Source organism: Bradyrhizobium sp. S3.12.5 (assembly GCF_040548225.1).
Classification (GTDB): domain Bacteria; phylum Pseudomonadota; class Alphaproteobacteria; order Rhizobiales; family Xanthobacteraceae; genus Bradyrhizobium; species Bradyrhizobium cytisi.
Map to the genome: position 1 here is coordinate 1 of NZ_JBEPRF010000033.1, position 54,949 is coordinate 54,949.

A 54,949-nucleotide genomic window follows, 5' to 3' on the forward strand; every position below is an offset into this window, starting at 1 on the left:
CAAAAGACATCGCAGGCCCTCCGTCCCAGACAGGTCGAAAGGCCTTGAATCACATCCATAAACTCCGGGGAATCACTTTCGGGCATCCCATAGCCTTGTGGGAGAGGGTGGCACGCCGCGCAGCGGCGAGACGGGTGAGGGGTCTCTCTCCGCGAGAGCATCGCTCACGATTTGAATTCGCGGAGAGAAACCCCTCACCCGTCTCGCCGCTGCGCTTCGCACCACCAGCACTGTGCTCGTGGCTTTACGCCGCCTTCGCAGCACTCCCACCGGGCAGGCCCGCCCGCGCCACGCCGCCGTAGAGCTGCTCGTTCGGCATCTCCTCACGCAGAATCTTGCGGACCGCGATCAGCTGCTCCAAATCAATCCCCGTCGCAAAGCCTTTGCTCTCGCAGAGGAACACGAGGTCCTCGAACACGACATTGCCGGTCGCACCGGGCGCGAACGGGCAACCGCCGAGGCCGCCGAGCGAGCCGTCGAGGATGCGCACGCCCTCGTCCAGCGCAGCCGCGGCGTTGGCGATGCCCATGCCGCGGGTGTCATGGAGATGGATGCAGATCGGCTTTGCGCCGGCGAGCTTGACTGCGGCGCGCGACAATTCACCCACCTGCTTCGGTCCGGCATAGCCGACAGTGTCGGCGATCGCGACGAAATCGACGCCGGCCTCAAGGCATTTGTCGACCAGGCGCAGCACCTCTTTCGGATCGACCGCGCCGGTGATCGAGCAGCCCAGCGCCATCGAGATCGCGGCGTTCACGAGCGGCCTGTGGGCGCTGGCGTCGCGCATCCCGCAGAGACGCCTCACATTGGCGATCGCGGAGTCGCGTGAGCGATGTGTGTTGGCCTGGCTGTGCTCTTCGGTCGCCGAGACCACGGAGGCGATCTCGCCGACGCCGGATTCCAGCGCCTCGTTGACCCCGCGCTCGTTGAGCGCAAGCGCGATGCCGTGGGCACCGGGCAGACCTGCCACCGTTCCGATCACATCGCGAACGTCGACAAATTGCGGAAACGTCTTTTCCGGCAGGAACGAGCCGACCTCGAAATGACGCACGCCGGCGGCATATTCCTCGCGCAGCCAGCGCTGCTTGGCCTCGGTGGACGGAAACTGTTTCACGAGCTGGAGCCCATCGCGCAAGCCGACTTCGCGCAAGCTGACGCGATCCGCGGGGTAAATTGTCTCGATCCGGCTCATGCGCGCCTCCCAGCGGCTTTTGACGTGACGTCGTTGTTGTCGATCTCGGCGCGAACGGCCGACGTGTCGACACCGAGCGGCGCGACCTTCAGGCCTTCGCCGATGTGGCTGCCGTTCCACTCGACCGGTAGCGCCGGCACGCGGAACGGCTTGCCGTCGGCATTGATGTTGTTGACGAGACCGCCCGGCCGCAGCACATGCGGATCGGTCAAGAGATCCTCGGGACGGTTGATAGGCGAAAAGCAGATGTTGAGCGCGTCGAGCCTTTGCGACAGCTCTCCGACATTCCGCTGCCGAATGATCTCCGCGACACGCGGAATGATCCGCGACCGCGCCAGGATGCGGTCGGTCGTGGTGCGCAAGGCCGGATCATCAAGGAATTCCGCAAGGCCGAACTCGCGGCAAAAGCTTTGCCAGTGACCTTCGGTGACGACGCCGATGAAGATGCGCCCGCCGTCTGCGGCATCGAAGATGTCGTAGATCGGCCAGGCATGCTCGCGCTCCGGCATCGAGCGCGGCTTGTTGCCGGTCATCTCGTAGTCGACCATATGCTGGGCGACCAGGAAGAGGCAGTTCTCGAACAGGCCGATACGGATGTCAGCGCCGTCGCGCTTGCCCCCGCGCTTCTGATAGAGCGCGGCCAAAATCGCGATAACGCCGAACATGCCGCCCATGATGTCGTTGGCGGAGGAGCCGACGCGCTGCGGCTTCTCTTTCGTGCCGGTCATGGCGGCGAGCCCCGACATCATCTGCACCACCTCGTCGAGCGCGGGCCGATGCTCGTAGGGCCCGGACAGAAAACCCTTGTGGCCGGCGACGATCAGATGCGGATGAAGGCGGCGCAACTCCTCGGCATTCAGCCCCTGCTTCTCGAGCTGACCATCGCGGAAATTTTCCAGGAACACGTCGGCCGTCTCGAGCAGCCGGTGCATGGTGTCGCGGTCAGCAGGGATCGCTAGATCCAGCACGACGCTGCGCTTGCCACGGTTGAACAGCGGAAAGAACGCTGTCCCCATGCCGCCAAGCGTGCGGGTCTTGTCGCCGGCGGGCGGCTCGACCTTGATCACCTCGGCACCGAATTGCGCGAGGATCATGCCGCAGGTCGGGCCCATGACCATGTGGGTCATCTCGACGACCCGCACGCCCTCAAGCGGCAATCCGGCCTCAATCATGCGTCTCTCCCTGTTCTTCGCCGCGAAAACTAGGCCTTCACAAGCCTTCTGAAAAATATAATCTATCGAAGATTGCCTTCGTGCTTATAGAACGCTTCGCCATGGATTCACGCCAGCTCCGCTATTTCATCGCTGTCTACGAGCAGCGGAACCTGTCGCGCGCGGCCGACCAGGTCAGCGTCGCCCAGTCCGCGCTCAGCCATCATATCTCGAACCTGGAGGCCGAGTTCGCAACACGCTTGTTCGAGCGCAAGCCGCGCGGAATGGAACCGACGGCGGCGGGCGAGCGGCTCTACGAACATGCCCGCATCATCCTGCGCGCGATGACCGAGGCCGAGACCGAGGTGCGTGAGGGCGCGCGCGTCATCGCCGGCAATATCTCGATCGGCATGGCCAATTCCGCCGTCAAGGCGATCGGCGTGGCCCTGATGCGTACCGTGCTCTCCCAATATCCCAAGCTGAAGCTGTCGCTCACCGAAAGCATGTCCGGCGCGACGCTGATGCATCTGATGGCGTCCAACGTCGATTTGGCGCTGGTCTACAATCCACCGTCGGAGAAGGAGCTGATCGCCGAACCGGTGCTGGAAGAGGAGATGTTCTGTGTCGGCATTCCGAAGCTGGTGGGCAGGAGCAAGGCCCCGATCCGGTTCGAGGAGCTGAGCAGATTGCCGCTGATCCTGTTGCGCTACGGCCTCTCCTCGCGCGCGCTGCTGGATGATCCGGTGCTGCTCAAGCGCCTGGAGGCGAACGCTATCCTGCACGCCAACTCGATCACCGGCATGACCGGCGCGCTGGTGGAGGGGCTCGGCTGTGCCATCGCCACAAAGCTGTTCGCGCGGGAGGAGCTGGACGCCGGCCGCCTGGTCGCGCGCGAGGTGGTCGCGCCAAAACTGATCCGCACGCTGTATCTGTGCCGCCTGCGCAACCGCCCGATGACCTATGCGATGGAAGAGATGAGCCGCCTGATGCTCGCCCTGATCGCCGAGCAGGTCCGCAGCGGCGGCTGGCAGGCGACGTTGGTGGGGTAGAGCGGCGGCGCTGCTGTCCCCTCTCGCTGTTCTTACGGGGAGCACGCGGGGAGAGGCGAAGAACACGCGAGTTCGAAAATATAGAACGCTTCGATCGATATGTTCGTCTGGATTTCTGGCTTCGGCCGGCCAACATGGCGCGGTCCGGCAAGACTCGCGAGAAAAGACAGAGATGAGCCGCCGGGAACCGCGCGCGATCCGCGCGCCACGGGGAGGACATCATGAGCGTTGTCGGCATCGACACAGGCTTTGAGCTCGGCACTGCACCATCTGGACCGGACGAGATCTCGCGACGGCTCGAGGCGATGCCGGCGACGGGCTATGTCTGGCGCCTCGTCATCCTGCTCTCGCTCGGCGGCTGCTTCGAGGTCTACGATCTGTTCCTGACCGGCTACATCGCGCCGGGGCTGAGCCGCAGCGGATTGCTCTCGACGACGACCACGGCCTTCTTCGGCTTCTCCGGCATCGGCGCCTTCGTCGCCGCGACCTTCGCCGGCCTGTTCGTCGGCACCTTCTTCCTCGGCTTCCTCGCCGACCGTTTTGGCCGCCGCGCAATTTTCACCTACGCGCTGCTCGGCTACACCGCAGCGTCCGTGATCATGGCCTGCCAGGCTTCCTCGGAAGGCCTGCTGTTCTGGCGCTTCCTCGCCGGCATCGGCATCGGCGTCGAGGTTATCACCATCGACGCTTACATCACCGAACTGGTGCCGAGCCGGGTGCGCGGGCGCGCCTTTGCGGTCAACCAGTCGATCATGTTCGTTGCCGTGCCGGTCGTCGCCTTTGTCGCCTGGTGGCTGGTGCCGCTCGCGCCCTACGGTGTCGAGGGCTGGCGCTGGGTGGTGCTGATCGGCGCCGCCGCCAGCATGATTAGCTGGGTGGTAAGACTGTTCGTGCCCGAGAGTCCGCTCTGGCTCGCGCGTCATGGCCGCACCGAGGAGGCGTTCAGGATTCTCGCGACGCTGGAAGCCAGGGGCGGGGCCGCCGCGCCGGGCCCCTCAGCCTTGCTCGCGCGGCCGGCGGCGCAAACAGCCGCGCGCATCAACTTCGCCGATCTGTTCCGTCCGCCCTATCTGTCGCTCGTCATCCTCTTCATGGTGTTCAACCTGTGCCAGGCCTTCGGCTTCTATGGCTTCGCCAATTGGGTGCCGACGCTGCTGGTCGAGAAGGGCATCACCATCACCAAGAGCCTGCAATATTCCTTCATCATCGCCTTCGCCTATCCGATCGCACCGCTGCTGGCCGCAAGCTTCGCCGACCGATACGAACGCCGATGGATCATCGCCGGTGCCTGCATCGCCATCATCGCCTTCGGCTTGGCGTTCGCGCAATTGACCGAGCCTGGACTGCTGATCGTCTGCGGCGTGCTGCTGACGGCCTGCAACACGACGATGTCCTACGCCTATCATGCCTACCAGACCGAGGTGTTTCCGACCCAGATCCGTGCGCGGGCGTCCGGCCTCGTCTATTCCATGAGCCGGCTGAGCGCGACGTTCTCCGGATTCATCGTCGCCTACATGCTGAAGGAGGCCGGCGTCGTCGGCGTGTTCGGCCTGATCACCGTGGCAATGCTGATCGTGGTGATCGCGATGGCGCTGTTCGGCCCCAACGTGCGCGGCAAGGCGCTGGACACGATGTGACTCCGGTGGCTCGCGATCCGCAACGTCTCCGACCCGCAGATCAAGGCTGAGGCACGCTGAAGCAGCAGGAGCAGGTGGCCGCCCGGATCTACAAGGGGTTCGGCCGCTGGAGCACGGTCTGCAGCGCCATCACGTGTTGGGCGAGTATCGTGGCGGAGCCATAAGCCGCGGCCGCCCACCGGTCAGCCTCTCTTGCCGAAGCGACCCGGGGTGTCTACCTCTCGCGGGTGGTTTCGTGAGAGGTTCCCATGCTGGATGCCGCCGTCAAGGCGCTGTCGCAAATGATATCGCCGCCGATGCGCTCGATCCTGTGGCGGTCGATCGGGCTTGCACTGGTGCTGATCGTCGTGCTGGCGATCGGGTTGCAGCGGCTGCTGAGCTGGTTCGCGACCTATGGCGAGGTCTGGCTGGAAGGCCTGCTCGGGCCGAGCTGGCACTCGTCGCTGGAGGTGCTCGCCTGGATCATCTCGATTGCGGCCGGTCTTGGCGTCGTGTTCGGCAGTGTATTTCTAATGCCCGCCATCACCTCACTGGTTGCGAGCCTGTTCGTCGACGACGTCGCCGACGTCGTCGAGCGCGAATATTATCCCGCCGAGCGGCCGGGCACCGCGCTGCCGTTCAACCAGGCGATCCTCGAGGGCATCAAGACCGCGCTGCTGACGATCGTGGTCTATCTGATCGCGCTGCCGTTCGTGTTCCTGGCCGGCGCCGGCTTCCTGATCTTCTTCCTCGCCGCCGCCTGGCTCTTGGGCCGCGAATATTTCGAGCTCGCAGCAATGCGCTTCCGCTCACCGGAAGACGCCAAGGCAATGCGGCGCGACAATGCCGCGACGATATTCACCGCAGGCCTCTTCATCGCGGCCTTCGTCTCGATCCCGGTCGTCAACCTGGCGACGCCGATCTTCGGCATGGCCTTCATGGTCCACATGCACAAGCGCCTGTCCGGGTCGCGGCCCGAGCTGATCGAGCCCGCGCGGCAGACACGGTGACGAAGATTACGCGACCTTCACCCCGCACTTTCGCAGCAGCATCTTGGCGAAGCCGAACGGCGCCGGGGTGAACGGGCCCGGCGGCGCGCGGGTGATCAGGGCGATGAAGCCGAGCGCGGCCATGGCCAACCAGAAACAGAGCCAGAAGCCGTCGATATAGGCGAGCACATTGGCCTCGCGCGCGACGAAGCTCGCGAGCGTGCCGACCGCGCGCGCCGACGCCGAGCCGGCACCGTGGGCGGCGAAGTGATCGGCAAGCTGCTTCAGCGCGCGCACCACGTTGACGTCGCCGATTTCGAGGTTCTGGCCGAGATAGAAGGAATGGATCTGCTCGCGGACGCGCAGCCACGTTCCCATCAGCGCCACACCGATCTCGGCGCCGCCCAGCCGCATGATCTGGATATAGGCGGCAAACGAGGTCGCGCGGCTCGGATCGGAATTGGACAACGCGATGATGATGAGCGGCAGCAGCGTCGTCGACTGGCCGACGGCCTGCAGCAGGACGATGCCGACAAAATCCTCGCGCGCCCAGTCATGAGTAAGCTGGGTGCCCCAGAGATTGGCGGCCGCGAAGCAGGCAAATCCCACTACCGTCACCGCACGCGCATCGAAATGGCGGAGCAGCCAGATCGAAACAGGCACCAGCACGAACATCGGCAGCGCGCCATAGCTGAGCAGCAACAGCCCGCTCTGCTCCGGCCTGAGCAGAACGACGTTGCCGAGGAAGTTCGGCACCAGCGACGAGTTGGAGAGCGAGGTCAGCGTGTAGAGCAGGATCACCACCAGTGACAGCCCGATATTGCGCGAGAACAGCACGTTCACATGCGCCCAGGGCTGCCGCACCAGCGACTCGTTGAGGAGGAAAGCTACGAACAGCACGCCGCCGCCCACAAGCAACGCCATCACCGTGCCGGAGCCGAGCCAGTCCAGGCGATTGCCCTGATCGAGGCCGGCATAGATCATCCCGACGGAAGCGCCGAGCAGCAGCATGCCGCCCCAATCGGCCTCGCGCAGCAGCGCGCGATTGACCGGCTCGTTCGGCGTGCCCAGATAGACCATCAGGCCCATCAGCGGCGCGATCAGGACGCTCTGCCAATACAGCCACTGCCAGCCGAGATGATCGACATAGAAGCCGACCAGCGAGGTCGATGAGTCCAAGGCAAAGCCGACGCGGATCGAATAAAGCGCGATCGCCGGCAGCCACCAGCGGATCGGCAGATTGCGGAACACGATCATCAGCGTCGCCGGCACGAAGGTGCCGAGCAGCAGGCCATGCACGACGCTGAGCGCGATCAGGGTCGGATAATCGCGCACGAAGGGAACGATCAGCGAAACGACGGCATAGACAAGACTCGGGATGCCGAGCACGCGGCGCAGGCCAAACACGGTCGCAAGCCACGCCACCGCGGGTGCGATGAAGATCTGCGAGCCGATGCCGGCGGTGGAGAGCCAGGCGCCCTCGTCGAAGGTAAGCCCGAATGCGCCGCGCAGATCGGGCAGGCCGACCGTGGTCAGCCGGCTGTCGAAATTGGCCAGGAACGAGCCGAGCAGGACGGCCGCGACCGCGAACAGCGGCTGCGCCGCAATGCTGCCGCGCGAGACCGGTCCACGGCCGGCGTCGTCATTTCCCGCCATTCGCGTCCTTCGTGTCGATGCTGGTCACGACGGACATGCCCGGCACGAGCCGCGCCAGCAAGGGCTGATTGTCGTCGAACTGGATGCGCACGGGAATGCGCTGCACGACCTTGGTGAAATTGCCGGTCGCATTATCAGGCGGCAGCAGCGCGACCTGCGCACCGGTCGCGGGTGCGATACGCTCGACCTTTCCGCGCAGCTTCTCGCGTGGGAAACTGTCGACGGTGATCTCGACCGGCTGGCCCGGAGCGACGTGCGTGAGCTGGGTCTCCTTGTAATTCGCGATCACATAGACCTGTGGCAGCGGCACCACGTTGATGAGGTTGGTCCCGATGTTGACGTAGTCGCCGGGCTGCACCTGGCGCTCACCGACGACGCCGTCGAACGGCGCGGTGATCCTGGTGTAGCCGAGCTTGAGCTTGACGCTTGCTAGCGTCGCCTTGGTGGCGTCGAGATCGGCGGCGCGTTGCTTCTTGGTGCCTTGCAGGACCTCGAGCTGATGCTGCTGGGCCGCGATCACCGCGCGGCTCGCGCGCACATCGGCCTGCGCCTTGGCGAGGCCCGCGACCGCCTGCTCAAGCCGCTGCCGCGTGCCGGCTTCGGACTGCGACAGCGATTGCTGGCGCTCCTGCTCCTGCTTGGCTTCGACCTCGAGCGCCTCTGCCGACAGGCGCGAAGCCTCGGCCTGGGCGATCGTCGCATATTGCAGCTCGATCTGGTTGGCGAGATTGTCGAGCACGGCTTGCGCGGCGGCCACGGCCGCCTCGGACTGCGCGACCTGGGCCTGGTAATCGGCGGGATCGATCTGGATCAGGAGGTCGCCGGCCTTGACGCGCTGGAAGTCGGTCACGGCGACAGTCAGCACCTCGCCGGAGACGCGGCTTGCAAGCCGCGTCAGCTCGGCGCGCACATAGGCGTCATTGGTAGTCTGGACCACGGCATTGCCGACCCATTCGTCGAACCGCAACGTCGCCAGCGCGACGAAGGCGAGCGCAACGATCACGGCAAGCAGCGGGATCGCGAGCCGGCTCCAGAGCGAGCTCGCCGGCCGCTGCGTCGGTTTGGGCGGCGGAGCCGGTGTGGCGGTCGGCGACGGCGAAACTTGTTCCTGCTGACTCACGATGGTCCCCCAAAACCCCTTTGCCCGAGCGCCATGCTCACACCGTCTTCTCCGGCCACCGGCAGAGATCGTTGATCAGGCATACCTCGCAGCGCGGTTTTCGCGCGAGGCAAGTATAGCGGCCGTGCAGGATCAGCCAATGATGGGCATGCAGCATGAATTCGGCCGGGATCACCTTTTGGAGACCAAGCTCGACCTCGAGCGGCGTCTTGCCGGGCGCCAGCGCGGTGCGATTGCCGACGCGAAAAACATGCGTGTCGACCGCCATGGTGTGCTCGCCGAAGGCCATGTTGAGCACGACGTTCGCGGTCTTGCGTCCCGCGCCCGGCAGCGATTCGATCTCGGCACGCGTGCGCGGCACCTCGCCGCCGAAATCGCTGAGCACCTTTGCGGACAACGCGATCACGTTCCTGGCCTTGGTGCGGTAGAGGCCGATAGTCTTGATGTAGTCGCGCAGGCGTTCTTCGCCGAGATCGAGCATCTTCTGCGGCGTATCCGCGACCGCGAACAATGCGCGTGTCGCCTTGTTGACCCCGGCATCGGTCGCCTGCGCCGACAGCACCACGGCGACAAGCAGCGTGAACGGATTGAGGTGCTCGAGCTCGCCCTTCGGCTCCGGGTTGGCTTTGCGGAAACGGCTGAAGACCTCGTGGATCTCCGCGGGCGTCCAGGGTTTGATAGAATTGGGCTTTATCGCCTTGAGCGATTTTTTGGCCGGCGCCGATTTCTTCGCGGAAGGCGATTTTTTGGCGGAAGGCTTGGGCTTCGCGCTGGCTGCCTTTGCCTTTTTCTTCGGCACCGCCGTTTTGCGCGGGGCCGGCTTGCGGGTGATTTTCGCCATGATCGGGATATACTGAGGGACGATGAGCACAGGCAACGAAATTGAGCGCCAAGATCTTGAAGGTCATGCCGAGCAGCAGATCTTCTCCGCGCTGCTGACGCCGCATCGCTCGCTGAACCGCACCGGCTTTCTCGCCGTGATGCTGTTCCTGAGCGTCGTCAGCTTCGTCACCGGCATCGTGTTCCTGATGAAGGGCGCCTGGCCGGTGTTCGGCTTTTTCGGCCTCGACGTCCTGGTGATCTGGTGGGCCTTCAAGGTCAATTTCCGCACCGCGCGAGCGCGCGAGGAGATCACGGTCACGACCACCGAAATGCGCGTCCGGCGCGTCAGCCATCGCGGCCGGGTTGCAGAATGGACTTTCAATCCGCTCTGGGTCCGCCTCGACATGGAAATGGACGAGGATTTTGGCATCGAGCACCTCTACCTGATCTCGCGCGGCCACCAGATCCAGATCGCCCGTTTCCTGGGACCGGACGAAAAGGCAAGTTTCTACAAAGGCTTGGTTGAGGCGCTGAATGCTGCCAAGCGCGGCCCGACCTACAATCCGGTCATCTGATCGCAGTCGGAAATCGGGTGGTTTAGTACCCCTGGCGCGCTTACATTTCCGGTCATGATGACACTCGCCATACATGACCAGCGCCTGGCCAGGCCGGGCTCCCAGAACGCCGCGCTGCGCGACTACGATTCGGTGCGCCGGGCGATCGCCTTCATCTCGGAGAACTGGCGCGCGCAGCCGGCCATCGAGGCAATGGCGGATGCAGCCGGCGTCACGCCGGATGAGCTGCACCATCTGTTCCGCCGCTGGGCCTCGATCACGCCGAAGGCCTTTATGCAGGCGCTCACCCTCGACCACGCCAAGGGGTTGCTGCGGGACTCCGCGAGCATCCTCGACGCCGCGCTCGACTCAGGCCTCTCGGGGCCGGGCCGGCTGCACGATCTCTTCGTCACCCACGAAGCGATGTCGCCGGGCGAATGGAAGAACGGCGGCGCGGGCCTCACCTTGCGCTACGGCTTCCACCCCTCGCCGTTCGGCACCGCGATCGTGATCGCCACCGATCGCGGTCTGTCAGGTCTCGCCTTCGCCGACCCCGGCGAAGAGAAGATCGCACTCGCCGACATGACGCGACGATGGCGAAACGCAACCTATGTCGAGGATCACGAAGGCACCGCACCGCTCGCGCAGCGCATCTTCGACACGAAACTCTGGCGGCCGGATCAGCCGCTGCGCGTAGTCATGATCGGCACCGATTTCGAGGTGCGGGTGTGGGAGACGCTGTTGAAGATCCCGATGGGACGCGCGGTGTCCTATTCCGACATCGCCTGCAACATCAACAATCCGAAGGCGTCGCGCGCCGTCGGCGCAGCCGTCGGCAAGAACCCGGTCTCATTCGTCGTGCCCTGCCACCGCGCGCTCGGCAAGAGCGGCACGCTCACCGGCTACCACTGGGGCATCACCCGCAAGCAGGCGATGCTGGGCTGGGAAGCCGGGCAGCTGGGGATGCAGTGATTTTTCTCCCTCGCCCCGCTTGCGGGGAGAGGGTTGGGGTGAGGGGGAGTCTCCGCGGGGACGGTGACAGTCGGACTCGCGGAGAGTCCCCCTCACCCGGATTGCATCGAAGATGCAATCCGGCCTCTCCCCGCACGCGGGGAGAGGCGAAGAAGCTCAGCCCGCCAGATCCAGCTTCGACTCCACCGTCGAATCCGCGTTGAGGCGATAGATGATCGGCACGCCGGTGGCGAGCTCGCGCTTCAAGATGCCTTCGGGCGACAGCTTCTCCAGCACCATGATCAGAGCGCGCAGCGAGTTGCCGTGAGCGGCAACAAGCGTGCGCTTGCCGTTGAGCACGCCGGGCAGGATTTCCTGCACATAATACGGCAGCGCCCGCGCCAGCGTGTCCTTCAGGCTTTCGCCGCCGGGCGGCGGCACGTCGTAGGAGCGGCGCCAGATCAGCACCTGATCCTCGCCCCATTTCTTGCGCGCGTCGTCCTTGTTGAGGCCGGAGAGATCGCCGTAGTCGCGCTCGTTCAGGGCGAGGTCCTTCGAGGTCGGCAAGCCCGTCTGGCCGAGCTCGCCGAGAATGAGATCGAGCGTGTGCTGTGCGCGCGTGAGCACCGAGGTGTAGGCAACATCGAACACGAGGCCCTGCACCTTCAGCTTGCGGCCGGCTTCCGAGGCCTCCTTCACACCGAGCTCGGTGAGATCAGGATCCTTCCAGCCGGTGAACAGGTTCTTCAGATTCCATTCGCTCTGGCCGTGCCGCACCAGCACGAGAAGACGTTCGCTCATTGACTAGTTCCGTTGCTTGCTTTGCTCAGATGTCTGAAAGGCCGAGCACGTCGGCCATGGAGTAGTGCCCCGGCTTCTTGCCATGCGCCCACAGCGCCGCCTTCAGCGCGCCGTGCGCGAACAGCATGCGGTCCTCGGCGAGATGCGACAGCGTCAGGCGCTCGAACGGGCCGAGGAAGGTCACGCTGTGCTCGCCGGCGACGGTGCCGCCGCGCAAGGAGGCAAAGCCGATCGCGCCCGGCTTGCGCGCGCCGGTGATGCCGTCGCGGCCGCGTTCCGCATTGTCCTCGAGCGAGATGCCGCGGCCGGCCGCTGCAGCCTGGCCCAGCATCAGCGCGGTGCCGGAGGGCGCATCGATCTTCATGCGGTGATGGGCTTCGACGATCTCGATGTCAAAATTCTCGTCGAGCGCCTTGGCGACGCGCTTGACCACGGCGGCGAGTAGATTGACGCCCAGGCTCATATTGCCCGATTGCACCACGACCGCGCGGTTGGTGACGCTCCTGATCACGGCATTATCGGAATTGGAAAGCCCCGTGGTGCCGATGACATGGACGAGCCCGCGCTCGGCTGCGATTGCGACATTGGCGATGGTGGCCGCCGGCACGGTGAAATCCAGAATGCCGTCGGCCTCCTTCGACATCGCCCAGAGATCGGCGGACACCGTGATGCCGTTGGCGGGCAAGCCGGCGAGCACGCCGGCATCCTTGCCGAGCAACTCCGAGCCAGGCGCCTCCAGGGCGCCAGCCAGCACCGCGCCTTTGCTCTCGGAAATCGCCCGCGTCAGCGCACGGCCCATCCGGCCGCCGGCTCCAGCAACAATCAAGCGCATGTCTGACATGGTGTGATCCTCTCAGGGCCGTTGTAGCGGCGGGATGCAGTTCCGGCAACCGAAGCCCACCAGCACGCGGCGCGCTCCTACCCTCCCCTGGAGGGTAGGAAAGAGAAGATCGAACCTCAACCGTCCGACGGCTGTGGGCCGTCATAGCCCTCGATGATGATGAGGTCGGCGATCGCGTGCGGCTGGCGCACCTTGATGTTGGCCTGGTATTCCGGCGAGTTGTAGCAGGCGATCGCAGTCTCGTAGTCCGGGAATTCGATCACGACGTTGCGGGTCCGGCTGGCACCTTCGACCGTGGTGAACTTGCCGGCGCGGACGACGAAGCGGCCGCCCCATTTTTTGAAGATGGGACCGTTGGCGACGGCGTAGGGCTTGTAGCCCTCGTCATTGCTCACGTCGACGCGCCCGATCCAGTAGCCTTTTGCCATTGTTCTTCTCCTTGGTTGCTCGTCAGCCGAGCGCCTGCGCGACCTCGGCGTGGATGGCGTCTGCGACTGCCTTGGGGTCCGTGGCTTCCACCACCGGCCGCCCGACGACGAGATAATCGGCGCCGGCGACAATCGCGCGACCGGGCGTCATGATGCGCTTCTGGTCGCCGGTTGCCGAACCCGCCGGGCGGATACCGGGGGTGACGAGATGCATCTGGTGGCCGACGATCTTGCGCAAGGCTCCGACTTCCTCGGGCGAGGACACCAGCCCATCGACGCCGAGCACCTGCGCCTGCTGCGCGCGCGCTTCGACGAGCTCGGAGACGCCGAGCCGGTAGCCGGCCGCGTGCAGATCGTCCTCATTGTACGAGGTCAGCACCGTGACGGCGAGGATCTTCAGGCGCGACGTGCCGCGGCCTTCGACGGCGCCCTTCATGGTCTGCGGATAGGCGTGCACGGTGAGGAAGGTCGCACCCAGCCTGGCGACACTCTCGACACCGCGCGTCACCGTGTTGCCGATGTCGTGCAGCTTGAGATCGGCAAACACCTTCTTGCCCTTGTCGGCGAGCTTGCCGATCAGCGGCAGGCCGCCGGCATAAGCGAGCTGATAGCCGATCTTGTAGAACGTGACGCTGTCGCCAAGCCTTGCGATCATCGCTTCCGCGGCATCAACGCTCGGCAGATCGAGCGCAACGATCAGGCGGTCCTTCTGGGCGATTTCGGCTGGCGTCATGTCACCTCACATCATGTGTTGGGAAATGTCGATCAACTGCCGCACCAACTCCTTCAACGAAGCGATATCGCCCTCGTCCTTCAACCTGTCCATATCGTCATAGGCCTGGTCGGCAAAGGCGAGCGTGAGCTGGCTGGCGATCACATTGGCGTGGCAGGAGGTCAGGATCAGCCGCAACGCCTGTAGCGCGCGCGCCGCACCGAGCCGGCTCTGTGAAGCACCGGCAAGCGCAAAGGCGCGGTTGCGGAACACTTCGCCGCGCGCCTCGTGGAGCTCATGCACGCGGCTCACCCAGTCGATCGCATTCTTCAGCAGCGGCGGCACCGAGGCGTTGTATTCGGGCGAGACGAACAGCACGCCATGATGCGCGCCGATCATGCGCTTGAGATTGATCGCATGCTTGGGCACGCCGGATTTGGCCTGGAGATCGCCGTCGTAAATCGGCAGCGGAAAATCGGCGAGCGAGATGCGCGTGACGTCAACGCCGGCCCGGGCGAATTCATACGCGGCGACCGCCGCCAGCTTCGCATTGTGCGAGCCGGTGCGGAGCGAGCCGGGAATGACCAGGATTTTCGGGGCTGACATCCGATCCAATACGTTCGGCGAAACGAGCCCGCCGCGCATTAGAGGAAGCCGGCGGAATTAGTCCTTGCGATACACCCAGACGCGGGCCGGCGGAAGGTTCATCCAGATCCGTTCCGAGGCCTCCGTGGTCACGCCGGGCAGCGATTTCGGGATCGGTGGCACCACCGCATAGGTGAACTGGACGAAGGGCGCGCCGGGCGCGAGCGCCGTGAAGGCGTCGCGAATGAGCCGCAGCCGCGTCAGCATCGGTTTTGTGACCAGCGGCAGGCCGGAGACCACCGCGCTAGCCGGCGCGCTCAGTACGTTCCAGAGCGTGTCGCGGAGGCGATAGGCATCGCCCTGCACCACCTTGGCCTGCGGATAGCGGTCGCGCAAAAGCGCGCAGAAGCCGGGATTGTATTCGACGAGGACGAGGCGCTTCTGGTCGACGCCGCGCTCGACCAGTGCCGAGGTGATGGCGCCCGTGCCGGGCCCGAGCTCGACCACCGGAGCATCCGAATTGACATCGACGTAATGAGCCATGGTTCGGGCGAGAAGTTTGCCCGACGGCATCACCGCGCCCATGTGGAGGGGCTTTTCGATCCACGACCTCAGAAAGCGCACCTCGTCGTCAAGACGAGGCTTCTTCAACGCACGCGCGGACGACGGCAATGGCATGTCTGGACCGGACGGGACGAGACCGCGTGACCGCGGCGTGTCAGAAAATGGTCACAAAGAGGTATAGGCCGAAGGCGATACGGTCAAGACGGCTCAACTCGCCCGATTACCGAAGAAATCCTTGACCTTGGTAAAGAAGCCCTCGGATTCCGGCTGGGTGTTGCCGGAGGAGAGCTTGTCGAACTCGGCCAGCAATTCCTGCTGCTTCCTGGTGAGGTTCTGCGGGGTCTCGACCACGACCTGAACGTACATGTCGCCCATCTGGCGTGAGCGCAGCACCGGCATGCCCTTTGATGCAATGCGGAATCGGCGGGCGGACTGGGTTCCGGCGGGGACCTTCACCTTGGCCTTGCCCTTGTCGATGGTCGGCACCTCGAATTCACCGCCAAGCGCCGCGGTCACCATCGAGATCGGCACGCGACAATGCAGATCGGCGCCGTCGCGCTGGAAAAACTGGTGCTGGGCCAGCGACAGGAAGATGTAGAGATCGCCGGGCGGGCCGCCGCGGACGCCGGCCTCGCCTTCGCCGGCGAGCCTGATCCTGGTGCCGTCCTCGACGCCCTGGGGGATGTTGACCGACAGATTCCGCTCGCGGGTGACGCGACCCTGGCCCGAGCAGGACGGGCAGGCGTCCTCGATCATCTGGCCGCGGCCCTGGCAGCCGGGGCAGGTGCGCTCGAGAGTGAAGAAGCCCTGCGACTGCCGCACGCGGCCGGCACCGCCGCAGGTCGAGCAGATCTTGGGCTTGGTGCCCGCCTTGGCGCCGATGCCCGAGCAGGCCTCGCAGGTGACCGAGACCGGAATCTCGATCTGCGCGGTCTTGCCGCCAAAGGCTTCCTCGAGAGTGATTTCCATGTTGTAGCGCAGGTCGGCGCCACGCTCGCGGCCGCCGCGGCCGCGCTGTCCGGCCATGCCGAACAGATCTTCGAAAATATCGGAGAACGAGGAGGCGAAGCCCGCACCGAAACCGGCACCGCCGCCGCCGGGACCGCCCTGCTCGAAGGCGGCATGGCCGAAACGGTCATAGGCCGCGCGCTTGTCCTTGTCCTTCAGGACCTCGTAGGCCTCGTTGATCTCCTTGAACTTGACCTCACTGGTGTCATCCCCGGGATTGCGGTCGGGGTGAAACTTCATCGCCAGCTTGCGGAACGACGACTTCAACCTGGATTCGTCGGCGTCACGTTCGACTTCGAGGGTTTCGTAATAGCAGCGCTTGGCGGACGTGGACATGTTCAACTCGGTCTATCCAATCGCGATTCAAGTCGGGGCGAAGCAACGTCGCCACGTGACGATATAGGCAGCCTTCCGCCTTGCGGCAGAGGACTGCATGGCAACGTCGAGAATAACGGCTAGGAATTGATCGATCGTCACGGGCGCTCGTCCCGTCGAGCCCGACACGACGGCCTCCCCCTTGAGAGGGGAGGCCTGTGCAGCGTGTGGGGTCCAAGCCGTCCGCATCATACCCTCTCGGGCTTATGCAGACTTCTTGTTGTTCTTGTCGTCGTCGACCTCGGTGAATTCCGCGTCGACGACGTCGTCCTTGGCCGCATCCCTCTTGGCGTCGGCCTCGGCCTGCTGCGTGTACATGGCCTCACCGAGCTTCATCGAAGCCTGGGCCAGCGTGTTGGTCTTGGTCTTGATCGCCTCGGCATCGCTGCCCTTCAGCGCTTCCTTGAGGTCGCTGACGGCATCCTCGATGGCGCGGCGCTCGGTCTCGCCGACCTTCGAACCGTGCTCGGCCAGTGCCTTCTCGGTGGAGTGCACCAGCGCGTCGGCGTGGTTCTTGGCGTCGACCGCCTCGCGGCGCTGCTTGTCGGCCGCGGCATTGGCCTCGGCGTCCTTGACCATCTTGTCGATGTCGGCTTCCGACAGGCCACCGGAGGCCTGAATGCGGATCTGCTGTTCCTTGGCGGTCGCCTTGTCCTTGGCCGAAACGTTGACGATGCCGTTGGCGTCGATGTCGAAGGTCACCTCGATCTGCGGCATGCCGCGCGGAGCCGGCGGAATACCCATCAGGTCGAACTGGCCGAGCATCTTGTTGTCGGCCGCCATTTCACGCTCGCCCTGGAAGACGCGGATGGTGACCGCGTTCTGGTTGTCCTCGGCGGTCGAGAACACCTGGCTCTTCTTGGTCGGGATCGTGGTGTTGCGATCGATGATGCGGGTGAACACGCCGCCCAGCGTCTCGATGCCCAGCGACAGCGGGGTCACGTCGAGCAGCAGCACGTCCTTGACGTCGCCCTGGAGCACGCCGGCCTGGATCGCGGCACCGATCGCCACGACCTCGTCCGGATTGACGCCCTTGTGCGGCTCCTTGCCGAACAGCTGCTTCACGACTTCCTGGACCTTCGGCATGCGCGACATGCCGCCGACCAGAACGACTTCACCGATCTCGCCGGCGGTGACGCCGGCGTCCTTCAGCGCCTTGCGGCAGGGCTCGACGGTCTTCTGGACGAGGTCGTCGACCAGCGCTTCGAACTTGGCGCGGGTGAGCTTCATCGTCAGATGCTTCGGGCCGGTCTGGTCCGCGGTGATGAAGGGCAGGTTGATCTCGGTCTGCGTCGTCGACGACAGCTCGATCTTGGCCTTTTCAGCGGCTTCCTTCAGGCGCTGCAACGCGAGCTTGTCGTTGCGCAGGTTGATGCCCTGCTCCTTCTGGAACTCGTCGGCCAGATAGCCCACGAGGCGCATATCGAAATCTTCGCCGCCGAGGAAGGTGTCGCCGTTGGTCGACTTCACCTCGAACACGCCGTCGCCGATCTCGAGAATGGAAATATCGAACGTGCCGCCGCCGAGGTCGTACACGGCGATCGTGCCGGTCTTGGTCTTGTCCAGACCATAGGCCAGCGCAGCCGCGGTCGGCTCGTTGATGATGCGCAGCACTTCAAGGCCCGCGATCTTGCCGGCGTCCTTGGTCGCCTGGCGCTGGGCGTCGTTGAAGTAGGCGGGAACGGTGATGACCGCCTGGTCGACCTTCTGGCCGAGATGGGCTTCCGCGGTCTCCTTCATCTTCTGCAAGATGAACGCCGAGACCTGCGAGGGCGAGTAGGTCTGGCCGTCGGCCTCGACCCAGGCGTCGCCGTTGGAAGCCTTCACGATCTTGTACGGAACGAGCTTCTTGTCCTTCTCGACCATCGGGTCGTCGTAGCGGCGGCCGATGAGGCGCTTCACTGCGAAGAACGTACGCTCTGGATTGGTAACGGCCTGGCGCTTGGCAGGCTGGCCGACGAGGCGCTCACCGTCGTCCGTCACGGCGACGATCGAAGGCGTCGTGCGCATGCCTTCGGAATTCTCGATGACTTTGGCGTTCTTGCCATCCATTACGGCGACGCACGAATTCGTGGTGCCGAGGTCGATCCCAATGACCTTTCCCATGGTCCTGATATCCTTGTTTTTGCGGCAGGTTGGCTGGGCCCAGAAGGCACCCGAACCGAAACCCCCTAAGATCAAACATTCGCGATATTGCGATGGTTGACGCTCATATAGGAGGGGGGGAGGGGCCCGCAAGGACCGAGCGCAAGTTTCGGCCGTGAAAACATTGGGTTTTGGAAGATCATATCCGGGCCTCACCGCCCTTGCGGGTGAGGAAATATTAACAGGTTCGGCCATCTGCCAGCCCCGCCGCCCGTGATTGGCCCGGCCCTGTTGCCGGCGCGCCAAACCCGCTAAAAGGCGCCGGCCGGACAGCCTCGCCATGGGCTGCCTCCCATGGGGCTGCTTCGCGCGACAAAGCGGCCCAATCGCCGACCATTGAACGGCCTCAATGTGAACCAATCAGAGTGCCCATGAAGCTGACCCGCCCCCTCGCCGCGCTCGCCCTGCTCGTTGCCACAGCATTTCCGGCGCTCTCCGCCGACGCCGTGTTTCCGCCTGGCTTGCGCCTCGGCATGGTGCCGCTGGTCGGGCTGAACACGGCCAAGACCTTTCCGGGCTTCGAGAGTGAGGACGGCAGCGTCAAGGTGCTGATCACCGAGCTGCCGCCGGCGGCCTATGGCGAGGTCGTGGGCGCCTTCAACGCCAATCCGGCCGGCAGCAACGGCATCAAGCCGGACAAGATTGAGACGCTCGCGGGCCTTGCCTATTTCACCACCGAGAGCGGCAAGGCCGGCACGACCCCGGTGAGGCGCTATTCGATGATCGTGCCGGGCACCGGCTTCTCCGGCTATGTCGCCGTGCAGGTGCCCGAGAACGCGTCGAGGATCTACACCGATGAGGCGGTGCGGCAGATGTTTGCCACCGCCGTGACCCGCAAGGAGGTGTCGGCTGACGAGCAGATCGGGCTGATGCCGTTCAAGATCACCGATCTCGCCAGCTTCAAGGACATCCGCACGCTGGTCCCGGGCTCGAGCATCATCTTGGCCGACGGCAACGAGAGCTCGGGCTATGAATCTAAGCCGTTCATGATCCTCGGCCTGATCGGCGCCACGCCGCAGCAGGCTGACGACCGCGCCCGCTTTGCCCAGGAGGCGGCGCTCCAGATCCCCGGGGTGCGCGAGTCCCGCGTCACCATGTCGGAGCCGATCCGCATCAACGGCCAGCCGGGCTTCGAGACCCGGATCGACGGCGTCAGTGGCAAGGACAAGACGCCGGTGACCGTGGTGCAGTGGATCCGCTTCGCGCCCGGCGGTGCTTCGCTCCGCATCATCGCCAGCGCGCCGCGCGACCAGTGGCCGGACGCCTTCACCCGCTTCCGCGCCGTGCGCGACGGCATCCAGCCCAAGGGCTAGTTTCTTGGGGCTGACAGCCCAACCGCTCACCAGAGCCGGCTGCATTTTCGGGCTTTTGTTCGTACACGAACGGAACTAGGCTTCCCTCCATTGGATCATCCTGGAGGGGAGGCCGACGATGCTAAACCGACGACAGATCTTGGCGGCGCTGGGGACCACGGCCCTCGCGGGCCTCGCTCCATCCGCACTTTTCGCAGCGGCCACGATCAAGCCCGACGACACATCCGCGCTGCTCGTGATCGACGTGCAAAACTGCTTCCTGCCCGGCGGCAGCCTCGCGGTAAAGGAAGGCGAGCAGGTCGTGCCTGTGATCAACAAGATGGCGAAAGCGTTCTCGAACGTGGTGATGACGCAGGACTGGCACACGCCCGGCCACGTCTCGTTCGCTTCGGTGCATTCCGGCAAGAAGCCGTTCGAGACCATCGACCTGCCCTACGGCAAGCAGGTGCTGTGGCCCGACCATTGCGTGCAAGGCACCGACGGCGCCTTGCTGTCGAAGGACCTCTCGATCCCGCAGGCCGAGCTCATCATCCGCAAGGGCTTTCACAAGGACGTCGACAGCTATTCGGCGTTCCTCGAAGCCGACGGCAAGACCTCGACCGGACTTGCCGGTTATCTCAAGGGCCGCAAGATCAAGCGCGTCTTCGTTGCGGGTCTCGCAACGGATTTCTGCGTCGCCTGGACCGCGCTCGATGCGCGCAAGGCGGGTTTTGAGGTCTATGTCGTGGAAGACGCCTGCCGCGGCATCGACAATCAGGGCTCGCTCGCGAAGGCCTGGGCCGATATGGCCAAGGCCGGCGTGAAGCGGATTCAGTCTGCGGATATCGCGGCGAGCGCGTAAGACAAAGCGCGATCGCTACCAAACCTTCATGCTGAGGAGCGCGCCCTTCGCGTGCGTCTCGAAGGATGAAGGCCGAGCTGATACAGCGGGGCCTTCATGGTTCGAGACGGCGCTTCGCGCCTCCTCACCATGACGATCAATCAGTCCGCCTCGTTGCTGTTCGCCGCGGGCGCGGGCTTGGTGCCACCCTTGGCGACGCCGACCAGCGCCGGACGCAGCACGCGATCGCCGATGGTGTAGCCGGCCTGCATGACCTGCACCACTGTGCCCGCGGGCACCGACGCATCGGGCACCTCATACATCGCCTGCTGGAAGTTCGGATCGAACTTCTGGCCCTGCGGATCGAACTTCTTCACGCCGTGCTTTTCCAGCGCGTTGAGCAGCGAGCGCTCGGTGAGCTCGACGCCTTCGATCAGCGCGATCAGGCCGGGATCGGCGGCGGCACGCGCTTCGGCCGGAACGGCGTCGAGCGCGCGCTGAAGATTGTCGGCAATGTCGAGCACGTCGCGGGCAAAGCCGGTGACGCCGTAGAGCTTGGAGTCAGCGACCTCCCTGGCGGTGCGCTTGCGCAGATTTTCCATCTCGGCCAGCGTCCGCAGCATGCGGTCGCGTGACTCGGCGGCTTCCTTCTGCAGCAATTCCACCGAACCCGGCTCGGGATCGTCGGGCATGATGTAGGGTTTTGACACCACCGGCTCGCCGGTCGCGGCGGTCGTGTCTTCGGGTTGCCGGTCTTGATCGGTCATCGGCTCTCTTTTCAAGCTCGTCTTACGGGATTTTGCTGGCCCGGATATCGTGCTTCGGGCGCTGAAAATCAAGCGCCCGTGATCGGCTCAAATGCCGGTCAGCCCCCCAGCAGGCGGCTGACGATGCGGGCGGCATAGTCCACGGTCGGGATCACACGGGCATAATTCAGCCGCGTCGGCCCGATCACGCCCAGAACGCCGACGATGTGGCCGGCCGCGTCCCGATAGGGCGAGATGATGGTGGAGGACCCCGACAGCGAGAACAGCTTGTTCTCCGAACCGATGAAAATCCGCACGCCTTCGGCGGTTTCGGCGCGCCCGAGCAGGTCGATCACGCCGCGCTTGGTCTCGAGATCGTCGAACAGCAGCCGCACCCGCTCGAGATCCTCCAGCGCGTGCAGATCCTCCAGCAGATTGGCGTGGCCGCGAACGATGAGCTGGCGGTCTTCATTATCGCCGCCGGACCAGCTCGCAATCCCGGCCGAGATCACCTTTTGCGTCAATTGGTCGAGCTCGGCGCGAGCCTCGCCGAGCGCGGTTTCCAGCTCGAGTCGCGCCTCGGCGAGTGTCCGGCCGCGAATCCGCGAATTGAGGAAGTTGCCGGCTTCGGTGATGGCCGAGGAGGGAACCCCCGGCGGCAGCGTCAGCACGCGGTTTTCGACCTGGCCGTCCTCGCCGACCAGGATCACCAGCGCCTTCTCGGGTTCCAGCCGGACGAATTCGATGTGTTTCAGCCGGGTATTCGATTTCGGCGTTAGAACGACAGCAGCGGTGCGGGTGAGACCCGACAGCCGCGTCAGCGCCTGGTCGAGCGCCGCCTCGACCGACTGCGCCTGCCCGACCGAGGTCAGCTGGCTCTGGATCGACTGCCGCTCGGCGTCGTTGAGGTCGCCGACCTGCATCAAGGCGTCGACAAAGAAGCGCAAGCCGAGTTCCGTGGGCAGCCGGCCAGCAGAGGTGTGGGGCGCATAAATCAGGCCGAGATGTTCCAGATCGGCCATGACGTTGCGGACCGAGGCCGGCGACAGCGGCATCGCGATCAGCCGTGAGATGTTGCGCGAGCCCACCGGCTCACCGGTCGCGAGATAGCTTTCGACAATTTGACGAAAGATGTCGCGGGAACGCTCGTTGAGCTGGGCGAGGCCTGCGCGCGGCGCGATCAGATGGATCGGATCGTGATGGGCCACAGGGTAACTCCTCTCAGATGCTGATAATTTGTCCATCCCCGAGGGTTCTGACAAGCGTGGCGTTTGCGGGGTGGAAAACCGGGGGTCAAAAAGCCTTGTCTTCCCCCCTTGCCGCCCACCCTCACCCCACCTACAAGCACCGCGAATAGCCCTTTTCCGAGAGTTTTGGAGGAATTCCCATGCGGCCAAGCCGCCGTGCGCCCGACGAATTGCGCCCCGTGACGCTGGAGCGTGGCGTGGTCAAATATGCGGAAGGCTCCTGCCTCGTGAAGTTCGGCGACACCCATGTGCTGGTCACCGCTACGCTGGAAGACCGCCTGCCGCCCTGGCTGAAGGGCCAGGGCCGCGGCTGGGTCACCGCCGAATACGGCATGCTGCCGCGCGCGACCTCCGAACGCACCCGCCGCGAAGCCGCCGCCGGCAAGCAGAGCGGCCGCACCGTCGAGATTCAGCGCCTGATCGGGCGTTCGTTGCGCACCATCGTCGATCTCGAAGCGCTCGGCGAGCGCCAGATCACGGTCGATTGCGACGTGCTCCAGGCCGACGGCGGCACCCGCACCGCCTCGATCACCGGCGCCTGGGTCGCGCTCGCCGACTGCATCAACTGGATGAAGACGCGCAACATGATCAAGGCCAACGTGATGCGCGACAACGTCGCCGCGATCTCCTGCGGCATCTATCAGGGCAAGCCGGTGCTGGATCTCGACTATGCCGAGGATTCGGAAGCCCAGACCGACGCCAATTTCGTCATGACCGGCGATGGCCGCATCATCGAGGTGCAGGGCACGGCGGAACGCGAGCCGTTTACCCAGGACGAGTTCCTTGCGCTGATCGCCCTGGCGCAAAAGGGCATCGCGCGTCTCGTGGACTTGCAGAAACTGGCTGTCGCGTAGTCAATAAGCCCATGCACCGCCGAATCACCGGAAAGCTCGTCATCGCGACCCATAATCCCGGCAAGCTCGCCGAGATGAAGGAGCTGCTCGCGCCTCATGGCATCGAGGTGGTGTCGGCCGGCGAGCTCGGCCTGCCCGAGCCAGACGAGACCGGCAACGATTTCCGCAGCAATGCAGCGATCAAGGCGGTCGCGGCGGCGCAGACGACGAAGTTGCCCGCTTTCGCCGACGATTCCGGCATCATGGTCGATGCGCTCGACGGCGCGCCCGGCATCCACAGCGCGCGCTGGGCCGGACCGTCCAAGGATTTCGCTGCCGCAATGGCGCAGATCGAGCGCCTGTTGCAGGAGCGTGGCGCCACCACGCCGGACAAGCGCAAGGCGCATTTCGTCTCCGCGCTCTGCGTCGCCTGGCCCGACGATCATCTCGAAGAGGTCGAGGCGCGCGTCGACGGCACGCTGGTGTGGCCGCCGCGCGGCACCGCCGGCTTCGGCTACGATCCGATGTTCCTGCCGGATGGTTACGACCGCACCTTCGGCGAGATGACCGGCATTGAAAAGCACGGCCTGCCGCCGCTCGGCCTCGGCCTGTCGCACCGCGCCCGCGCCTTCGTGAAACTGGCGGAGATCTGCCTTGAGCCGCGCTAGAGCGTTTTCGAGCGAAGTGGATACCGGTTCGCGCCAGGAAAACGCGTCAAAACAGGAATCCGAAGCCTTTGGCGTCTACGTGCACTGGCCGTTCTGCCTGTCGAAGTGCCCCTATTGCGACTTCAACAGCCATGTCCGCCACGCCGCGATCGACGAGGTGCGCTTTGCATCCGCCTTCGCCCGCGAGATCGAAACCACCGCACAGCGCTCGCCCGGCCGCGAGGTGACCTCGATCTTCCTCGGCGGCGGGACACCGTCGCTGATGCAGCCGGCAACCGTCGGCGCCGTGCTCGACGCGATCGGCAAGCACTGGAAAGTTGCCAACGACGTCGAGGTGACACTCGAGGCGAACCCGACCAGTGTCGAAGCCACGCGCTTTGCCGGCTATCGCGCAGCCGGCGTCAACCGCGTCTCGCTCGGCGTGCAAGCGCTCGACGATACCTCGCTGAAGGCGCTGGGCCGCATGCACAGCGCGCGCGAGGCGCTCGATGCCGTTGCGATCGCGCGCCGTTCGTTCGACCGTTATTCGTTCGATCTGATCTACGCCCGGCCGGACCAGACGCCGGCGATGTGGGCCGATGAACTGCGTCTCGCAATCGACGAAGCGGCCGAGCATCTGTCGCTCTATCAGTTGACGATCGAGGAAGGCACGCCGTTCTTCGGCCTACACCAGGCCGGCAAGCTGAAGACGCCCGACGAAGCGGTCGCGCGCGCGCTTTACGACGTGACACAGGAGACCTGCGACAAGCTGGGGCTGCCTGCCTACGAGATTTCCAATCACGCGCGGCGCGGTGCCGAGTGCCGGCACAATCTGGTGTACTGGCGCGGCGAGGAATATGCCGGCATCGGTCCCGGCGCCCATGGCCGCCTCGATATCGACGGCATCCGCCATGCCACCGCCACCGAGAAGCGTCCCGAAGCCTGGGTGATGCGCGTCGAAAGCAGCGGCCATGGCGTCGTCACCGACGATCTTCTCAACAGCGAAGAACGCGCCGACGAATTCTTGCTGATGGGACTGCGCTTGGCCGAAGGTATCGACCCCGAGCGCTACACCGCGCTCTCCGGCCGCCCGCTCGATCCCAAACGCATCGCGCTACTGCGCGAGGAAGGCGCGATCACGGTGGATGCGACGGGCCGTTTGCGCGTCACGAGCAGCGGATTCCCAGTGCTGGATGCGGTGGTCGCGGATCTCGCAGCATAATGAGATCTCGTGGGGTGGGCAAAGCGGAGCGTGCCCACCATTCCATGAAAATTTGTTGAGAGATGATGGGCACGGCGCGCAAGCGCGCGCCTTTGCCCACCCTACAGCAGCTCGTTAAGCCCCAAAGCTCTTCGGTGAGCCCGCGACTGCAACGCCGCCGCCCGTCGTCACCTTCATCACCGCGAGCCCACGCTCATTGGTGCCGTCGGCGCGGAAGCGGAACAGGCCGTCGATGCCGGCGAAGCCGGAGGGATTGGTGAGCACGTCGGACGAGAAGCGCGTGGTGCCCTGCGTGCGCGCGAGCGCTGCGACAAGCGCCACCGCGTCATAGGCGAGCGTCGCGGTGCGGATCGGTTCGGCACCATATTTGGTACGGTAGCGGCCGGAGAACGCGCGGAAGCCGGCCGGATCGGGTGCGGCATAGAGGCCACCCTGCAGGCTTGGGCTGGCATAGACACGCGGGCTGTCCCACAGGCCGGTGCCGAGCAGCTGGATGTTGCGCAAATTCGCGCCCGCTGCGGTCATTGCATCCGCGACCGCGACGACGGCATCGCCGTCATCGGCAATGAACAGTGCATCCGCGCTGCCGAGCTGCTGCGCGACGGTGCGCGCCGGCGTCGCGCGATCGGCGCCGTATTTCTCGAACGCGACGATGCGTCCGCCGCGCCTGGGCACTGCGGCCTTCACCGCGGCTTCGACCACATTGCCATAGGCATTGTCGGGCACGAGCACGGCGACGGAGCGTTTCCCGATGCTGGCGGAATATTCGACGATGCGATTGACGTCGGACTCAGGCAGGAAGCTCAAGAGATAGACGCCGCGGCCTGCGATGCTCGAATCGGTCGAGAACGCCATCACCGAGATGCCGCGCGTGCGCGCGACCTGCGCCACGGCGGGGACCGACTGTGCAAACAGCGGCCCCAGAATGATCTCGGCGCCTTCGTCGATTGCCTGCTGCGCACCGGCTTGCGCACCTTGCGGGCTGCCATTGTCGTCCTTGATCAGGAGCTGGATGTTCGGGTTCTGGAACTCGGCCAGCGCCATCTCGGCGGCGTTGTGCATCGACTGCGCGGCAAGTCCGGCATTGCCGGCGGCCGAGAGCGGCAGGATCACGCCGACCTTCACCCCGCCGGCGCCGGCGGTCGTCGCCTGTTGCGGCGGCCCGGCCGGCTGGGCCGGCGGCGGGGATGAGCTCGAGAACGGGTTGGAAAACTGGCTGAGGCTCTGCTGCACGCCGGCGCAGGCTGACAGCAAGGGCGCGCCGAGCAGCAGGCCAAGCGCACTCCGCCGGGTCGCCCCCGACAAACGGGACCCGTTAACGGAAGACTTCAGATCACGCGGGCCCACCATGGCAGCTCTTCTTCTGATCTTCCGTCGCCGGCCGATCACAGCAAATCTTGCCGCGACAGAAGCCGCGGATTCAGGCATATTGTCGGCAAATAGTTAACCAAAACAAAAGGATAATGCCCGCTTAACGCGACTGCCTTACGTTCCTGGTTGGCTGCTCGCCGTCCGTCATCCAGCATCAAAGCGGGGTTTCCGCCACGAATATGGCGCTGACGCTTCATTTGCTAGGGAATGTGATGCCGGATGGATCACATTCCAGTCTTTCCTCGCCCCAGTTCAGTATCTTGCCCGGCACGATCTTTTTCGGGGGACCGGTTCCCAGCCCCGGGGATCATGCCTAAGTTCGTCTGATTATGCGCGCAAAGCCGGCCCCGATAAATACGACTGAAGCTACGGACGCCGCCCCGCGCGGTTTCTCCATCGACGCCCATCGGCTCGCGGTGCCGAAGGCGGCGGCCGGCCTCTATCTGGTCGCGACCCCGATCGGCAATCTCGGCGACATCACCCTCCGTGCGCTGCAGACGCTGGCCGGGGTCGACGTCATCTGCTGCGAGGACACCCGCATCACGCGGCGCCTGACCGAGCGTTACAATATCTCGGCGCCGCTCAAGCAATATCACGAGCACAATGCCGAGGCCGCCCGCCCAAGGATCCTGGAGGCGCTTGCCGCAGGCGGCTCGGTCGCGCTGGTGTCGGACGCCGGCACGCCGCTGATCTCCGATCCCGGCTTCAAGCTGGTCCGCGATGTCTGCGCAGCCGGCCATGCGGTCTATGCGCTACCCGGCCCATCCTCGGTGCTGGCGGCGCTGTCGGTCGCGGCCCTGCCGACCGACCGTTTCTTCTTCGAGGGATTTTTGCCGGCGAAATCCGCCGCGCGGCGGTCGCGCCTCACCGAACTTGCCCGCATCGACGCGACGCTGGTGATGTTCGAATCCGGCAATCGGGTACAGGATACGCTCGCCGAGCTCGCCGAGATCATGGGCACGCGCGAGGCCGCAATCTGCCGCGAGCTGACAAAACTGCACGAGGAGATCTCGCGCGCGAAGCTCGATGAGCTGGCGCGCGAGGCGGACACGCTGGAGACGCGCGGCGAATTCGTGCTGGTGATCGCTCCGCCTGCCGCGGATGCCGACGTGCTGACACCGGACGCGCTGGACGATCTCCTGCGCGAGCAGCTCGCCACCCATAGCGTCAAGGACGCCGTCGCACACGCAGTCGCGCTCTCGGGTCGGCCGCGGCGCGAGGTCTATGCCCGCGCGCTCGAACTCGCAAAAGATTTGCGGGGCGGCGATGGCGAAGCCTAAGGATCCAGCGGATCCGAAACCGGAACCGAAGATCGCCTCGCCCGAGCGCGTCGCCGCGTTCCGCACCGGCATCTCCGCGGAGAGCCGCGCCGCTGCCTATCTGATGGCGAAGGGCTACCGCATCCTCGCCAAGCGCTACCGCACCCCGCATGGCGAGATCGACCTCGTGGCGCGCCGCCGCAACCTGATCGCCTTTGTCGAGGTCAAGGCGCGTGCCAGCCTCGATGAGGCCGCCTATGCGGTGACGCCGCGCCAGCAGCGGCGCATCATCGACGCCGCGCAGGGCTGGCTTGTCACGCATCCCGAGCATGCGGAATTCGAATTGCGATTCGACGCCATGCTGATTGCGCCGCGATCACTTCCACGCCATGTGTTGGCGGCATTCGACGCCTCGACCTGAAAGGCAGACCATGAAACTGAACGTCGCCGTCCAGATGGACCCCATCGCCCGTATCAACATCAAGGGCGATTCCACCTTTGCGCTGCTTCTGGAGGCGCAGAAGCGCGGCCACGGCCTGTCCTATTACACACCCGACAAGCTCTCGATGGTCGGCGACGAGATCGTCGCACCGGTGCAGCTCCTGACCGTGCGCGACGAGCCCGGCGATCACTTCACGCTCGGCGAGCCCAGGCGCGAGGCGCTGAACGGCTTTGACGTGGTGCTGCTGCGCCAGGATCCGCCGTTCGATCTCGCCTACATCACCTCGACGCACCTGCTCGAGCGCATCCATCCGAAGACGCTGGTCGTCAACGACCCGGCCTCGGTGCGCAATGCGCCCGAAAAGCTGTTCGTGATGAACTTTCCGCAGTTGATGCCGCCGACCCTGATCTCGCGCGACCTCGATGAGATCAACGCCTTCCGCGACAAGTACGGTGCCGTCGTGATGAAGCCGCTGCACGGCCATGGCGGCGCCGCGGTCTTCCGCGTGATGCCGCAGGACATGAATTTCGGCTCGCTCTACGACATGTTCTCGGTCACCTTCAAGGAGGCCTGGGTGATCCAGCAGTTCATCCCCGAGGTGAAGCTCGGCGACAAGCGCATCATCCTGGTCAATGGCGAGTTCGCTGGCGCGGTGAACCGCGTGCCGGCCGCCGACGACCTCCGCTCCAACATGGTGCGCGGCGGCGCCGCAAAGGAGACCGAGCTGACGCCGCGCGAGCGCGAGATCTGCGCCACCGTCGGCCCGGCGTTGCGCGAGCGCGGCCTGGTGTTCGTCGGCCTCGACGTCATCAACGGCAACCTCACCGAGATCAACGTGACCTCGCCGACCGGCATCCGCGCCATCGCGCGGCTAGGCGGCCCCGATGTTGCGGCGAAGATCTGGGACGCGATCGAGCAGAAGCGGGCGAAGTAAGCAGCGGCGCTACAGACATCAACGGAAACATTGACCGCGCTTCACTAACCACCCATTCACCATGACGCTCCCCGCCTCGTGCGAACGCACGAGCGCGCCTGCGTGAATCTACGGGGCCGCTGGCCGCGCGGCTAACGCGGCATTCACCATCTGCCCAGAACCCGCGCCGTCACTGACCATCACACTCGGCCTCGCAACACCCCTTATACTTTTACTCCCTACTCATCGATGCCGGGGAACCCGCCACGTGCGGTTCGAGTGCCCCGCGTAAGAGTAGAAGCGTATGAACACCGCACGCATTGTCGTTCTCGTCATCGCACTTGGCGCCGGCGGCGTCGCCGCGTATCTGGCGAGCGGCTACGACAACAAGCCCGCGCCCGCGCTCCCGGTGGCCGAGAAGCTGCCGACGGTCGAGGTGCTCGTCGCCAAATCCGACATTCAGCTCGGCCAGGCCGTGAAGGCCGAGGATCTGCAATGGCAGACCTGGCCGCAATCGACCGCGAGCGGCGCCTTCATCCGCCGCGACAGCAGGCCCGACGCGCAGACCCAGATCGCCGGCTCGATCGCGCGCGTGCCCTTGATGCAGGGCGAGCCGATCCGCGAGCAGAAGCTGGTGAAGGCCGACGGCTCCGGCTTCATGGCCGCGATCCTGCCGTCCGGCATGCGAGCCGTGTCCACCGAGATCTCCGCCGAGACCGGGGCCGGCGGCTTCATCCTGCCGAACGACCGCGTCGACATCGTCCTGACGCGACGCCTGAAGAACCCTGATGGCGCCAACACCAACAGCTCGACCGGCGGCAATGACCTGATCCTGTCGGAAGTCATCCTGACCAACATCCGCGTGCTCGCGATCGACCAGGCGCCGAAGGAGAAGGACGGCCAGAACGCCGTGCTCGGCAAGACGGTCACGCTCGAGCTCCGGCCCGACCAAGTCGCGACGCTGTCGGCCTCGCGCCAGGGCGGCGCGCTGACACTTGCATTGCGCAGCATCGCCGATGCCAGCGCCTCCGACGGCACGCCCGAGGACCAGTCGCTCAAACAACGCTCGAGCGGCGTGAACGTGATCCGCTACGGCGTGCAGGCGCGACAACTGACGTCACAGAAGTGATGGGGACATGATGAACTACGGGGGTAATCGGATGGGCCTGCGCATTCGGGGGAAGCGCGCTGGCTCGTTCCGGGCAGGGGCAATGCTGATGCTGGGGCTGCTCGCAGCCCCCGATCTCGTCCGCGCTGCGGATGCGCCGGTCGGAGACCAGGCGCCGATGCAGGCGCCGGATCTCGGCGTGTCGCCGGTCGCAACCATCGCGCCGGCGCGGACGCGTTCGCTGTCGCTCGGCGTCGGCAAGTCGGTCGTCATCGACCTGCCGCGCGAGGTCAAGGACGTGCTGGTGGCCGATCCCAAGATCGCCAATGCTGTGATCCGCTCAGCGCAGCGCGCCTATATCATCGGCGGCCAGGTCGGCCAGACCAACGTGGTGTTCTTCGGCGCCGACGGCCAGCAGGTTGCTTCCTACGACATCGCGGTCAAGCGCGACCTCAACGGCATGCGCACGGCGCTGCGCGCATCGCTGCCGGGCGTGCAGATCGAGGGCGTCGGCGACAGCGTGATGCTGACCGGCTCGGTGTCGAGCCCGGTCGAGGCCCAGCAGGCCGGCGACGTCGCCGCCAAGCTCGTCGGCGGCGCCGACAAGGTCGTCAACAACATCGTCGTGCGCGGCCGCGACCAGGTGATGCTGAAGGTCGTTGTCGGCGAAGTCCGCCGCGACATCGTCAAGCAGCTGGGTGTCGATCTCAGCGCCAGCCTGAACGCCGGCACCGCAGTGGTGAATTTCAACAATTCCAACCCGTTCTCGGCCAGTGGCGGACCGCTGGTCAGCGGCAACGGGCTCGGCGTCGCCGGCCTCGCCAAGGGCGTCGCCACCGTCAGCGCCACGATGCGCGCGATGGAAAGCGCCGGCGTGATGCGCACCCTGGCCGAGCCGAGTCTGACGGCGATCTCCGGCGAATCCGCGACCTTCATCGCGGGCGGCGAATTCCCGATCCCCGCAGGCTATTCCTGCGATCCGACCACGCATGTCTGTACCACCCAGATTTCCTACAAGAAATTCGGCATCTCCCTGAACTTCACGCCGGTCGTGCTGAGCGAAGGCCGGATCAGCCTGCGGGTGATGACCGAGGTCTCGGAGCTGTCGAACCAGAACGCCATCACCGTGTCGCAGGCACTGTCCTCGAGCTCGACCAACTCGATCACCATCCCCTCGGTCCAGACCCGTCGCGCCGAGACGACGCTGGAAATTCCCTCGGGCGGCTCGATGGCGATGGCCGGCCTGATCCAGCAGCAGACCAAGCAGGCCGTCAACGGCCTGCCCGGCGTCGACCAGGTGCCGATCCTCGGCGCGCTGTTCCGCAGCCAGGACTTCGTCAACAACGAGACCGAGCTGATGGTGATCGTGACCCCCTATGTGGTGCGCGCGGTCGCCCAGAAGGAATTGTCGCGGCCCGATGACGGCTTCGCGCCGTCCTCGGATGCGCAGTCGGCGCTGCTCGGCCGCATGAACCGCCTCTACGGCATCGCCCGCCGCGCCGATCCGATCGACGGCGATCGCGGTGATTTCGGCTTCATCATCGACTGACACCAACGGTTTGGGGACCGGGCAAGACACGACACGGACAAGAGGGGATGAAGCGATGACGAAGACAAATGATCGACGTCGCAATTTGCGCATCGCGCTCGCGCTGACGGGGCTCTCCGTCATGCTGGGAGCCTGCAACACCACGGGCGACGTCGTCACCACCCAGACGGTACCGACCGACTACCGCATGCGTCACCCGATCGCGGTGCAGGAAGCCAAGCGCTCGATCGTGATCTTCGTCGGCAAGGCGCGCGGCGGACTTTCGACCGCGCAGCACGCCGACGTGACGGGCATCGCCCAGGACTGGGTGCGCGAAGGCACCGGCTCCGTCGTCGTCGACGTGCCCATCGACACCGCGAATTCGCGCGCGGCCGCTGCGACCTACCACGAAATCCGCGTCGTGCTCGGCAGCGGCGGCGTGCCGTCGCGCGCCATCGTCCAGCATCGCTATCGTCCCGAAGACCCCGCCCTGCTGCCGACCATCCGGCTGAGCTATTCCAAGATCGCGGCGGTGGCCGGCCCCTGCGGGCTGTGGCCAGAGGACATGGGACCGTCGATCCTCGACCCCGGCTACAACGAGAACCGGCCTTACTTCAATCTCGGCTGCGCCACCCAACGTAATCTTGCCGCGATGATCGACAACCCCGCCGACCTCGAGCAGCCGCGCGCGGAGACGCCGGCCTATACCGCACGGCGCGACATCGCCTTCGACCGCTACCGCAAGGGCACCTCCACCGCGACCGCTTATCCCGAGGCTGACAAGGCCAAACTCAGCGAAACAGGCAAATGACGGGCATCCACGACGAAGAGGCGGACGATCCGCAGCACCCCGAGGAGCACATTGCGCCGGTTCCCCGGATCTCGGTGCAGGCCTTTTGCGAGACCGAGCAGACGCTCGCCGCGGTGACCGCGGCCGGGCAGGACCGCCGTCTCGCCAAGGCGCATCTCACCGCCAGGAGCGGCGGCCTCGCCGCGGCAATCGATGTCTATGACACGATGCCGACGCCGAACGTCATCGTGATCGAATCCGACGGCACACGCGACATCCTCGAGGGCCTCGACGACCTCGCCGGCGTTTGCGATCCCGGCACCCGCGTGGTCGTGATCGGCAACCCCAACGACACCGCGCCCTACCGTGAGCTGGTGCGTCGCGGCGTCAACGACTACGTGGTCGGGCCGGTCGAAACCCTCGACGTCGTGCGCTCGATCTGCAGCCTGTTCTCGGCCTCCGAAGCCATCATCACCGGCCGCGTCATCGCGGTGGTCGGCGCCAAGGGCGGCGTCGGCGCCTCCACCGTCGCGCACAACGTGGCCTGGACCATCGCGCGCGACCTCGCGCTCGATTCCGTCGTGATCGATCTCGACCTCGCCTTCGGCACCGCCGGCCTCGACTACAACCAGGATCCGGCGCAGGGCATTGCGAACGCGGTGCTGTCGCAGGACCGGCCGGACACGGCGTTGATGGAGCGCCTGCTCGCCAAATGCACCGACCGCCTCAGCCTCCTCGCTGCACCTGCCACCCTTGATCGCGTCTATGATTTCGGCGCGGAAGCGTTCGATGCGATCTTCGACACGTTGCGCATGACCACGCCCTGCATCGTGCTCGACGTGCCGCATCAATGGTCGGCCTGGACCAAGCGCGCGCTAGTCAATGCCGACGACATCGTGATCGTGGCCGAGCCGGATCTCGCCAACCTGCGCAACACCAAGAACATGCTGACCGTGCTCAAGGCGGCGCGGCCGAACGACCGGCCGCCACTCTACTGCATCAACCAGGTCGGCATGCACAAGCGCGCCGAGATCGACGTCAAATCGTTCGCCAAGACCATGGAAAGCCAGCCGCTGGCGGTGATCCCGTTCGATTCAAAGCTGTTCTCGACCGCCGCCAATAACGGCCAGATGATTGCGGAGGTCTCCAAGAGCCACCGCACCACCGAGCTGTTCCAGAATATGGCCAACCGCCTCGCCGGGCGCGGCGAAGTGAGGAAGCCGAAGCGTTCGCTGCTCGGACCGCTGCTGAAGAAGCTGAAGGGCAGGACCGGACGCGCATCCGCTCCGCATCGCAAGGCGTCGTAAGCGCGAAAACGTTCTCGAGCGCGCAGTGCTCTCGGCGGCGGCGGATTACTTCTCCGCCCGCTGCTGCTGCTTCTTCGACAGCAGCTGGCGTAGCGCCGTGACCTTTGCCGCCGCCTGATCCGGCGGCAGATCGGCCTTCACGATGGTCTCGGCCTCGGCCTGCTTGCCTTCCAGCCCCAGCACCAGTGCGAGATTACCCCGCACGCGGGAATCGGCCGGGTTGCGCCGATAGGCGCGGCGCATGGTGTCCTCGGCCCGCGGCAGATTGTTCTGGAGCATGTAGGACAGGCCGAGATTGGACAAAACCTGCGGCTCGTCCGGCACGATCTTCAGCGCCGACGCATAATATTGCTGCGCTTCCTCGTTGCGGCCGAGCTGATCGAGCGCCGCGCCCTGCGCCGACAGGATGTGCCAGTCCGGATCCTCCGGCGTATGCGCCCGGCTGAGCACGTCGAAGGCCTGCTGGAAATTGCCGTTGTCGGCGAGCGCGCGACCGTAGCCGGCGAGCAGCGCCTTGTTGCTGGGATGGGCGAGCACGGCCTGCTCCATCACCGCGACCGCCTGGGCGCGCTGGCCGGTCTCGCGCAGCGCCTTGCCATAGTCGAGGGCGATGGCGGGATCGCTGGGCCTGGCGCGATAGCGCTCCCGCAAGCCGTCCATGTCGGGCTTGATGTCGGGCTTGGCGTCCGCCGTAGCGGCCGCTTCCGGCTTGCCACCGACGCCGAGCGCGCCGGTCACATCCTCCAGGCTCGTGGTCTGGCAGCCACCGAGGGCAAGCACCAGGAGCGCGGGAAGCAGGAATCTCGCCGGGGGAGAGGCAAGGGACGAACGCTTGGACATACTCTGATCACCGCCGGCGGACTGATCAGAGATGCTTTGCCGATTAACGCTAAATTCCCGTTAAGGACGCCCGCCTCTTGGGCTTAGTCGGTAAATTCCGCGCCGAATTCGCAGCCGATGCGCCAGCGCAGGCGGCATTGGCGGGAATAGTCGGGTGCGAAGATGATGGTGAATTGCGGCGGCAGTTCCAGGAATTCCGCCACGACCTTGACGCCGCCATCCGAGATATCCGTGATCGTGCAGTCCCGTGGCAGCGACCCCGCGCCAAAATGGATCTTGGCGAGCCGCGTGCACATCCGGCGTTCGCTTCTGCGGCGATTTGCAAGCATTTGAATTGTTCACCCGTTAGATCACGGCCCATCCCGCAGCCCTAGGAGTAGCGGACATTCATTGGAATGTGCTGAGCGCAGCCGCTCGCATTCGAGGCGTAGTCGAAGCTTAGTGTCGCCGTCCCGTTTACCGGTCGTTAGGAATCGCGGCGCCCTTGCCTTCGTTCTTGTATTGTTCTTGTCAGGGCCATCGCGCTCTGCTACCCCTAATTGTGCGAGGGGGCATCATGGTCCAGCGGGTTTCGACAGTCGCCTTTGAAGGGATCGAGGCCCGCGCGGTCGACGTGCAGGTGCAGGTCGCCCCGGGCCTGCCGGCCTTCGCCATCGTCGGCCTGCCCGACAAGGCGGTATCGGAGGCGCGCGAGCGGGTCCGCTCGGCGCTGATCGCCTCGGGGCTGGCGCTGCCGGCGCGGCGGATCATCGTCAATCTCGCCCCTGCCGACGTCCCGAAGGAAGGCAGCCATTACGACCTGCCGATCGCGCTCGGGCTGATGGCGGCGATCGGCGCGATCCCGCCGGATGCGCTGACCGGTTTTACCGTGCTCGGCGAGCTCGGCCTCGACGGCTCGATCGCACCGGTGGCCGGCGTTTTGCCAGCCGCGATCGGCGCCAATGTGCGCGAGGAAGGCCTGATCTGTCCGGCGGCCTGCGGCTCGGAAGCGGCGTGGGCGAGCCCGGACATCCAGATTGTCGCCGCACACTCGCTGATTCAGATCGCCAACCATTTCAAGGGCACACAGGTGTTGTCGCGGCCCGTGCCGAAAGTCCATGAGGCAGCAAGCTCGCGGCTCGATCTGCGCGACATCAAGGGCCAGGAGAGCGCCAAGCGGGCGCTGGAGATCGCGGCCGCGGGCGGCCATCACCTGTTGATGATCGGCGCGCCCGGTGCCGGCAAATCGATGCTGGCGGCGCGGCTGCCCTCGATCCTGCCGCCGCTGTCGCCGGGCGAATTGCTCGAGGTCTCGATGATCGCCTCCGTCGCCGGCGAGATCGAGGGCGGCGCGCTGACATCGCAGCGGCCGTTTCGCTCGCCACATCATTCCGCCAGCATGGCCGCGCTGACCGGCGGCGGCGCGCGCGCGAAGCCCGGCGAGATCTCGCTGGCGCATCAGGGCGTGCTGTTCCTCGACGAGCTGCCCGAGTTCGATCCGCGCGTGCTGGATTCGCTGCGCCAGCCGCTGGAGAACGGCGAGGTCTCGGTCTCCCGCGCCAACCACCGCGTGACTTACCCCGCGCGCTTCATGCTGATCGCAGCGATGAACCCCTGCCGCTGCGGCCATGCGTTCGAGCCGGGCTATGCCTGCAAGCGCGGCCGCATCGATCGCTGCGCCGGCGATTACCAGGCGCGCATCTCCGGTCCGCTGATGGACCGCATCGATCTGCGCATCGAGGTCCCGGCCGTGACCGCGGCCGATCTGATCCTGCCGCCGGCGGCGGAAGGCTCCGCCGAAGTCGCCGCGCGCGTGGCGGCGGCGCGCGACATCCAGCTCAAACGCTACGCCGATGCCGGCCTGCCGCAGGTCCGCACCAATGCCGAGGCGCCGGCGTCCGTTCTGGAGGACATCGCCAAGCCGGACGCACAGGGCCAGAAGCTGCTGCGCGATGCCGCCGAGACCATGCGGCTGTCTGCGCGCGGCTATCACCGCGTGCTGCGGGTGGCCCGCACGCTCGCCGACCTCGACGGCGCCGACAAGATCGGCCGGCTGCATCTTGCCGAAGCGCTGTCCTACCGCGCACTCGCGGAGGATGTGCGGCAGTTGGCGTGAGCGCGCAGCGCATCAACCCGACGGTAACGAGTTTCCTTTACGCTCTGCAAACCATAGGCCCACAAGTCCAGTCCGGGCCCGGCGAGTAGAGCGTCATGTTGCGTTTCAAGATCCTGGCCTCGGTGGTTCCCCTGTTGGCGGCTGCGGTGTTCGCCCGCAACGAGATCACATCGGTCTCGCATCCCTGCATCGCCCTCGGCGACACCTCGGTCGAGCTGACATCCCTGTTCTGGACGGCCGGCGTCCATGTCGCCTTCACCGACGATGTGTCGCGGGCCACGGTGCGGGTCCAGATCACCGACGATGCGGATGCCGCCGACTTCGCAGTCGTGGACGACGGCGCAAGCGACGAGCCGAGCGCCTGCCAGGCCAATCCGGCGACGCGCCTCATCACGATTGCCGCGCAGCCGGTCGATGACGGCCCGGTCATTTATCTCTCCGCAGATGGTCCCGCTGACTTCCGTGTTTACGTCCGTTCGAAGACATTTACGCAGAAGGAGGCCGCAGCCCTGATCGTCGGCGCTCATGGCCCCCACCCACTCCCCCTCCAGGCGGCTTCGCTCTGAAGCGTTAACACCTCGTCAACCCTGTTTGGAGCTCGCCGCAAAGCCGCAAGCTGTTCGCAAGGTCGGCGAGACATCGTCGCCAATGGCGGTGGCGGGTTTCGGACAAGAGTCGGGGTCGGTGGCAATGGGTCGGACGTTCCGGATCAAGGTGCACATGCGCCGCTTCAGGCGACGGCATCCTCGAATTGCCTTTGCGATCCGCTCCTTCATGATTTTCTCGGCGACTTTCGGCGGCGCCTATGGCTTCGTCACCGGCAGCCGCGCGCCGAATTCCGGCTACGATCCCAACACCTTTGCGATCGGCGCGAGCTTCCTGTTTGCGCTGGCCTGCCTCGGTCTCGCGACGCTCAGCATGCGGCTGCGCTTCGTCAACAAGCGGATGCGCAAGCTCGCCGCCCACAACGAGGCGCTGATCGACCGCAATTGGGAGCTGAAGGAAGCCGAAGAGCGCGCCCGCAGCCTGTTCGAATCGCAGGGCGATCTGATCGTGCTGCGTGACCATCAGGGCCGCATCACCTTTGCCAACGACGCCTATTGCGCGCTGGCCGGACAGACGCGCGGTGCGCTGGTCGGCACGCGGTTCGACTTCGAGGTGCTGGAGCAGGGCGACAGCGCGCGCGAGAGCAACGGCACGCGCATCCACGACCAGAGAATCTCCACCCCGCTCGGCGCGCGCTGGATCGCCTGGCGCGAAGGATTCGTGCGGCTCGATGCCGGCCAGCCCGCCGATCTGCAGAGTGTCGGCCGCGACGTCACCGACCGCACCGAGACCGAACGCGCGCTGTCGGATGCCCGCGACCAGGCCGAAGCCGCCAACCGCGCCAAGTCGCGCTTCCTCGCGATGGCCTCGCACGAGATCCGTACCCCCCTGAACGGCATCATCGGCATGGGCGGGCTGTTGCTCGACACCACGCTGACGCCGGAGCAGACGACTTACGCCAGGGCCGTGAAAACCTCGGGCGAAGCGCTGATGGCGCTGATCGAGGAGCTGCTCGACTATTCCAAGATCGAGGCCGGCAAGCTCGATCTCGACCAGCGTCCCTTTGCGCTCTCGACCTTGATCGAGGAGGTCACCGAGCTGCTGGCACCGCGCGCGCAGGCGAAAAACCTCGAGATCGCTTCCTATGTCGACGAGCGCCTTCCGCTGGAAGTCGTTGGCGATGCCGCACGGCTGCGCCAGGTGCTGCTCAATCTCGCCGGCAACGCCATCAAATTCACCGCAAGCGGCGGCGTTGCGCTGATCGTCGAGCCCGGCATCTGGCCGAACGAGATCAGCTTTCTGGTCCGCGATACCGGCATTGGCATCGTGCCAGAAGCACAGTCGCGCATCTTCCGCGAATTCGAGCAGGCCGACGACCGTGTCGCCCGCACCTATGGCGGCACCGGGCTTGGCCTTGCCATCAGCGAGCGCATCATCAAGCGCATGGGCGGTCGCATCACGCTGGAGAGCGCACCGGCTCAGGGCTCGACCTTCGAGGTCGCAATCCCGCTCGCGCCGTCGCATGGAAACACCGGACAGACCGCGTTTCCGAGCCCGGACCTCGCCGGCAAGTCGATCCTGCTGGTGGCCGACGGCATTGAGGCGTCTCTGATCGCACGGCGGCTGGAGCGCTGGGGCGGCCAGACCTGCCTGGTCGCGGATGCGGCTGTGGCCGAAGCGCTGCTGCCGGAACGCCCATGGCATGCTGTGGTGGTCGATCGTGCGCTCGGTCCGGCTGTTGCCGATCGCCTGGGCGAAGTCGCCCGCGCTCATGCGACGCAGCGGCTCGTGCTGCTGACGCCGAGCTCGCGTCATGAAAAACTTTCGCCGGCCTTCACCGGCTTCCTCGTCAAGCCACTGCGCGCAGCCTCCCTCGCCGCGCGTCTCGCGCTGACGCCGGAAGTCGCCTCGCCCGATCTCGCGCCTGAGCCTGTCGAGCCGGCCGCGGTCACAACGCCTGCCAACGGCCTCTCGATCCTTGTCGCCGAGGACAACGAGATCAACGCGCTCTTGATGCGATCGCTTCTCACAAAACTCGGTCACCGCGTCGTCATCGCGGTCCATGGCGAGGCCGCGCTGGAATCCTGGCTCGCGGCCAGCTCCGCCGGTACGCCCTATGATCTGGTTGTGATGGACATCCAGATGCCGCAGCTCGACGGCATCGAAGCAACCAAACGCATCCGCGCCCATGAGGCCGCCACCGGCGGCCACCACACGCCGATCCTCGCGCTGACCGCGAACACGCTGGTGGAAGATCGCTACGCCTGCTTCGAGGCGGGCATGAACGGGTTTCTCATCAAGCCGCTCGATCGGGAGAAGCTGGACGAGGCGCTGGCCGGGCTGGCGGCATCACGGCGTCTGGTGGTGTAGGGAGGTCTCTCCGCCGTCATTGCGAGCGGAGCGAAGCAATCCAGACTCTCACCGCGGAAAGATTCTGGATTGCTTCGCTGCGCTCGCAATGACGAGTGTGTTGCCTACAGCCTTCGCAGCGCCACGCTCTCCACGGCGTGATCCGCGGCCTTCTTCAGGATCAGCGTCGCGCGGGGGCGGGTCGGCAAAATGTTGTCCTCGAGATTGGCGAGGTTGGTGCGCTCCCAGATCGCGGTGGCGGTGGCGGTGGCCTCCTCGTCCGACAGCAGCGCATAGCGGTTGAAGTAGGATTTTGGATTGGTGAACGCGGTGTCGCGCAACGCCAGGAAGCGCTTGATGTACCAGCGCCGCAGCGCCGCCTCGTCGGCGTCGATATAGACCGAGAAGTCGAAGAAGTCGGAGACCACGGGCACCGCCTTGCCGTCGCGCGGCAGCTTGCCGGTCTGCAGCACGTTGACGCCCTCGACGATCAGGATGTCGGGCTGGTCGATCTCGGCCCATTCGTTCGGTACGATGTCGTAGGTCAGATGCGAATAGACCGGCGAGCGCACGTGGCGGCGGCCCGACTTGATGTCGGACAGGAAGTTGAGCAGCAGCGGCAGGTCGTAGCTCTCCGGAAAGCCCTTCTTCTGCAGAATGCCTTGCTGCTCGAGCAGGGCCTTCGGGTAAAGGAATCCGTCGGTGGTGATCAGGTCGACCTTCGGACGCGGCGACCAGCGCGCCAACAAGGCCTGGAGCACGCGGGCCGTGGTGGATTTACCGACCGCAACCGAGCCGGCGACGCCGATGATGTATGGGACCTTGCGGTCGCGGATGTTGAGGAACTGGCGCTCCGCGTAGTACAGGCGCTGCATCGCATCGACATAGATCGAGAGCAGCCGCGACAGCGGCAGATAAATGTCCTCGACCTCCTTGAGATCGAGGCGATCGTGCAGCGAGCGCAGCCGGTCGAACTCGCCCGGCTCCAGCGTCATCGGCGTGTCGTCGCGCAGCCGCGCCCATTCTTCGCGCGAATAGACGCGGTATGGATTATATTGCTGCTCGGGTGCGCGGATATCCATGACGCGACCTTCTCCGTAAAGAACTTGGCTAGCTGCCGCTCTTGCGAGACGCTTTCTCTTCCAACCCGGACATGTTCGTACGCTTGTCCAGCGCCGCTTCCACCTCTTCCAATTTTACGCCGCGCGCCTTGAGCAGCACAAGGAAGTGATAAAGCAGGTCAGCCCCCTCGGCGATCAGATGATCGCGGTCGTTTTCGACTGCTGCGATTACGGTTTCGACTGCTTCCTCACCGAACTTCTTGGCGCAATGTTCGGCGCCCTTGTCGAGGAGCTTACGGGTATAGGAGCCCTCGGCACCGGAGGCCGCGCGGGCATCGATGGTGACGGCGAGATCGTGGATCGTGAAACGCGGCATACTGAAGACCCGAAACGCGCGTCTGGCCGGTTGGGCCAGTCCCCGCCGATTGATGTAGCACTTTTATGAACGGAAGTCGTCAGGCATCCAGCCGCATGGGTAGTCCGCGCCGGGCCATGTGCTCCTTGGCTTCGCGGATGGTGAATTCCCCGAAGTGGAAGATCGAGGCGGCCAGTACGGCGGTGGCACGCCCGTCGCGGATCCCATCGACGAGGTGGTCGAGATTGCCGACGCCGCCGGAGGCGATCACGGGAACGGGAACGCTGTCGGCAATGGCCCGGGTCAGCGGAATATCAAAACCCTGCCTGGTGCCGTCACGGTCCATCGAGGTGAGCAGAATTTCACCAGCGCCGAGCGAGACCACTTCCTGGGCATATTCGATGGCGTCGATACCGGTCGAGTTGCGGCCGCCATGGGTGAAGATTTCCCAGCGCTCGCCGCCGCCGGCGCGCTTGACCCGCTTGGCGTCGATCGCGACCACGACGCACTGCTCGCCGAATTTTTCGGCGGCTTCCTTGACGAACTCGCGCCGCGACACCGCGGCGCTGTTGATCGAGACCTTGTCGGCGCCGGCGCGCAGCAGCGTCTTGATGTCGTTGACCTCACGGACGCCGCCGCCGACGGTGACCGGCATGAAGCAGGCTTCCGCCGTGCGGCGGACCACGTCGAGCATGATGCCGCGGTTTTCATGGGTCGCCGTGATGTCGAGGAACGTGAGCTCGTCGGCGCCGGCGGCGTCATAGGCGATTGCGGCTTCGACGGGATCGCCGGCATCGCGCAGATCGACGAAGTTGACGCCCTTGACGACGCGGCCGTCCTTGACGTCGAGGCAGGGGATCACGCGCACCTTGAACATGTGTCAGCTCCCGGGCGCGTTGCGGATCAAGGAGAGGGCGGCGGCGGGATCGAGGCGGCCGTCATAGAGCGCCCGGCCGGCGATCGCGCCGGCGAGCTTCTTGGCGCGTGGCGTCAGCATCGCCTTGACGTCCTCGATCGAGGCAAGACCGCCGGAAGCAATCACGGGAATCGAGATGCTGTCTGCCAGCGCAATGGTCGCATCGAGGTTGAGGCCCTTGAGCAGGCCGTCGCGGGCGATGTCGGTGAAGACGATGGCGGCAACGCCGGCGTCCTCGAAACGTTGCGCGATCTCAAGCGCCGTCACTTGCGATGTCTCGGCCCAGCCTTCGACCGCGACCTTGCCGTCACGCGCGTCCAGCCCGACCGCGACGCGGCCGGGGAACTTTTTCGAGGCCACCTTCACCAACTCCGGATCCCGCACCGCGGCCGTGCCGATGATGACGCGGGTGATGCCCTTCTCGAGCCAGGCCTCGACGGTCGCAATATCGCGAATACCGCCACCGAGCTGCACCGGAATCTTGATCGTCTTCAGCATCGCCTCGACGGCCTGCGCATTCACCGGCTTGCCGGCGAACGCGCCGTCGAGATCGACGACGTGGAGATACTCAAAGCCCTGCGAGACAAAGCTCTCGGCCTGGGCTGCGGGGTTGAGATTGAACACGGTCGCGCGAGCCATGTCGCCTTGCTCGAGGCGCACGCACTGGCCGTTCTTGAGGTCGATGGCAGGAAAGAGAATCACGGCTTCCATCGCAAAAAGTTCGAGATCAGGGCCAGGCCAAAACGCTGGCTCTTCTCGGGGTGAAACTGCGTGCCGATGGCGGTGTCCTTCGCGACGATCGCGGTGACAGGCCCGCCGTAGTCGGCGCGCGCGAGCACGTCCGCCTCGTTGGCAGCGTTGAGGTGATAGGAGTGCACGAAATAAGCGTGCTGGCCCTTGGGCCCGAGCGGCAGCTTGTTCAGCACCGGGTGCTCCCTGAGCACATCGAGCGTATTCCAGCCCATGTGCGGGATCTTCAGGCTTTCATCGCGCGGCGTGATCTTCTCGACGTCGCCGCCGATCCAGTTCAGGCCTTGCGTGATGACATGCTCCTTGCCGCGGGTGGCGAACAGCTGCATGCCGACGCATATGCCGAACATCGGCCGCGCCTTGACGCGCACGGCTTCGGTGATCGCCTCGACCATGCCGTTGACGGCATCGAGCCCGCGCCGGCAATCGGCAAAGGCGCCAACGCCCGGCAGCACCAGACGATCGGCGCTGTAGGCCTGATCCGGATCGCTGGTCACGAAGACCTTCTGCGGATTCTCCATGCCGCGCGCAGCACGCTCAAACGCCTTGGCGGCGGAATGCAGATTCCCGGAACCGTAATCGATGATGGCGATGCTCATCTTGACCCTCCCGGTTCTGGAAACAATCCAATGATGCCGCCGGCCGGAATCGGCGGCGGGTTGGAAAATTGCTGACCCGGCAAATTGCGGGTCGGCGGCGGCCCGCCGCGATCGACGGCCCATTGATCGTTGACGATGCCGCGCTGTGTCTTGCTCCAACGGTCGAAGAAGCGCCGCTCGGCGGTGTCCTCGTCGTCAGCGACGACGACGTCGAGCTGCCGCCACTTGCCGCGCGACAGCGTCCAGCGGCGCAGGCTCGAGGCCTCGAAACCCATCAGCAGCGCGACGATGGTGTTGGCAAGGAAGATCGAGCTGCGGCCGACGCCGAGGCTGTGCAGCCCGGCATCGAACGCGGCGAGAAAGACGATCCAGCCGATCAGGGCCAGCCAAAGCCTGTTCCAGGCCAGCCAGAACGGCCCAAAGATCATCGCCCAGAAATGGAAGCCGTCGCGCACGAATACGAATCTGTCGGTCGCGCGCAGATCGGCCCCGGCTGGGGTGGGAGCATGAACTGTGTAGACAGGCATTTTCGATGCCCCGTTCTCGAGAATTGAGCAGATGCCGCCGGCGGCGATTGATTAACCGACGGAGATGTCAGCCGCCGAGCGAGCCCTTGGTGGACGGGATCTCTCCCACCGCCTTGGGATCGATCGCAACCGCCGTGCGCAGCGCCCGCGCCAGGCCCTTGAAGCAGGACTCGGCGATATGGTGGCTGTTATCGCCATATAGGGTCTCGACATGGAGAGTCACGCCGGCGTTGATGGCGAAGGCCTGAAACCACTCGCGCACCAGCTCGGTGTCGAATTCACCGATCTTGTCGCGGGGAAAGTCGGCCTTGAACACCAGGAACGGGCGGCCCGAGATGTCGATGACCACGCGCGTCAGCGTCTCGTCCATGGGCATGTGCACGCCGGCATAGCGGGTGATGCCCGCCATGTTGCCGAGCGCCTGCCTGACCGCCTGACCGAGCGCGATGCCGGTGTCCTCGGTGGTATGGTGATGGTCAATGTGCAGGTCGCCAACCGCCCTGACCGTGAGGTCGATGCGGGAATGGCGGGCGAGGAGATCGAGCATATGGTCGAAAAAGCCGATGCCGGTCGCGATATTGGCCACGCCGGTGCCATCGAGGTTCACGGTGACCTCGATGTCGGTTTCCTTGGTCTTGCGCTTGATCGTCGCGGTGCGCATTGAAAGCTGGTTTCCATCCTGGCTTGAGGGCCGAAAACGCCAGTCTATTAACAGCCAAATGACGCCTTCGCTACTGCGGGAACGGCTGGCCGGGCTCTACTTCTGCCTATGGTGAGCGAAATTGGGCCCGGAGCGGCCCGTTGTGCGCCCGCTCTCGACCCCCTAAATCAGGCCGGACAACGAGGGTCATTTATGCAGGATTCCCAGAACAGCTCGCCGGTCTGGCACGGCACCACGATCTTGACGGTCCGCAAGGGCGGCAAGGTGGTGGTCGGCGGCGACGGCCAGGTCTCGATCGGCCAGACCGTGATCAAGTCCAACGCCAAAAAGGTCCGGAAACTCGGCAAGGGCGACGTTATCGGCGGCTTTGCCGGCGCCACCGCCGACGCTTTCACCCTGTTTGAGCGGTTGGAGAGCAAGCTCGAGCAATATCCAGGGCAATTGACCCGGGCCGCGGTCGAGCTCGCCAAGGACTGGCGCACCGACCGCTACCTGCGGCGGCTGGAGGCCATGATGATCGTGGCCGACAAGGACGTCTCCCTGGTGCTGACAGGGACCGGCGACGTGCTCGAGCCCGAGGCCGGCGTCATGGCGATCGGCTCCGGCGGCAATTATGCGCTGGCCGCCGCCCGCGCCCTGATCGACACCGACAAGGACGCCGAGACCATTGTCCGCCGCTCGCTCGACATCGCCGCCGACATCTGCGTCTACACCAACCGCAACGTCACCATCGAAGCGCTGACGGCCGGGTAGGGCATGGCCCCCGCCTACACGTTCCGCCCGATGACCGCGGCCGATCTGCCGCTGGTCCGCCGATGGCTGGGCGAGGCGCATGTACGGGAGTGGTGGGGCGATCCGGACGAGCAGTTCGCGCTCGTCAGCGGCGACCTCGACGAACCCGCAATGGACCAGTTCATCGTGTTGGCCGGGATGCGGCCGTTCGGCTATCTTCAATGCTACGACCTGACCGCCTGGAATACGGGCTTCGGGCCGCAATCGGAGGGCACGCGTGGGATCGATCAGTTCATCGGCGAAAGCGACATGATCGGGCAGGGCCACGGTTCGTCGTTCATTCGCCAATTCGCCGAGGAGCAGTTGCGGCACGGCCTGCCGCGCATCGTCACTGATCCGGACCCGCGCAACCGACGCGCCGTGCGTGCCTACGAGAAGGCAGGCTTCGTCCGCGACCGCATGGTCGATACGCCGGACGGAGCAGCGCTGCTGATGGTGCGCGAGAATTGACGCTAACAAGCACGCACGAAAGCAAGCTCGCCGTCCCGCCGCTCGCCTGGGCCGGCATCGCACTGCTCCTGCTGGCGCTTCAGGCCTCGATCCTGCTTGCGATGGGCCGGGTGCCGATCTGCACCTGTGGTTACGTCAAGCTGTGGCATGGCGTCGTCAACAGCTCGGAAAATTCGCAGCACATTGCCGACTGGTACAGTTTTTCGCACGTCCTGCACGGCTTCCTGTTCTACGGGCTGACCTGGCTGCTGTTCGCGCGCGTCGCGTTCCTGGCACTGGCCCTTCCAAGTCTTTCCTGGCCGGCGCGGCTGATCATGGCCATGCTGATCGAAGGCGCCTGGGAGATCGTGGAGAACTCGCCGTTCATCATCGAGCGCTACCGCGCCGGCACGATCTCGCTGGACTATTTCGGCGACAGCATCGTCAATTCGCTCTCGGACACGCTGTTCATGGTGCTGGGGTTCCTCGCCGCACGCACGCTGCCGGTCCCGGTGACGGTCCTTCTGGGGCTCGCCTTCGAAATCATGCTGGCGCTCCATATTCGCGACAATCTGACGCTCAATATCCTGATGCTCATCCATCCGATCGAGGCCGTGAAGCAATGGCAATCCGGTCCGCCGATCATTTGACGGTCAAAAAAGCGGCTTGTCCCGGCCGGCTTCTGATCCTAGCTAAGGTCCCATGACAGACTTCTCTCCCCGCGAAATCGTTTCCGAACTCGACCGTTTCATCGTCGGCCAGGCCGACGCCAAGCGCGCCGTCTCGATCGCGCTGCGCAACCGCTGGCGCCGGCAGCAGCTCGAAGGTTCCTTGCGCGAGGAAGTGCTGCCGAAGAACATCCTGATGATCGGGCCCACCGGCGTCGGCAAGACGGAAATCGCGCGGCGGCTCGCCAAGCTCGCCAACGCACCGTTCCTGAAGGTTGAGGCAACAAAATTCACCGAGGTCGGCTATGTCGGCCGCGACGTCGAGCAGATCGTGCGCGACCTCGTCGAGGTCGCGATCGCCCAGGTGCGCGAACGCAAGCGCAAGGACGTGCAGGCGCGCGCCCAGCTCGCAGCCGAAGAGCGCGTGCTCGACGCGCTGGTCGGCGCCAATTCCAGCGCAGCGACGCGGGAATCCTTCCGCAAGAAGCTGCGCGCCGGCGAGCTCAACGACAAGGAGATCGAGGTCGAGACGCAGTCGTCCGGCAGCGGCATGCCGATGTTCGAGATCCCGGGCATGCCGGGCGCGCAGATGGGTGCGATCTCGATCGGCGACATCTTCGGCAAGCTGGGCGGCCGCAGCAAGACGCGGCGGCTGACGGTCGAAGGCTCGCACGAGATCCTCATCAACGAGGAATCCGACAAGCTGCTGGATACCGATCAGCTGACGCTGGAGGCGATCAGCGCGGTCGAGAACAACGGCATCGTGTTCCTTGATGAAATCGACAAGATCTGCGCCCGCGACGGCCGCGTCGGCGGCGACGTCTCGCGCGAGGGCGTGCAGCGCGACCTGCTGCCCCTGATCGAGGGCACAACGGTCTCGACCAAGCATGGCGCGGTCAAGACCGACCACATCCTGTTCATTGCCTCCGGCGCCTTCCACGTCGCAAAGCCGTCCGACCTGCTGCCGGAATTGCAGGGCCGGCTACCGATCCGCGTCGAGCTGCAGGCGCTGACCCGCGACGACATGCGCCGCATCCTCACCGAGCCCGAGGCCTCGCTGATCAAGCAATACGTCGCGCTGTTGCAGACCGAAGGCGTCACGCTCGACATCACCGACAGCGCCATCGACGCGCTCGCCGACGTCGCGGTCGCCGTCAATTCGACCGTCGAGAACATCGGCGCGCGGCGGCTCCAGACCGTGATGGAGCGGGTGCTGGACGAAATCTCCTTCACCGCCCCCGACCGCAACGGCGAGACCGTCCGGATCGATGCCGATTTCGTGCAGACGCACGTCGGCGACCTCGCCAAGAACGCTGATCTGAGCCGGTTTATTTTGTAATTCCGGGCGACCGCGCTATTGATGCGGCGTGACCGCACGCATCCTGCAAAACCCCTGGCGCCTTCTGCTCGCGATTAACGCTGCCGTGATCGTCGGCGTGCTCGTTCACAAGATCCAGCTGCCGCCTTACGTCCCCTACATTCACCTCCTCGTCGACTACCATTTCGGCTTCATCAAGCGCGCGCTGATCGGGGCGATCGTCGCGCTGTTCACGGCCAAGGTGCCGGTCTGGCTGGTGTTCGCGCTCGGTGGCGCGTCGTGGCTGGCGACGCTGGGGCTGTACGCAAGACTGTTTCAGAAGACGTTCGGCTTCACGGCGAAGACGCTGCCGCTGTTCGTCTTCATCGCGGGATCGCCGTTCTTCCTGAAGAACTTCATGCACACGCTCGGCCATTTCGACATCTATGGCTGCGTGCTGGCGATCATCCTGCTGCTGATGCCCGCGGGCTCATTGCTGTTCGTGGCGACGGCCGCGCTGTTCTCGATCATCCTCGTCCTGATCCACCACATTCATCTGCTGATGTATGTGCCGACGATCATCACCATCGTCGTAGTCAGGCACTATCTCGCTTGCGGCCTCAATCGCGGCAATCTCGCGTTCGGCATCGTCGCCCTCGCCGCGATCTCTGCGCTGTTCTTCGCCGCGCAGTTCCTGGGGACGATGCCGATCCCCGAAGCGGATTTCGTCGCCTATCTGAAGACCCGGACGGCCGATCCCTCGCGCACCGATCTCTTACAGTTCAGCTACATCTGGTATCAGCCGCTGGCGAAGGAGGTTTCGGACACCTGGGCTTGGCTGCCGCACAACGTCCCTGGCATTCCCGTGTTCGCCCTATTGATCTGGCTGCACACGCCGCTATGGCGTTATTTTGCTGACCTGATCGGCTCGCTCGCGCACGAGGCCCACCGACGCCTCGTCATCGCGGCGCTAATCGGCGTCAGCTTCGCCTATCTCATGATGTTCGCGATGGTGTTCGACTATTCGCGCTGGATCTCGAATTGGGCGGTCTGCATGTTCCTGATCCTGCATGCGGTGAAGATGCTGCCGACCAGCAAGGAGGCGCCGCTGATTCCGGCCGAGGATCGCAACACCAACATCTTTGGCTTGGTCCTCACCCTGATCCCGCGCGTCGGGATCGTCCGGCCGTTTTAGGATCTCGCCCGGCGTATCCGCACATAGAGCGCGCCCTCGCCGCCATGGCCGATGCCGGCTTCCTCGAACCCGACCACGAAGGCGCGGAATTCCGGCAGGCTCAGCCATTCCGGCACCTGGCGGCGCAGTACGCCGCTTTCGCCGCCGCTGCGGCCTTTGCCGGTGATGACCAGCACAAAGGTCAAGCCGTCGTGATGGGCACGGTGCAGGAAGCCGCTCAGCGCGCGGTGCGCGCGCAGCTGGGTCATGCCATGCAGATCAAGCCGCGCCTCGATCTCGCTGCGGCCGCGCGACAGTTTTGTCCGCTCGCGCTTGCCGAGCGGGGCAAGCGGCGGCATCGCCGGCTTTGACGGACGCGGGGCCGGCGCTTGCGTCAATGGCCGCGGCGACGGCGTTGGCTTGGCAGCATGCGCTGCAGGCTCAGCGCGCGGCGCAGTCGGCACCTTCGTCGCGCGATGCTTCCGCAGCGGCTTGACCTGCTTTGCAACGAGCTCCCACAGCTCGCGGTCTTCCTCGCTGAGTCCACGCCGGCGCGACGAAGGACGCGGAGGATCCAGCACGGGCGGACGGGACGATCGTTTCATTGCTGGTGGGAACGACTTTTCATGTGCCTGGGCGGTTCGCGGACAGGTTCTATCACAGGACGCGGCGCCGGCAGCGGCACCGGGCCGGCAATTGCGACGGTCTCGCCTTTCGCCGGGTCCTTGGCCGGATCCTTGGGATCGGTCTGCGGAAACAGCTTTGCGATCTTCTCCGACGGCCTCGGATCCGGCAGCGGCAGCCTTGCTGCGCGGATGCCGGGGTCGAGGCCCTTCGGCACCAGCATCACGAAATGCATGGGATGGCGCAGCCGGCCCGAGACACGGCCGGCGTCAGCGCCCGCGCCAAAATAGAGATCCGCGCGGGCCGGTCCGACGATGGCGGAGCCAGTGTCCTGCGCGATCATCAGGCGATGGAACGCGGTCTTGGCGCGATCGGACTCGATCGGCAGCTCGCCTTCGATAAAGAACGGCGTGCCGTAGACATGGAGGGATTTGTCGACCGCGATCGAGCGGCCGGCCGTCAGCGGGATGCCTTGCGCACCGACCGCTTCGTCCTTGTCGGACAGATTGACCTCGCGGAAGAAGATGTAGGCGCGGTTCTGGCGCCGTAGCTCCTTGGCGCCGTCGGGGTTCTGCGCCATCCACTCCCTGATCTTCTGCATCGACATCTCTTCCTTAGGAATGATGCCACGCTCGATCAGGACACGCCCGACGGCCGTGTAGGGATAGCCGTTGTAGGAATCGTAGTTGAGCCGGATGGTGCCGCCGTCGTCGAACTTGATCCGCGCCGAGCCCTGGATCTGGGCGAACAGCAAATCGGTCGGGTCCTTCAGCCAGGCGATCTCGAGCCCGCGGCCGGCGATCTTGCCGTCCTCGATCTCGCCGCGGTCGTAATAGGGCACGAGCTTGCGGCGGCCGATCTTGCGGTAGACCGATCCCTTGTTGGGCAGGCTGACGGAGGCCTGATTGTAGCCGCGCACGAACAGGTTCGAGGGCCGGCGATAGACCGGGACGTTGTAGACATCGGTCTGCGTGCGCGATCCCTCCAGCACCGGCTCGTAATAGCCGGTGACGAAGCCGTCGGGCTCGCCGAGACGCGAGATCCGCAGCGGCGAAAAATTGTCTTCGAAAAAAGTCCTTGCCTGGGTGTCGTCGGCCGGCTCGAGTGATTTGGCGGCCCGGCACGGTTCGCTCAACGAGCCGCCCAGTGCCTTCTGTTCACCCGCGCCGGTCTGCGCGTTGATCGATCGGCAGCTGGCGCGAAAGGTCTTGTAAGCCGCGAGATGATCGTCGTCGCTCCACCCCTTCACATCCGCCCAAGCCAGCGGCAGGTATTGTGCGCCGGGAATTTCGAACGGCAGAGGGAGCTGCGGATAGGGCAACGCGCGCGGCGGGATCGCGGCGACTTCGGGAAGGCGATGGTAATGGCTGCGGGAATGGCGCCGCGCAGCCTCGGCGCCAAGCGAAAACGAAGCCAGCACGACGACACCTGCGCAAAGCGCCGTCGCGCTGTTCTTCAGAAAGATCTTAGTTCGCGCTTCCGGTGCCAACCAGCTTCCAGTTCGGATCGCGAGAGGTGGTGTCGCGGGCGAAAGTCCAGATGTCGGTGATGTCGGCGACCGTGTCGGCGCTGCCGTCGACGATGTTGCCGGCCTTGTCACGGGTGGCCGAGATCATCTGCGAGACGAAGCGGATGGTCAGCTGTGCCGTGCGGTCGCGCAGCTCGGCGCCGGCCAGCTCGGCCTTGTCGATCGAGACGAAGCGCGTCTCGGTCTTCTGCTCGTTCTTCTCGCGGTCCTTGATCGCGGCGTCGAAGCTCTCATAGACCTCGGATGACAAGAGGTCGCGCAGCGCGCGGCGATCGCCATTGGCAAAGGCCAGCACGATCATCTCATAGGCGCCGCGGGCGCCCGAGATGAAGTGGCGCGGATCGAAGGTGGAATCCCGCTCGACGATCGCGTCGAGGCCCTGGGCGAGCGCAGTGCCGGGCTCGGTCAGGCCCTTCCAGCGGTCGGAAGGCGGGGTCGGCTCGGCCGTCGGGGCCAAGGGCGCCTGGTCGATCACCTTGCCCGGCATGGTCACGACGTTCTTGTCCGGCGCACCACCCAGCGCATTGCGAGCCGCGCGGTCGAACGGCGGCCGCTCGTTGCCGGTCCGCTGGCCCAGCACGCTACGCAGTCGCAGGAAAATAAAGACCGCCAACGCCAGGAAAATGATGGTGTAGATGTCCACGTGGTATTCGCTTTCTGGTCTTCTCGAGAAGGGGGTCGCCGGGAAAATCGATCCGGCCAGTAGACCGTTCCATACGGGAACGGCAAGTCTACATCGCCCTTTTGGGTCCGCGCGTTACGTCCGCCGGATGTAGGCACGAAATTTGGCCCGGCCAATGGCGCCTTTTGGCACAGCGCGGAGTGTAGCGCGTTTTATGCTTAAGGGGAAACCCGATCCTGCCCGGAAATCGCGCATCTTCAAGCGTTTAACCTGCGATTTCGGGTTCCGGGCGGATCAGGCGTCACAGTTGCGGGCGCGGGCCGGATCGATCCTCCGGAGCCGTTCGTCCTTGTGGAATGAGGCGGCCCTATGTTAGCCAACCGCCGCGAAATTCAGCCCAAATCGGGTTCAGCCCAAATCGGGTAAGGAGACACTTCGATGACCAACGGTAACGGTACCCCTCCCGAGGCGGCCCAGGCTCCCCAGCTCAACGTGCTGGCGCAATATACCAAGGACCTCTCGTTCGAAAATCCGAACGCACCGACCTCGCTCCAGCCGCAGAGCCAGGCGCCCCAGATCAACATCCAGATCAATGTCAGCGCCAACAATCTCAGCGAATCCGAGTTCGAGGTGACGCTGTCGGTCGAGGGCAAGGCCGAGAACGCGGGCAAGGTAATGTTCTCGTTCGAGCTCGCCTATGCCGGCGTGTTTCGGATCGTCAATGTGCCGAAGGAGAACCTGCACCCGCTGGTCATGATCGAATGCCCGCGCCTGCTGTTCCCGTTCGCCCGCGAGATCATCGCGACCGCCGTGCGCGACGGCGGGTTCCCGCCGCTGATGCTGGACCCGGTCGATTTCGTCGGACTCTATCGCCAGAACATGGAGCGGCAAATGGCCGCCGGTAGTCAGGCCGGCCAGGCTTAACTAATAGGCCTAACCAGCCGGATTGACGGCAGCTGGAGCGGGCAAGAACTCGTTCCAGATCGCCTTGTCGCCGAGCGTTGCGATGAAAGCCCGATGGGCTTCGCGCTCGGCGTCTGAAACCCGCGGCGCGAGCGGCACCAACCGCTGCCGCCGCGGCGCATCGCCGGCGGCATTGACGCGAATGTCCTGGGAGTCCGACGCCAGCAGCAGCTGCGACTGCCGCGCCCCGACCAGATCGACATAGACTTCTGCGAGCAGTTCGGAATCGAGCAGCGCGCCGTGCTTGGTGCGGTGTGAATTGTCGATCGCGTAGCGCGAGCAGAGATCGTCGAGCCGGTTCGACACACCGGGATGCTTGCGCCGCGCCAGCAGCAGCGTATCGACCAGCCGCTCGCGCGGGATCGCGGCGCGCTTGATCCGGTCGAGCTCGGCATTGATGAAGCTGATGTCGAACGAGGCGTTGTGGATCACCAGCGGCGCATCGCCGATGAACGCCAGGAAATCGTCGACGACCTCGTGGAACAGCTGCTTGGTCGACAGGAACTCGGCCGACAATCCGTGTACGGCAAAGGCTTCCGCCGGCATGTCCCTTTCGGGATTGATATAGACGTGAAACGTCTGTCCCGTCGGCATGCGGTTAAATATCTCGACGCAGCCGATTTCGACCAGCCGATCGCCGCGGAGCGGATCGAGGCCGGTGGTTTCGGTATCGAGAACGATTTCACGCATGATTTTGAGGTGCCGTGCAAGAAGCCTTGTAAGTCGGCGAATCAGGCTCGCCGCTGCGGCATCTTAACGACCTCGGCCAGGATGTGCGTGATTTGCGCGCGCACCGGCTCCAGTCCGTGTGAGGTATCCACGACGAAATCGGCCCGCTTGCGTTTTTCAGCGTCCGGCATCTGCTTGGCGATGATGGCGTCGAGCTTGGTCTCATCCATGGTTCCCCGCGCCAGCACACGCTCGCGCTGCAGTTCCGGCGAGGTCGAGACCACGACGACGGCGTCGACGCGCTTCTCGCCGCCGGTCTCGTACAGCAGCGGTATATCGAGAACCACAACCGGCGCCTTGGCGGCTTCCGCATCGGCAAAGAATTTTTGCCGGGAGGCGCCGAGCATGGGATGGACGATCTGCTCGAGCTGCTTGATCGCGGCCGGATCGTGCACAACGCGCGCCGACAGTTTGGGACGATCGACCTTGCCGTTCGCGGTGGTGCCGGGGAAGGCGGCCTCGATCGCAGGCGCGGCCTCGCCCTCATACAGCTGATGAACGGCGGCATCGGCGTCGTAGACGGGCACGCCAGCCTCCGCGAACAATTTTGCGGTGGTGGATTTGCCCATACCGATCGAGCCGGTCAGTCCGAGAATCCGCATCAGCGCAAAGCCATCCCTGTCAGTTACACCGCAATGAGCCGCTCACGCCGCAGGAACGCAAGCAGCGGCAGCAACGGCAGGCCGAGAATGGTGAAATGGTTGCCCTCGATGCGCTCGAACAGATGGATGCCGAGGCCTTCGAGCTGATAGGCGCCGACGCTCGTGGTGACGGCATCGCCGGCGGCGTCGAGATAGGCCGAAAGTTCGCCCTCGGACATCTGCCGCATGGTCATGCGGGCGACCGACACATCCTCGAAGACAATCCTGCCGTCACGGGCCACCGCGACGGCCGAATTCAGCTCGTGGCTATGGCCGGCGAGATCGCGCAATTGTGCCAGCGCCTGAATGCGACCGGCAGGCTTGTTGAAGAGACGGTCGCCGAGGGCGAGCGTCTGATCGGCGCCGATCACATAACTTCCGGGACGATGGGCCGAAACCGCCTTGGCCTTCTCGCACGCGAGCAGCAGGCCGATTTCGCGCGGGTTTGAAAGTTTTGACGCAGCCTGAATGCCGCGCTCGTCGATGTCAGCGGAAACGGTCTCGAATTCGAGCCCGGCGTTCGCCAGCAGCATCTTTCGTGCGCCGCTCTGCGAGGCCAGGATCAACGGAGTTTTGCCGCGCCACAGACCCATTTTCGAGAACTATTCCCAAGGCTATTCAGATGGCAGACTATTCAGATGGCCGGTTGCGCTGGCGATCGCTATAGAGCTTCATGAT

At 65.1% G+C, this 54,949-nt stretch carries 58 protein-coding genes (1 of these 58 cut by a window edge); 26 read left to right on the plus strand and 32 right to left on the minus strand.

Features of this window, described 5'->3' with window-relative positions; genetic code table 11:
• Window positions 1–244: 244 nt before the first annotated feature.
• Complete coding sequence (locus ABIC09_RS33950) at window positions 245–1,192, minus strand: hydroxymethylglutaryl-CoA lyase (protein ID WP_148752695.1); 948 nt, start codon at window positions 1,190–1,192, stop codon at window positions 245–247.
• On the minus strand, window positions 1,189–2,364 hold the full coding sequence (locus ABIC09_RS33955; protein WP_354111988.1) for a CoA transferase: 1,176 nt from the start codon (window positions 2,362–2,364) through the stop codon (window positions 1,189–1,191). Before ABIC09_RS33955 ends, ABIC09_RS33950 begins: the two co-directional genes overlap by 4 nt.
• Before the next feature lie 101 nt (window positions 2,365–2,465).
• On the opposite strand from ABIC09_RS33955, the gene ABIC09_RS33960 reads away from it, so the two are divergent.
• The 3 genes from ABIC09_RS33960 to ABIC09_RS33970 all read left to right on the plus strand — a co-directional run bounded on the left by ABIC09_RS33960 (window position 2,466) and on the right by ABIC09_RS33970 (window position 6,018).
• A complete protein-coding gene (locus tag ABIC09_RS33960; RefSeq protein WP_148752697.1) occupies window positions 2,466–3,392 on the plus strand; it encodes a LysR family transcriptional regulator in 927 nt (308 codons plus the stop codon).
• 221 nt (window positions 3,393–3,613) lie between these two features.
• Complete coding sequence (locus tag ABIC09_RS33965; RefSeq protein ID WP_354111989.1) at window positions 3,614–5,029, plus strand: MFS transporter; 1,416 nt, start codon at window positions 3,614–3,616, stop codon at window positions 5,027–5,029.
• A gap of 248 nt (window positions 5,030–5,277) precedes the next feature.
• Window positions 5,278–6,018: a sulfate transporter family protein gene (locus tag ABIC09_RS33970; protein ID WP_354111990.1), complete on the plus strand. Its 741-nt coding sequence runs from the start codon at window positions 5,278–5,280 to the stop codon at window positions 6,016–6,018.
• Between the two features lie 6 nt (window positions 6,019–6,024).
• Here the strand turns inward: ABIC09_RS33970 and ABIC09_RS33975 are convergent, their stop codons facing one another.
• From ABIC09_RS33975 to nth, 3 genes are read right to left on the minus strand one after another with little or no spacing between them, the layout of a single operon-like run.
• Complete coding sequence (locus ABIC09_RS33975; protein WP_354111991.1) at window positions 6,025–7,653, minus strand: MFS transporter; 1,629 nt, start codon at window positions 7,651–7,653, stop codon at window positions 6,025–6,027.
• Window positions 7,640–8,773: an HlyD family secretion protein gene (locus ABIC09_RS33980; RefSeq protein WP_354111992.1), complete on the minus strand. Its 1,134-nt coding sequence runs from the start codon at window positions 8,771–8,773 to the stop codon at window positions 7,640–7,642. Before ABIC09_RS33980 ends, ABIC09_RS33975 begins: the two co-directional genes overlap by 14 nt.
• Window positions 8,774–8,810: 37 nt before the next feature.
• Window positions 8,811–9,614: an endonuclease III gene (nth, locus tag ABIC09_RS33985; RefSeq protein WP_354111993.1), complete on the minus strand. Its 804-nt coding sequence runs from the start codon at window positions 9,612–9,614 to the stop codon at window positions 8,811–8,813.
• 22 nt (window positions 9,615–9,636) lie between these two features.
• On the opposite strand from nth, the gene ABIC09_RS33990 reads away from it, so the two are divergent.
• Window positions 9,637–10,170, plus strand: coding sequence for a DUF2244 domain-containing protein (locus ABIC09_RS33990; protein WP_354031252.1), 534 nt, complete (start codon window positions 9,637–9,639; stop codon window positions 10,168–10,170).
• Between the two features lie 54 nt (window positions 10,171–10,224).
• Window positions 10,225–11,121 (plus strand): methylated-DNA--[protein]-cysteine S-methyltransferase, encoded by an 897-nt coding sequence (locus ABIC09_RS33995; protein WP_148752703.1) that lies wholly within the window; start codon window positions 10,225–10,227, stop codon window positions 11,119–11,121.
• Window positions 11,122–11,277: 156 nt separating this feature from the next.
• On the opposite strand, the gene ABIC09_RS34000 is transcribed toward ABIC09_RS33995, so the two are convergent.
• The 8 genes from ABIC09_RS34000 to dnaK form a co-directional block, all read right to left on the minus strand.
• Window positions 11,278–11,901, minus strand: coding sequence for a 2,3-bisphosphoglycerate-dependent phosphoglycerate mutase (locus tag ABIC09_RS34000; protein ID WP_354111994.1), 624 nt, complete (start codon window positions 11,899–11,901; stop codon window positions 11,278–11,280).
• Between the two features lie 25 nt (window positions 11,902–11,926).
• On the minus strand, window positions 11,927–12,742 hold the full coding sequence (gene dapB, locus ABIC09_RS34005) for a 4-hydroxy-tetrahydrodipicolinate reductase (RefSeq protein WP_148752705.1): 816 nt from the start codon (window positions 12,740–12,742) through the stop codon (window positions 11,927–11,929).
• Window positions 12,743–12,858: 116 nt separating this feature from the next.
• Window positions 12,859–13,170: a DUF1330 domain-containing protein gene (locus ABIC09_RS34010; protein ID WP_354031250.1), complete on the minus strand. Its 312-nt coding sequence runs from the start codon at window positions 13,168–13,170 to the stop codon at window positions 12,859–12,861.
• Window positions 13,171–13,192: 22 nt separating this feature from the next.
• The gene (pyrF, locus tag ABIC09_RS34015) at window positions 13,193–13,903 is read right to left on the minus strand and encodes an orotidine-5'-phosphate decarboxylase (RefSeq protein WP_354111995.1); all 711 of its coding nucleotides are present in this window, start codon (window positions 13,901–13,903) and stop codon (window positions 13,193–13,195) included.
• Window positions 13,904–13,909: 6 nt separating this feature from the next.
• On the minus strand, window positions 13,910–14,488 hold the full coding sequence (locus ABIC09_RS34020) for an NADPH-dependent FMN reductase (RefSeq protein WP_354031248.1): 579 nt from the start codon (window positions 14,486–14,488) through the stop codon (window positions 13,910–13,912).
• A gap of 57 nt (window positions 14,489–14,545) precedes the next feature.
• A complete protein-coding gene (locus ABIC09_RS34025; RefSeq protein WP_148752709.1) occupies window positions 14,546–15,145 on the minus strand; it encodes a class I SAM-dependent methyltransferase in 600 nt (199 codons plus the stop codon).
• Window positions 15,146–15,238: 93 nt separating this feature from the next.
• The gene (gene dnaJ / locus ABIC09_RS34030; RefSeq protein WP_148752710.1) at window positions 15,239–16,375 is read right to left on the minus strand and encodes a molecular chaperone DnaJ; all 1,137 of its coding nucleotides are present in this window, start codon (window positions 16,373–16,375) and stop codon (window positions 15,239–15,241) included.
• Between the two features lie 243 nt (window positions 16,376–16,618).
• A complete protein-coding gene (gene dnaK, locus ABIC09_RS34035) occupies window positions 16,619–18,520 on the minus strand; it encodes a molecular chaperone DnaK (protein ID WP_148752711.1) in 1,902 nt (633 codons plus the stop codon).
• A gap of 410 nt (window positions 18,521–18,930) precedes the next feature.
• Here dnaK and ABIC09_RS34040 point away from each other — a divergent pair, with 410 nt between their 5' ends.
• Together ABIC09_RS34040 and pncA are read left to right on the plus strand one after the other, a co-directional pair.
• Window positions 18,931–19,872 (plus strand): hypothetical protein, encoded by a 942-nt coding sequence (locus ABIC09_RS34040; RefSeq protein WP_354111996.1) that lies wholly within the window; start codon window positions 18,931–18,933, stop codon window positions 19,870–19,872.
• Between the two features lie 118 nt (window positions 19,873–19,990).
• Window positions 19,991–20,713 (plus strand): bifunctional nicotinamidase/pyrazinamidase, encoded by a 723-nt coding sequence (gene pncA / locus ABIC09_RS34045; RefSeq protein ID WP_354085854.1) that lies wholly within the window; start codon window positions 19,991–19,993, stop codon window positions 20,711–20,713.
• 140 nt (window positions 20,714–20,853) lie between these two features.
• Here the strand turns inward: pncA and grpE are convergent, their stop codons facing one another.
• Both grpE and hrcA read right to left on the minus strand, forming a co-directional pair.
• Window positions 20,854–21,459, minus strand: a complete 606-nt coding sequence (grpE, locus tag ABIC09_RS34050; RefSeq protein ID WP_354031245.1) for a nucleotide exchange factor GrpE — start codon at window positions 21,457–21,459, stop codon at window positions 20,854–20,856.
• Window positions 21,460–21,557: 98 nt separating this feature from the next.
• On the minus strand, window positions 21,558–22,646 hold the full coding sequence (gene hrcA / locus ABIC09_RS34055; protein ID WP_148752715.1) for a heat-inducible transcriptional repressor HrcA: 1,089 nt from the start codon (window positions 22,644–22,646) through the stop codon (window positions 21,558–21,560).
• A 179-nt stretch (window positions 22,647–22,825) separates the two neighbouring features.
• Between hrcA and rph the strand changes: the two genes are divergently transcribed.
• From rph to hemW, 3 genes are read left to right on the plus strand one after another with little or no spacing between them, the layout of a single operon-like run.
• Complete coding sequence (gene rph / locus ABIC09_RS34060) at window positions 22,826–23,539, plus strand: ribonuclease PH (protein ID WP_148752716.1); 714 nt, start codon at window positions 22,826–22,828, stop codon at window positions 23,537–23,539.
• 11 nt (window positions 23,540–23,550) lie between these two features.
• Entirely contained in the window at window positions 23,551–24,186 is a 636-nt protein-coding gene (rdgB, locus tag ABIC09_RS34065; protein ID WP_354111997.1) for an RdgB/HAM1 family non-canonical purine NTP pyrophosphatase, read from the plus strand.
• Window positions 24,187–24,202: 16 nt separating this feature from the next.
• The gene (hemW, locus tag ABIC09_RS34070) at window positions 24,203–25,387 is read left to right on the plus strand and encodes a radical SAM family heme chaperone HemW (RefSeq protein WP_148752833.1); all 1,185 of its coding nucleotides are present in this window, start codon (window positions 24,203–24,205) and stop codon (window positions 25,385–25,387) included.
• Between the two features lie 114 nt (window positions 25,388–25,501).
• Here hemW and ABIC09_RS34075 read toward each other — a convergent pair whose 3' ends face one another.
• Window positions 25,502–26,737 carry a penicillin-binding protein activator gene (locus tag ABIC09_RS34075; RefSeq protein ID WP_354111998.1) on the minus strand — a complete coding sequence of 412 codons (1,236 nt, stop codon included), beginning with the start codon at window positions 26,735–26,737 and terminating at the stop codon, window positions 25,502–25,504.
• A gap of 350 nt (window positions 26,738–27,087) precedes the next feature.
• On the opposite strand from ABIC09_RS34075, the gene rsmI reads away from it, so the two are divergent.
• The 7 genes from rsmI (at window position 27,088) to ABIC09_RS34110 (ending at window position 34,105) form a co-directional block, all read left to right on the plus strand.
• Window positions 27,088–28,038: a 16S rRNA (cytidine(1402)-2'-O)-methyltransferase gene (gene rsmI / locus ABIC09_RS34080; RefSeq protein ID WP_354031242.1), complete on the plus strand. Its 951-nt coding sequence runs from the start codon at window positions 27,088–27,090 to the stop codon at window positions 28,036–28,038.
• Entirely contained in the window at window positions 28,025–28,438 is a 414-nt protein-coding gene (locus ABIC09_RS34085; protein ID WP_354111999.1) for a YraN family protein, read from the plus strand. The genes rsmI and ABIC09_RS34085 overlap by 14 nt, the downstream gene beginning before the upstream one ends.
• Window positions 28,439–28,448: 10 nt before the next feature.
• Window positions 28,449–29,393, plus strand: coding sequence for a glutathione synthase (gshB, locus tag ABIC09_RS34090; RefSeq protein WP_354112000.1), 945 nt, complete (start codon window positions 28,449–28,451; stop codon window positions 29,391–29,393).
• A gap of 283 nt (window positions 29,394–29,676) precedes the next feature.
• Window positions 29,677–30,501 (plus strand): Flp pilus assembly protein CpaB, encoded by an 825-nt coding sequence (gene cpaB / locus ABIC09_RS34095; protein WP_354031239.1) that lies wholly within the window; start codon window positions 29,677–29,679, stop codon window positions 30,499–30,501.
• Between the two features lie 10 nt (window positions 30,502–30,511).
• Window positions 30,512–32,029, plus strand: coding sequence for a type II and III secretion system protein family protein (locus ABIC09_RS34100; protein WP_354031659.1), 1,518 nt, complete (start codon window positions 30,512–30,514; stop codon window positions 32,027–32,029).
• A gap of 55 nt (window positions 32,030–32,084) precedes the next feature.
• A complete protein-coding gene (locus ABIC09_RS34105; protein WP_354112001.1) occupies window positions 32,085–32,819 on the plus strand; it encodes a CpaD family pilus assembly protein in 735 nt (244 codons plus the stop codon).
• Window positions 32,816–34,105, plus strand: coding sequence for a CpaE/TadZ family protein (locus ABIC09_RS34110; protein ID WP_354112002.1), 1,290 nt, complete (start codon window positions 32,816–32,818; stop codon window positions 34,103–34,105). Before ABIC09_RS34105 ends, ABIC09_RS34110 begins: the two co-directional genes overlap by 4 nt.
• 45 nt (window positions 34,106–34,150) lie before the next feature.
• On the opposite strand, the gene ABIC09_RS34115 is transcribed toward ABIC09_RS34110, so the two are convergent.
• The gene (locus ABIC09_RS34115) at window positions 34,151–34,945 is read right to left on the minus strand and encodes a tetratricopeptide repeat protein (RefSeq protein ID WP_354031237.1); all 795 of its coding nucleotides are present in this window, start codon (window positions 34,943–34,945) and stop codon (window positions 34,151–34,153) included.
• A gap of 83 nt (window positions 34,946–35,028) precedes the next feature.
• Entirely contained in the window at window positions 35,029–35,274 is a 246-nt protein-coding gene (locus ABIC09_RS34120; protein WP_148738150.1) for a PilZ domain-containing protein, read from the minus strand.
• 227 nt (window positions 35,275–35,501) lie between these two features.
• On the opposite strand from ABIC09_RS34120, the gene ABIC09_RS34125 reads away from it, so the two are divergent.
• From ABIC09_RS34125 to ABIC09_RS34135, 3 genes are all read left to right on the plus strand, one after another.
• On the plus strand, window positions 35,502–37,040 hold the full coding sequence (locus tag ABIC09_RS34125; protein WP_354112003.1) for a YifB family Mg chelatase-like AAA ATPase: 1,539 nt from the start codon (window positions 35,502–35,504) through the stop codon (window positions 37,038–37,040).
• 95 nt (window positions 37,041–37,135) lie between these two features.
• A complete protein-coding gene (locus ABIC09_RS34130) occupies window positions 37,136–37,606 on the plus strand; it encodes a hypothetical protein (protein WP_148752727.1) in 471 nt (156 codons plus the stop codon).
• A 124-nt stretch (window positions 37,607–37,730) separates the two neighbouring features.
• Window positions 37,731–39,956: a PAS domain-containing hybrid sensor histidine kinase/response regulator gene (locus tag ABIC09_RS34135; RefSeq protein ID WP_354112004.1), complete on the plus strand. Its 2,226-nt coding sequence runs from the start codon at window positions 37,731–37,733 to the stop codon at window positions 39,954–39,956.
• A gap of 104 nt (window positions 39,957–40,060) precedes the next feature.
• Here the strand turns inward: ABIC09_RS34135 and coaA are convergent, their stop codons facing one another.
• The 7 genes from coaA to hisB all read right to left on the minus strand — a co-directional run bounded on the left by coaA (window position 40,061) and on the right by hisB (window position 44,804).
• Complete coding sequence (gene coaA / locus ABIC09_RS34140) at window positions 40,061–41,017, minus strand: type I pantothenate kinase (RefSeq protein ID WP_148752729.1); 957 nt, start codon at window positions 41,015–41,017, stop codon at window positions 40,061–40,063.
• 28 nt (window positions 41,018–41,045) lie between these two features.
• Window positions 41,046–41,372 (minus strand): phosphoribosyl-ATP diphosphatase, encoded by a 327-nt coding sequence (locus ABIC09_RS34145; RefSeq protein WP_354031234.1) that lies wholly within the window; start codon window positions 41,370–41,372, stop codon window positions 41,046–41,048.
• Between the two features lie 79 nt (window positions 41,373–41,451).
• Window positions 41,452–42,228 (minus strand): imidazole glycerol phosphate synthase subunit HisF, encoded by a 777-nt coding sequence (gene hisF / locus ABIC09_RS34150; RefSeq protein WP_148752731.1) that lies wholly within the window; start codon window positions 42,226–42,228, stop codon window positions 41,452–41,454.
• Between the two features lie 3 nt (window positions 42,229–42,231).
• The gene (gene hisA, locus ABIC09_RS34155) at window positions 42,232–42,969 is read right to left on the minus strand and encodes a 1-(5-phosphoribosyl)-5-[(5-phosphoribosylamino)methylideneamino]imidazole-4-carboxamide isomerase (protein WP_354112005.1); all 738 of its coding nucleotides are present in this window, start codon (window positions 42,967–42,969) and stop codon (window positions 42,232–42,234) included.
• A complete protein-coding gene (gene hisH / locus ABIC09_RS34160) occupies window positions 42,966–43,616 on the minus strand; it encodes an imidazole glycerol phosphate synthase subunit HisH (RefSeq protein ID WP_354031232.1) in 651 nt (216 codons plus the stop codon). Before hisH ends, hisA begins: the two co-directional genes overlap by 4 nt.
• A complete protein-coding gene (locus tag ABIC09_RS34165) occupies window positions 43,613–44,143 on the minus strand; it encodes a DUF2628 domain-containing protein (RefSeq protein WP_354031231.1) in 531 nt (176 codons plus the stop codon). Before ABIC09_RS34165 ends, hisH begins: the two co-directional genes overlap by 4 nt.
• Before the next feature lie 67 nt (window positions 44,144–44,210).
• On the minus strand, window positions 44,211–44,804 hold the full coding sequence (hisB, locus tag ABIC09_RS34170; RefSeq protein ID WP_354112006.1) for an imidazoleglycerol-phosphate dehydratase HisB: 594 nt from the start codon (window positions 44,802–44,804) through the stop codon (window positions 44,211–44,213).
• A 192-nt stretch (window positions 44,805–44,996) separates the two neighbouring features.
• On the opposite strand from hisB, the gene hslV reads away from it, so the two are divergent.
• From hslV to ABIC09_RS34195, 5 genes are read left to right on the plus strand one after another with little or no spacing between them, the layout of a single operon-like run.
• On the plus strand, window positions 44,997–45,557 hold the full coding sequence (gene hslV / locus ABIC09_RS34175) for an ATP-dependent protease subunit HslV (RefSeq protein WP_027534993.1): 561 nt from the start codon (window positions 44,997–44,999) through the stop codon (window positions 45,555–45,557).
• 3 nt (window positions 45,558–45,560) lie between these two features.
• Entirely contained in the window at window positions 45,561–46,046 is a 486-nt protein-coding gene (locus tag ABIC09_RS34180) for a GNAT family N-acetyltransferase (protein ID WP_148752737.1), read from the plus strand.
• A complete protein-coding gene (locus ABIC09_RS34185) occupies window positions 46,043–46,675 on the plus strand; it encodes a DUF2585 domain-containing protein (protein WP_354031228.1) in 633 nt (210 codons plus the stop codon). Before ABIC09_RS34180 ends, ABIC09_RS34185 begins: the two co-directional genes overlap by 4 nt.
• 52 nt (window positions 46,676–46,727) lie before the next feature.
• On the plus strand, window positions 46,728–48,032 hold the full coding sequence (hslU, locus tag ABIC09_RS34190) for an ATP-dependent protease ATPase subunit HslU (RefSeq protein ID WP_354031227.1): 1,305 nt from the start codon (window positions 46,728–46,730) through the stop codon (window positions 48,030–48,032).
• 28 nt (window positions 48,033–48,060) lie between these two features.
• A complete protein-coding gene (locus ABIC09_RS34195; protein ID WP_354112007.1) occupies window positions 48,061–49,185 on the plus strand; it encodes a hypothetical protein in 1,125 nt (374 codons plus the stop codon).
• On the opposite strand, the gene ABIC09_RS34200 is transcribed toward ABIC09_RS34195, so the two are convergent.
• Genes ABIC09_RS34200 through ABIC09_RS34210 form a run of 3 tightly spaced genes read right to left on the minus strand, consistent with a single transcriptional unit; the run spans window position 49,182 to window position 51,959 of the window.
• Window positions 49,182–49,769, minus strand: coding sequence for a Smr/MutS family protein (locus tag ABIC09_RS34200; protein WP_354112008.1), 588 nt, complete (start codon window positions 49,767–49,769; stop codon window positions 49,182–49,184). The two genes, ABIC09_RS34195 and ABIC09_RS34200, sit on opposite strands and share 4 nt — an antisense overlap.
• A complete protein-coding gene (mltA, locus tag ABIC09_RS34205) occupies window positions 49,766–51,277 on the minus strand; it encodes a murein transglycosylase A (protein WP_354112009.1) in 1,512 nt (503 codons plus the stop codon). Before mltA ends, ABIC09_RS34200 begins: the two co-directional genes overlap by 4 nt.
• A complete protein-coding gene (locus tag ABIC09_RS34210) occupies window positions 51,255–51,959 on the minus strand; it encodes a Tim44/TimA family putative adaptor protein (RefSeq protein ID WP_148752743.1) in 705 nt (234 codons plus the stop codon). The genes mltA and ABIC09_RS34210 overlap by 23 nt, the downstream gene beginning before the upstream one ends.
• Before the next feature lie 417 nt (window positions 51,960–52,376).
• Between ABIC09_RS34210 and secB the strand changes: the two genes are divergently transcribed.
• Window positions 52,377–52,862 (plus strand): protein-export chaperone SecB, encoded by a 486-nt coding sequence (gene secB / locus ABIC09_RS34215; protein WP_354112010.1) that lies wholly within the window; start codon window positions 52,377–52,379, stop codon window positions 52,860–52,862.
• A 9-nt stretch (window positions 52,863–52,871) separates the two neighbouring features.
• On the opposite strand, the gene dnaQ is transcribed toward secB, so the two are convergent.
• The 4 genes in view from dnaQ to ABIC09_RS34235 are tightly spaced (at most 41 nt apart) and all read right to left on the minus strand, a layout consistent with a single transcriptional unit that may run on beyond the window.
• Window positions 52,872–53,591, minus strand: a complete 720-nt coding sequence (gene dnaQ / locus ABIC09_RS34220; RefSeq protein ID WP_354112011.1) for a DNA polymerase III subunit epsilon — start codon at window positions 53,589–53,591, stop codon at window positions 52,872–52,874.
• Window positions 53,592–53,632: 41 nt separating this feature from the next.
• Window positions 53,633–54,232 carry a dephospho-CoA kinase gene (coaE, locus tag ABIC09_RS34225; RefSeq protein ID WP_148752746.1) on the minus strand — a complete coding sequence of 200 codons (600 nt, stop codon included), beginning with the start codon at window positions 54,230–54,232 and terminating at the stop codon, window positions 53,633–53,635.
• A gap of 23 nt (window positions 54,233–54,255) precedes the next feature.
• Window positions 54,256–54,864 carry a Maf family protein gene (locus ABIC09_RS34230; RefSeq protein ID WP_354112012.1) on the minus strand — a complete coding sequence of 203 codons (609 nt, stop codon included), beginning with the start codon at window positions 54,862–54,864 and terminating at the stop codon, window positions 54,256–54,258.
• Window positions 54,865–54,901: 37 nt separating this feature from the next.
• A protein-coding gene (locus ABIC09_RS34235; RefSeq protein ID WP_148752748.1) for a pyruvate, water dikinase regulatory protein crosses the window boundary here: on the minus strand, window positions 54,902–54,949 show its end. Its footprint extends 792 nt past the window's final position; only the last 48 of its 840 coding nucleotides appear in the window; the start codon falls outside the window, past its right edge; its stop codon occupies window positions 54,902–54,904.

Bases quoted from the DNA above. Each gene is read 5' to 3' on its own strand.
- ABIC09_RS33995 (WP_148752703.1), top strand. From the start codon at position 10,225: ATGATGACACTCGCCATACATGACCAGCGCCTGGCCAGGCCGGGCTCC.
- ABIC09_RS34115 (WP_354031237.1), bottom strand. From the start codon at position 34,945: ATGTCCAAGCGTTCGTCCCTTGCCTCTCCCCCGGCGAGATTCCTGCTT.
- grpE (WP_354031245.1), bottom strand. From the start codon at position 21,459: ATGACCGATCAAGACCGGCAACCCGAAGACACGACCGCCGCGACCGGC.
- ABIC09_RS33950 (WP_148752695.1), bottom strand. From the start codon at position 1,192: ATGAGCCGGATCGAGACAATTTACCCCGCGGATCGCGTCAGCTTGCGC.
- dnaK (WP_148752711.1), bottom strand. From the start codon at position 18,520: ATGGGAAAGGTCATTGGGATCGACCTCGGCACCACGAATTCGTGCGTC.
- ABIC09_RS34020 (WP_354031248.1), bottom strand. From the start codon at position 14,488: ATGTCAGCCCCGAAAATCCTGGTCATTCCCGGCTCGCTCCGCACCGGC.
- rph (WP_148752716.1), top strand. From the start codon at position 22,826: ATGCGGCCAAGCCGCCGTGCGCCCGACGAATTGCGCCCCGTGACGCTG.
- hisF (WP_148752731.1), bottom strand. From the start codon at position 42,228: ATGTTCAAGGTGCGCGTGATCCCCTGCCTCGACGTCAAGGACGGCCGC.
- ABIC09_RS34075 (WP_354111998.1), bottom strand. From the start codon at position 26,737: ATGGTGGGCCCGCGTGATCTGAAGTCTTCCGTTAACGGGTCCCGTTTG.
- hisH (WP_354031232.1), bottom strand. From the start codon at position 43,616: ATGAGCATCGCCATCATCGATTACGGTTCCGGGAATCTGCATTCCGCC.
- ABIC09_RS34000 (WP_354111994.1), bottom strand. From the start codon at position 11,901: ATGAGCGAACGTCTTCTCGTGCTGGTGCGGCACGGCCAGAGCGAATGG.
- ABIC09_RS34200 (WP_354112008.1), bottom strand. From the start codon at position 49,769: ATGAAACGATCGTCCCGTCCGCCCGTGCTGGATCCTCCGCGTCCTTCG.
- dnaQ (WP_354112011.1), bottom strand. From the start codon at position 53,591: ATGCGTGAAATCGTTCTCGATACCGAAACCACCGGCCTCGATCCGCTC.
- ABIC09_RS33970 (WP_354111990.1), top strand. From the start codon at position 5,278: ATGCTGGATGCCGCCGTCAAGGCGCTGTCGCAAATGATATCGCCGCCG.
- ABIC09_RS34135 (WP_354112004.1), top strand. From the start codon at position 37,731: ATGGGTCGGACGTTCCGGATCAAGGTGCACATGCGCCGCTTCAGGCGA.
- ABIC09_RS34130 (WP_148752727.1), top strand. From the start codon at position 37,136: ATGTTGCGTTTCAAGATCCTGGCCTCGGTGGTTCCCCTGTTGGCGGCT.
- ABIC09_RS34120 (WP_148738150.1), bottom strand. From the start codon at position 35,274: ATGCTTGCAAATCGCCGCAGAAGCGAACGCCGGATGTGCACGCGGCTC.
- rsmI (WP_354031242.1), top strand. From the start codon at position 27,088: ATGCGCGCAAAGCCGGCCCCGATAAATACGACTGAAGCTACGGACGCC.
- ABIC09_RS34110 (WP_354112002.1), top strand. From the start codon at position 32,816: ATGACGGGCATCCACGACGAAGAGGCGGACGATCCGCAGCACCCCGAG.
- secB (WP_354112010.1), top strand. From the start codon at position 52,377: ATGACCAACGGTAACGGTACCCCTCCCGAGGCGGCCCAGGCTCCCCAG.
- ABIC09_RS34230 (WP_354112012.1), bottom strand. From the start codon at position 54,864: ATGGGTCTGTGGCGCGGCAAAACTCCGTTGATCCTGGCCTCGCAGAGC.
- ABIC09_RS33990 (WP_354031252.1), top strand. From the start codon at position 9,637: ATGAGCACAGGCAACGAAATTGAGCGCCAAGATCTTGAAGGTCATGCC.
- hslU (WP_354031227.1), top strand. From the start codon at position 46,728: ATGACAGACTTCTCTCCCCGCGAAATCGTTTCCGAACTCGACCGTTTC.
- cpaB (WP_354031239.1), top strand. From the start codon at position 29,677: ATGAACACCGCACGCATTGTCGTTCTCGTCATCGCACTTGGCGCCGGC.
- ABIC09_RS34125 (WP_354112003.1), top strand. From the start codon at position 35,502: ATGGTCCAGCGGGTTTCGACAGTCGCCTTTGAAGGGATCGAGGCCCGC.
- hslV (WP_027534993.1), top strand. From the start codon at position 44,997: ATGCAGGATTCCCAGAACAGCTCGCCGGTCTGGCACGGCACCACGATC.
- ABIC09_RS33975 (WP_354111991.1), bottom strand. From the start codon at position 7,653: ATGGCGGGAAATGACGACGCCGGCCGTGGACCGGTCTCGCGCGGCAGC.
- ABIC09_RS34105 (WP_354112001.1), top strand. From the start codon at position 32,085: ATGACGAAGACAAATGATCGACGTCGCAATTTGCGCATCGCGCTCGCG.
- ABIC09_RS34040 (WP_354111996.1), top strand. From the start codon at position 18,931: ATGAAGCTGACCCGCCCCCTCGCCGCGCTCGCCCTGCTCGTTGCCACA.
- rdgB (WP_354111997.1), top strand. From the start codon at position 23,551: ATGCACCGCCGAATCACCGGAAAGCTCGTCATCGCGACCCATAATCCC.
- ABIC09_RS34165 (WP_354031231.1), bottom strand. From the start codon at position 44,143: ATGCCTGTCTACACAGTTCATGCTCCCACCCCAGCCGGGGCCGATCTG.
- ABIC09_RS34180 (WP_148752737.1), top strand. From the start codon at position 45,561: ATGGCCCCCGCCTACACGTTCCGCCCGATGACCGCGGCCGATCTGCCG.
- ABIC09_RS34010 (WP_354031250.1), bottom strand. From the start codon at position 13,170: ATGGCAAAAGGCTACTGGATCGGGCGCGTCGACGTGAGCAATGACGAG.
- nth (WP_354111993.1), bottom strand. From the start codon at position 9,614: ATGGCGAAAATCACCCGCAAGCCGGCCCCGCGCAAAACGGCGGTGCCG.
- ABIC09_RS34025 (WP_148752709.1), bottom strand. From the start codon at position 15,145: ATGCCATTGCCGTCGTCCGCGCGTGCGTTGAAGAAGCCTCGTCTTGAC.
- gshB (WP_354112000.1), top strand. From the start codon at position 28,449: ATGAAACTGAACGTCGCCGTCCAGATGGACCCCATCGCCCGTATCAAC.
- ABIC09_RS33965 (WP_354111989.1), top strand. From the start codon at position 3,614: ATGAGCGTTGTCGGCATCGACACAGGCTTTGAGCTCGGCACTGCACCA.
- ABIC09_RS34100 (WP_354031659.1), top strand. From the start codon at position 30,512: ATGAACTACGGGGGTAATCGGATGGGCCTGCGCATTCGGGGGAAGCGC.
- dnaJ (WP_148752710.1), bottom strand. From the start codon at position 16,375: ATGTCCACGTCCGCCAAGCGCTGCTATTACGAAACCCTCGAAGTCGAA.
- pncA (WP_354085854.1), top strand. From the start codon at position 19,991: ATGCTAAACCGACGACAGATCTTGGCGGCGCTGGGGACCACGGCCCTC.
- ABIC09_RS33955 (WP_354111988.1), bottom strand. From the start codon at position 2,364: ATGATTGAGGCCGGATTGCCGCTTGAGGGCGTGCGGGTCGTCGAGATG.
- dapB (WP_148752705.1), bottom strand. From the start codon at position 12,742: ATGTCAGACATGCGCTTGATTGTTGCTGGAGCCGGCGGCCGGATGGGC.
- ABIC09_RS34085 (WP_354111999.1), top strand. From the start codon at position 28,025: ATGGCGAAGCCTAAGGATCCAGCGGATCCGAAACCGGAACCGAAGATC.
- coaE (WP_148752746.1), bottom strand. From the start codon at position 54,232: ATGCGGATTCTCGGACTGACCGGCTCGATCGGTATGGGCAAATCCACC.
- hisB (WP_354112006.1), bottom strand. From the start codon at position 44,804: ATGCGCACCGCGACGATCAAGCGCAAGACCAAGGAAACCGACATCGAG.
- ABIC09_RS33960 (WP_148752697.1), top strand. From the start codon at position 2,466: ATGGATTCACGCCAGCTCCGCTATTTCATCGCTGTCTACGAGCAGCGG.
- ABIC09_RS34145 (WP_354031234.1), bottom strand. From the start codon at position 41,372: ATGCCGCGTTTCACGATCCACGATCTCGCCGTCACCATCGATGCCCGC.
- pyrF (WP_354111995.1), bottom strand. From the start codon at position 13,903: ATGACGCCAGCCGAAATCGCCCAGAAGGACCGCCTGATCGTTGCGCTC.
- coaA (WP_148752729.1), bottom strand. From the start codon at position 41,017: ATGGATATCCGCGCACCCGAGCAGCAATATAATCCATACCGCGTCTAT.